The following is a 52,063-nucleotide window of genomic DNA, read 5'->3' on the forward strand; positions in this document are numbered from 1 at the left end:
TCCGGGGGCCGGCGTACGGGTCGCCGGGCTGGTACGGTGCGGCCGACGGGACTGCCGGTGGGCGCAGCAGCTGGGAGACCAGGACGTCGGCCTCGGAGCGTAGCGCCCCGATCTGCTGGTTGACCTGCCACAGCCGCGCCGCCTGGGGTCCGACGAGCCGCAGCCCGCACTCCGGGCACGCGGGCGACCCCGGGATCACCGGGGCGTCGCAATGGGGGCAGGGGAACGGCGCGGGAGTCGACACGCGCACATCTTCGCCGCACATCGGGGGTGCGTCACCGGTACGGGTACTCAGGTGGGACGAGTCAGGCGTCGGTGAGGACGAGCATCACGGTGCCCTCCTGGACCACGTCGCCCGGGCCGACGCGCACCGCGCGCACGGCACCGGCGCCCTCCGCGATCACCGGGATCTCCATCTTCATCGACTCCAGCAGGATCACGGTGTCCCCCGCCGCTACCGCGTCGCCGGGCTGCACCGCCACGCTCATCACGTTGGCCACCATCTCGGCGACGATCTCGGTCGTCTTCTCACGCGCCATGCCCCGACGCTAGGGGTTACCGGCACGTAGAGCCGCACCGCCGACGAGGGCACCGCCGGTGAGCCGCGCTCAGAGCGAGGAGAACCGGCTGGGCTCCGGGCGCAGCGCGTGCTGCTCCTCCACCGCGCGCGCCCGCCGGCCCCGCGAGCCCGTCAGCAGCAGGTCGAGCCGGATCACCAGGAAGCCGACCAGCAGCCCCAGCCCGACGCCGTACGCCGCCTGCAGGCCGCCCTCGACGTAGGAGGTGTCCAGGTCGACCAGGCCCTGGGCCACCGGCAGCATCGCGGCAGCGCCGAAGGTGCAGACCCACCAGCCCTGTCGCCGGCGCGCGCGCATGTGCACACCCCAGGCCAGGGCCGGGACGCCGAGCAGGACCATCAGCGGGGGCGGGAACGCCCCAGGGTGGTGCGGCTCCACTCCTGCAGCCCCGCCGTGGGCTGGACCACTCCCGAGGCGCCGTAGCGGCGGAACAGCTCGGCGTAGGCCAGGCTCGCGGCGAGCAGCAGGGTGCCGACCACCAGGGTGACCAGCCCGCGGGTGCCGAGGCCGTTGAGCCCGGCTCCGAAGCGCCAGACCAGGGTGAAGACCACCAGGAAGCCCAAGCCGAGGGTGAGGTACTCGAAGCGCACCGAGCTGGCGGCGGGCTCGAACCCCACCGTGGCGTAGGCACCGATCGAGGCCACGGCCGTGGCCAGCACCACCTCGCGTGCCGCGATCAGGAAGGTGCGCGCCGACACCGTGATCACCACCGCCAGCACGCCGCTGACCACGCAGGTCATCACCGCGGCGCCGCTGCGCAGCACCTCACCGTCCTGCACCACCGCCACCACACCGACCGCGAAGGCGAGCGCGGCGAAGACGAGCTGGCGGCCACCGGTGCGCGCCATCAGCGCCCAGGAGTACGTCGTGAGGACCGCCACCGAACCCGCGCCGTCGAGCCACTGCGGCCCCACGTGCAGCGCGGCGAACCCCAGCGCCACGCACCCGGCGAGCAGCACGAGGGCGGCCAGGATCAGCCGCAGGCGGTTGCGCTCGCGGACCGGCTGCTCGGGCCGTCGGTCCGGGCGAGCGGGGCGGGTCGGAGCGAGGTCGCGCGCGGGCGCTGCGGGAGGCGCGGGAGGCGCGGGAGGCACCGGGGGCGCGGGCGCGACCGGAGGTGCCGGAGGCACGAACGGCGGCGCGGGGGGCACGAACGGGGGTGCCGCAGGTGTGGACGGGCCCGGCTCCGGCAGGCTCGACGGCGCGGCCGGGGCCCGGCGGCTCGGTGCGGGAGCGGTGCCCCGAGTGAGACGGATCCCCGACAGACGCGACTTCTTGGGCGCGGCGCGGCGGCCTGGAGAAGGGGGGGACACGGCGATGAGGTTACCGTCGCCGGTTGGACAAAGAGGGGTTGACGCTGCGAGCGGCCTGGATCTCCGACCGCTCCAGCACGGCGTGCAGCACCTCGGCGTCCGGCCCGGCCTCGCACACCACGTCGCCCAGGGGGCTCACCACGCTGGAGTGGCCGGTGTAGCGGGGACCGGGCTGGCCCACGCCCACGACGTAGACGGTGTTCTCGATGGCGCGGGCGCGCAGCAGGGTCCGCCAGTGGTCCACCTTGCGCTCCCCCGCCACCCACGCCGAGGGCACGACCAGCACCTCCGCGCCGGCCGCGACCAGGTCGCGGGCCAGCTCGGGGAAGCGCAGGTCGTAGCAGGTCATCAGGCCCAGGCTGAAGCCTGCGACCTCGACCACCACCGGCTCCCACTCCCCCGCGCTGAGCCGGTCGGACTCGCGGTAGCCGAAGGAGTCGTAGAGGTGGATCTTCGGGTACGCCGCCTGCGCGGCACCGCGCAGCACCAGGGTGTTGAACGGCCGGGCCGGGTCGGGGCTGGTGGCGAACATGCCCGCCAGCACCGTGGTCCCGCGCTCGTCGGCGACCCGGGCCACCTCGGTGGCGAAGGGACCGTCCAGCGGCTCGGCGAAGGGCGCCACGTCCGAGCCGGGGGTGCCGAAGTCGCGGGCGAACGCCTCGGGCAGCACCACCAGGTCGCTGCCGGAGGGGACCACCTCGGCCAGCCGGGCACGGTTGCCGGCCGGATCGAGACCGGAGGCCTCCTGGACGAGGGTCACGCGCAGCTGGTCCATGGCCCCAGCCTGACACGGCGCGGCTGACACACTGGAGCCATGGCCGAGTCCCGGATCAGCTTCTCCGCCGTCGTGCTCGCCGGCGGCACCGGCCTGCGGATGGGTGGCGCGGACAAGGCCGCGCTCGAGCTGCACGGCCGCAGCCTGCTGGACCTGGCCCTGGACGCCCTGGCCGAGGCCGACGAGGTGGCGGTCACCGGGCCGCGGGCGCCGACCCGCCGTCCGGTCACCTTCACCCTGGAGGACCCGCCCTCGGGGGGCCCGGTCGCGGGCCTGCTCGCGGGCCGCGACGCCCTGGTCCGCACCCCCGACCTGCTGGCCGTCCTCGCCGTCGACATGCCGCGCGTCGACCGCGCCACGATCCGCCGGCTGCTGGCCGCCGCGGCCGGCCACGACGGCGCGTTCCTGGTCGACGGCGACGGACGACGACAGCTCTGCGGGGTGCTGCGCCCGGAGCGGCTGGAGGAGGTACGGCCGGCGCAGGCGCACGGCGCCGCGGTGCACCGGCTGCTGGCCGGGCTCGACCTGGTGGACGTGCCGGGACGGGACCAGGAGTCGCTCGACATCGACTCCTGGAAAGACTTGCACGACCTCACCTGAGCGGTAACGTCCCTCTGGTGAACCTCCATGACTGGATCGACGAGCTCTGTGACGTCCTGGACATCGAGACCGAGCTGGACGAGGCGCTGGTCCTCGACCTGGCCCGCGACGCCGCGCACAACGTGGAGCGCCGCGCGGCTCCCATCTCCACCTACCTGCTGGGGTTCGCCGCCGGCGCCTCGGGTGCCTCCGTGGAGAAGATCGAGGAGCTGGCCGGCGCGGCCTCCCAGCTGGCCCTGGGGTGGGACCGTCCCGCGGACGCCGCGGACCCCACCGACGTCGCGGTCGAGATCGAGGTCGACGAGGCGGTCGAGCTCTCCGACGACGAGCTGGCCGACGACGAGGTCGAGGACTGACCGGCCCGACTGGCTAGGGTGGCGGCATGCGCGCCGCCCACTTCACCACCCCCGGGGGACCTGAGGTCCTCACCGCCATCGACGTGCCGGCCCCCGAGGTGGGACCGGGTGAGGTGCTGGTGGACGTGGTGGCCACCGCGGTCAACAAGGCCGACACCCTGCAGCGGCGCGGCTTCTACCCGCCGCCGGCAGGCGCCTCGGAGATCCTCGGCCTCGAGTGCAGCGGCCGGGTCGCGGCCCTCGGCGAGGGCGTCACCGGCTGGTCGGTGGGCGACGAGGTGTGCGCGCTGCTGACCGGCGGCGGGTACGCCGAGCAGGTCGCCGTACCGGCCGGGCAGCTGATGCCGGTGCCGGCGGGGGTCGACCTGGTCACCGCGGCCGCCCTGCCCGAGGTCGCCTGCACGGTGTGGTCCAACGTGTTCATGATCGCCGGCCTGCAGGCGGGCGACCGGTTCCTGGTCCACGGCGGCGGTGGCGGCATCGGCACCATGGCGATCCAGCTGGCCTCCGCGCTGGGCGCCAAGGTCTTCACCACGGCCGGATCGGCGGAGAAGCTCGCCACCTGCGCGGAGCTGGGGGCGGACGTGACGATCAACTACCGCGACGAGGACTTCGTCGAGGTGATCGGCTCCGCCACCGACGGGCACGGGGTCGACGTCATCCTGGACAACATGGGCGCCAAGTACCTCGACCGCAACCTTGACGCCCTGGCCACCGAGGGCCGGCTGGTCATCATCGGCATGCAGGGCGGCGCCAAGGCCGAGCTCGACATCAACAAGCTGCTGCGCAAGCGCGGCGCGGTGATCGCGACGGCGCTGCGCTCGCGTCCCACCGAGGAGAAGTCCGCGATCTGCGCCGCGGTGGTCGAGCACGTCTGGCCCCTGGTCGCCGACGGCAGCGTCGTGCCGGTGGTGCACACCACCCTGCCGCTGGAGGACGCGGCCGCGGCCCACACCCTGATGGACGACAGCTCGCACGTCGGCAAGATTCTGCTCACCGTCTGATCTCATCACCACCGACCTACCATGGAAGGCATGACTGAGAGCAACGCCGTCCACGTCGAGGTGCCCGAGGGCCACGTGATGGTCGTGGGTCACGACGGCGAACCGATCGGCACCGTGCCCGCCGCCATGGTCCAGCAGGCGACCGAGGGCGAGGAGGAGGCGCGGGGCGTCACCGACCTGGTGGAGCAGCCAGCCAAGGTGATGCGGATCGGCAGCATGATCCGCCAGCTGCTCGAAGAGGTGAAGTCCGCCCCGCTGGACGAGGCCAGCCGCGCCCGCCTGCGCGACATCCACCATGCCTCGATCAAGGAGCTGGAGACCGGCCTCGCCCCGGAGCTGATCGAGGAGCTGGAGCGCATCGCGCTGCCCTTCACCGACGACGCGACTCCCTCCGACGGTGAGCTGCGCATCGCCCAGGCCCAGCTGGTGGGCTGGCTGGAGGGCCTGTTCCACGGCATCCAGACTGCGATCTACGCCCAGCAGATGGCCAGTCGGGCGCAGCTGGAGCAGATGCGGCGCGCCCTGCCTGCGCTCCAGGCCGCGGTCGAGCAGGGTCGGGCCGGAGTCCCGGGACAGCCCGGGCACCCCGGACAGCCCGGTCAGCCGGGACAGCCGAACCAGGGGCCGGCCGAGTCCGGCGGGATGTACCTCTAGCGGGAGCGTCCCACCCGGCGTACGACGGCCAGGCCGAGCAGGCCCAGCAGCACCAGCGCGGCGCCCGGCGCTGCCAGCCGCGGCAACGCGGTGACCTCGGCGTCGTCGACCCTGGTGCGGATGGCCGCGGGCTTGGGCGGCTCGAGCCGGGTGCCGATGCCGAGCTGGCGCTGCACCCGCTCCATCACGTCGGTGGTGGCCGGCGCGGAGCCGCCACACACGTTCGCCGAGCCGTCCTGGGTCAGGAAGAGGTACGCCGTCCCGTCCGGGATCGCGCCCAGCCCGCAGTCGCCGTCACCCACCCCCGAGGTCACCTGCGTCGGGCCTGAGCCCAGCTCGCCCTTGAACACCCGGGCCGGGTTCACGTCGTACGTCGTGGCGCTCGCGCTGGTCGTGGTCGCGACGACCTCGCCCAGGAAGACCACGTCGGCGCGGTCCACCTGCGCCTTGAACGGCAGGTTCGCGCACGAGCACGCGAAGGCCGGCGCCTGCAGTGCCGCGATGCCGACCAGCGCCAGCGGCACCGCCAGCAGCACGACCGCCAGCGGTCGCAGCGCCTGTCGGAGGATCCGGCGCGTGGCTCGTCGCAGGGTGGAGGCGGGCATGTCGCCGAGCCTAGCCGGACCCGGGGCCCAGTCCGAAGATGGCGGAGAGCGTCTCAGCGACCCCGTCCTCGTGGTGGGCGGGCGCGGTGTGGTCGGCCAGGGCGATGACCGTGGGGTGGGCGTTGGCCATCGCGTAGGAGGAACCGGCCCACTCCAGCAGCGGCCTGTCGTTGGGCATGTCACCGAACGCGACGACCTCCTCGGGGGCCACGCCGAGGTCGGCGCACAGGCGCGCGAGCGTGGTCGCCTTGGTGACGCCGGCGGCGCTCATCTCCACCAGTGCCCCGACCGAGGACCAGGTGGTGGTGACCCGGGTGCCGACGGCCTCCTCGACCACCGTCCAGAACTCCTCCGGCGCGATCTCCTCGTGCCGGGCCAGCAGCTTGACCACGGTGTCGTCGGCGATCTGCTCCAGCGGCCCGGTCGGCACCTCGGGCAGCGCGCTGGTCGCACGCCGGGGCAGGAACCCCGCCTCGCGGGCGAACCCGCCGGTCTTCTCCAGGGCGAAGGTGGTGCCCGGCACCGCCCGCCGCAGGGTCTGGCCGACCTCGACCAGGACGTCGCTGGCGATGGGGTGCGCGGTCCGCACCGAGTGGGTCGCCACGTCGTAGACGATGCCGCCGTTGCTGCAGATCGCCAGGCCGTGACCTCCGACCGACTCCCACAGCTGCTCCATCCAGCGGATGGGGCGCCCGGTCACGAAGACCACCGGGACGCCGAGCTGCTCCACCGCGGCGATCACCTCGCGCGTGCGGGGGCTGACCCGCCCCTCGGCGTCGAGCAGCGTGCCGTCGAGGTCGGTGGCCACCAACCGGGGCCGGGGCCGCTCGCCGGGACTGCGGTGCCCGACCTCCCCGGTCATCGCCCGTCGGACCCGTCGCGGGCCGGGGTCCCGGACGCGTCGGGGAACCAGCGGTTGATCTCGGTGGCCGCGCCGTTGTCGTTCACGGTCTCGGTCACCGCGTCCGCAGCGGCCCGGACCTCCTCCACGGCCTGCCCCATGGCGACCCCGCGACCGGCCCACGCCAGCATCTCGATGTCGTTGCGACCGTCGCCGATCGCCAGCACGTCACGGGCCGCGACCCCCAGCTCGTCGCACACGTGCTGCAGGCCCGAGGCCTTGGAGACGCCGACCGGGGACAGGTCCATCCAGGCCGTCCAGCCCACCACGTAGTCGGTGCCGTGCAGCCCCAGCCGGGCCGCCAGCTCGACGAAGTCGTCGGCGGTGGCCTCGGGGTCGCGGATGATGACGCGGCTCACGGGGTCGCCGATGATCTCGTGCACGTCGGTGACGATCTGCGCCCCCGACAGCTCACCGAACGGGAACTCGCGGCTCACCCGGTAGCCGCCCACGCCGCGCTCCTCGACGGCGACGAGCGCGTTCGGGTGGTGCTCCAGCACCGCGGCGACGGCGGAGGAGGCGTCGAACGTCTCCTCGTGCACCACGTCCATCGGCGGGTAGCGGAAGATCACCGCGCCGTTGGAGGCCACGATCCACAGCCGCTCGTCGTCGTCGGGCAGGTCCAGCATGTCCGCGATGCGGGTCATCCCGTGCGGGGAGCGCCCCGAGGCCAGCACGATGTGCGCGCCGGCGGCGCGCGCCCGGTGCACCGCGTCGTACACCTCGGGGCGGATGGTCTCGTAGACGTCCGCCTCGTCGTCCACCCAGGCCAGCAGGGTGCCGTCGATGTCCAGGGCGACCATCTGGGGTCGCCAGTCGGCGGGCTTGCCTGCGGGGGTCTGACCTGCGGGGGTGGCCATGGTCTGCTGCTCAGCCAACGGGGGCCACCGGCTCCAGGACGTCGCGGCCCATCCACTTGGCCAGCGCCTTCGGCAGACGGACCGAGCCGTCGGGCTGCTGGTGGGTCTCCAGGATCGCCACGATGGTGCGGGTGATGGCGGTCAGGGTGCCGTTGAGGGTGGCGACCGGCACGGTCTGGCCGTCCTCGCGGGTGCGGATGTCCAGGCGGCGGGCCTGGAAGCCGGTGCAGTTCGAGGTCGAGGTGAGCTCGCGGTACTTGCCCTGCGTCGGGATCCACGCCTCGCAGTCGAACTTGCGGGTGGCGCTCAGGCCGAGGTCTCCGGCCGCGATGTCGACCACCTGGTAGGCCAGCTCGAGCTTGTCGAGGAACTCCTTCTCCCACGCCAGGAGGCGCTGGTGCTCGGCCTCGGCCTGGTCCAGGGTCGTGTAGACGAACATCTCGACCTTGTCGAACCAGTGCACCCGGATGATGCCCTTGGTGTCCTTGCCGTGCGAGCCCGCCTCCTTGCGGAAGCAGGGGCTGAACGCGGCGTACCGCCGGGGCAGCGTCTCGGCGTCCAGGATCTCGTCGGAGTGGTACGCCGCCATCGCGACCTCCGAGGTGCCGACCAGGTAGAGGTCCTCGCCCTCGATCCGGTAGACGTCGTCGGCGGCCTGGCCGAGGAAGCCCGTGCCCTCCATCGCGCGCGGCTTGACCAGCGAGGGGGCGATGACGGGGGTGAACCCGGCCTCGCGGGCCTGCTCCATCGCCATGTTGACCAGCGCCAGCTCGAGCTCGGCACCGGCGCCGGTGAGGAAGTAGAACCGCGAGCCGCTGACCTTGGCTCCCCGCTCCAGGTCGATGGCACCCAGGATCCGGCCCAGCTCGATGTGGTCGCGGGGCTCGAAGCCTTCGGCGGCGAAGTCGCGGGGGGTGCCCACCGTCTCCAGCACCACGAAGTCGTCCTCGCCGCCGGGCGGGGTCGCCTCCTCGGTGACGTTGGGGATCGACAGCACGGCCTCGCGCCACTCCTGCTCGGCCTCGCCCTGGGCCGCCTCGGCGGCCTTGACCTCGCCCGAGAGGGTCTTGGTCTGGGCGAGCAGCGCCTGCTTCTCCTCGCCCTGGGCCTGGGGGATGAGCTTGCCGAGCTGCTTCTGCTCCCCCCGCTTGGCCTCGAAGGCGGTGATCGCCTCCCGCCGGGCGACGTCCGCGGCCAGCGCTCGGTCCACCACGTCGGTGGGCAGCCCACGCTTGGTCAGCGAGGCGCGCACACGGTCGGGAGTCTCTCGGAGCAGGCGGGGATCGATCATGGGCTCAGGCTAACCGGCGCTGGTGACAGACCGGCATACTCGGCTCGTGCTTGATCGATCTCGAAGGACCCATCTGACCTGGGCCGCGCTGTGCGCGGTCGTCTTCGCCGCGTTCGCGTGGGCGACCAACGGCGACGCCTCCCCGCTGGGCGGCTTCGACGCCGCGGGCCGGGACGCCGAGGGCTGGGCCGACGACCAGGGCGCGCTGCACCAGGTGCTGCTGTGGATCGAGGCGGGCTTCAACACGATCGGCATGACGATCCTCACCCTGCTGGTCGTGTGCTGGCTGCTGGTCAAGCGGCACCCGCGCGCCGCGGGCTTCGTGGCCGGGGTGATGGCGGCCACCGCGCTGCTCACCACCGGGCTCAAGCTCGTGCTGAGCCGGGCCCGACCCGACTGGCAGGAGTCGATCGGGCTGCACGACAGCCACTCCTTCCCCTCCGGGCACGCCTCCTCGATCGCGGCCTTCACGCTCGTGCTGTGGATCCTGGCCAGCGTCTTCGTACGCCGTTCCAGCATGCGCCGGCTGGTCACCGTCGCGCTGGGCGGCCTGTGGCTGATCGTGGTGCTGGACCGGGTCCTGCTGGGACGGCACTACCCCACCGACGTCATCGCCGGCTCCGTTCTGGCGATGGCGGTCACCCTGGTCGGCCTGGCCATCGTCGACCCGCGTCCGCGCAGCCTCACCGAGAGCAACGAACCGCTCCAGGAGGTCTTCGTCTCCGCGAAGCGGCTGGCGGTGGTGCTGAACCCGATCAAGGTGGAGGACGTCGGTCAGTTCCGCGCCACCGTCGAGGCGATGGCCTCGGAGTCCGGCTGGGGCGAGCCCACCTGGCACTACACGACCATCGAGGACCCGGGCCGCGGCATGGCCGCCAAGGCCGCGCTCGCCGGCACCGACCTGGTGCTGGTCTGCGGCGGCGACGGCACGGTGCGCGAGGTCTGCGCCGAGCTGGCCGGCACCGGCATCCCGGTGGGCATCATCCCCGCGGGCACCGGCAACCTGCTCGCCCGCAACCTCGACATCCCGCTCTACCTCCGGGCCGCGATCGACGTCGGCCTCAACGGCCAGGACCGGGCGATCGACATGGTCCGGGTCAGCGGCGACAACATCGAGCCCACCCACTTCATGGTGATGGCCGGCATGGGCTTCGACGCCGCGATCATGGAGAACGTCAACGACCAGATCAAGAAGCGCCTCGGCTGGGTCGCCTACGTGCTCTCGGGCATGAAGTCGCTGATGTTCCCCGCCGGCAAGGTGGAGATCTCGGTCGACGGGGCGGAGTTCACCCAGCACCGGGCGCGGACCGTGGTGGTCGGCAACGTCGGCTACCTGCAGGCCGGGATGCCGCTGCTGCCGGACGCAGCGATCGACGACGGCCTGATCGACGTGGTGGTGCTGCACCCCAAGCGGTTCCTCTCCTGGCTGCCGCTGGCCTACCGGGTGATGGCCAAGAGCTCGCGCACCGACGACACCATCGACCGGTTCACCGGCACCACCGTGGTGCTGCGCGCCGCGATCGACACGCCCCGCCAGCTCGACGGCGACTCCGTCGGCCTGGGTCGCGAGCTGGTCATGGAGTGCATCCCCGGCCGGCTGCTGGTGCGCGTGCCGCGCTGACCCTGCGGCGGCGTGCCCGGGCGGCGTACCCCAACCGCGCGTGTGCGCGTCAGTCCTGCGCGGCAGGGACCCCGGTGTCGCGGACCAGGTAGAGCCAGGGGAACGCGGGTGCGGCCACCTGCCAGCCGTCCTTCTCGTAGCGGGACCGGCTGCCGGTCCACAGCACCCGGCGGTGCTCCCACTGCGTGGGGGTACGCCGTACCCGGTGCTTGAGCATCCCGACACCGACGCTGCGCCACCCCAGACGGCCCGCGATGGCCAGCTCGGCCAGCTCGTCGAACGCGGTGACCGGGCCGAGCCAGCGCTCCTCGCACGCCACCCCCTCCTCGTCGTCCTCGGGCTGGGTGGCGGCCGAGCCCTCGCCGAACCGTTGCTGGGCGGCCTGACGGCTCATCCCGAGCTCGGCACCGAGGGTGGCCCAGCTGTGGCCGGCCGACCGGGCGGCACCGACGGCCTGGCGCAGCAGGGCACGCACCTCCTGCTCCGCCTCGGCGGTACGTCGGACGATGGCGAGGTGGTCCTGCTCCTCGTCGGCGGCAGGCAGACCGTCCAGGATCGCTGCCCCGAGAGCCTCGGCGAGGTCCCGGGGGCCCGACTCAGTTGTCGCCATCACGACTCGGCAGCCAGGTCTCGCCCGGGCCCTTGGGCTGGCGCCACAGCAGGCCGACCAGGTAGGCGCCGCAGATGATCAGGGCGACCCCGGCTCCCTGGCCCATGCCGCCGACGAAGCCGTCGAGCTGGTTGCCGATCGTCGCCAGGGCGATGCCGATCAGGATCAGGGCCAGCGAACCGCCCGACAGGCCCTTGGTCGCGCTTCTCTTCTCGGATCTCGTCATGCGTCAACGTTAAGTTGACAGTCGCACGAGTGTCAACCAGTTCTTGACGTCGATCGCAGACCGACCCTCAGGCCCGGGCGTGCGCGACCGCCTCCTCCTCCTCGGGAGAGAGCTGCTGCTCGCTGGACCAGGACGCGATCGACTTGGCGTAGGTGCGGGCCTCGCTGCGACCGTGGATCGAGGTGAGCACCACGCCGTCGCCCGCGTCGTCCAGCAACGCCACCGACCAGGACAGGTGACCGCCCACGTCGCCGAAGGCGTCGTAGCGGACCACGGCCAGGTGTCGCAGCGCACCCTGGGTGGCCGCCTGGAGCGCCGCGACCTCGCGGCGCAGCCCCACCATGTCCTCGGGCAGGGGCGCCTGGCCCGACCGGGGCCGCAACGACGCGGTACGCCGCATGGCGACCACCGAGAACACGACGGCGACGACGGCGAGGACCAGGGCGGGGATCACGGCGAACAGCACGAGCGGAGCCTATGACCGGCACGCGGGCCGTGCGCGGGCGCACCACCGGCGCGTGGGAAAATGCCGCCGTGAGCACCGCCCCCGAGCAGCACCCGGTGAACGTCCCCGGCACCAGCCCCCGTCGCATCGCGTACCAGGGTGAGCCCGGCGCCAACTCCCACATCGTGTGCCGCCAGCACTACCCGGACTGGGAGGCCGTGCCCTGCGCGTCCTTCGAGGACGTCTTCGCCGCCGTCGAGGGCGGCGACGCCGAGCTGGCGATGATCCCGATCGACAACTCCCTCGCCGGTCGGGTGGCGGACATCCACCACTTCCTGCCCGCCTCCAGCCTGCACATCATCGGCGAGCACTTCCTGCGGATCAGCTTCAACCTGATGGCCGTGCACGGCGCCTCCCTGGAGTCGCTGCGCACGGTGCACAGCCACGTGCACGCCCTGGGCCAGTGCCGCAAGGTGATCCGCGAGCTGGGGCTCACCCCGATGATCTCCGGGGACACCGCCGGCGCCGCCCGGGAGGTCGCCGACGCCGGTGACGTCACCCAGGCCGCGCTCGCCCCGCCGCTGGCCGCCGAGATCTACGACCTGCAGGTGCTGCGCACCGACGTCGAGGACGAGGACCACAACACCACCCGGTTCGTGGTGCTCTCCCGCGAGCTCGTGCCGGCGCCGCGAGGCGACGGTCCGGTGGTCACCAGCTTCATCTTCAACGTCCGCAACCTGCCGGCCGCGCTGTACAAGGCGCTGGGCGGCTTCGCCACCAACGGCGTCAACATGTCCAAGCTGGAGAGCTACATGGTGGGCGGGCAGTTCGCCTCCACCCAGTTCCTGGCCGAGGTCGACGGACACCCCGAGGACCCGCCGCTGGCGCGGGCGCTCGAGGAGCTGGCCTTCTTCACCACCGACATCAAGGTGCTCGGCGTCTACCCCGCTGCCCCGGACCGCGGCACCCGCTGAGCGGACACGGTGGCCTGGCGCCGGACGAGCCCCGGCGCAACTCGATCGACATCTCAGGTTTGCCGTACCCCACCTGGGGTAGATACCTCTCGCAGTCGCCGTCTCGGGCCGGCATTCCTGCGGATTGACCGCCCACGTACGCCCTTTCCTCAAGGAGTTCCCTGCATGCGCAGATTCGCCACCCTGGCCGCCGCTTCCGCAGCCAGCCTCGCTCTCGTCGCCCCGGCCGCGGTCCTCACCGCGACGACCGCCTCCGCCGCGCCCTCCAGCGCGAGCGCGAGCACCGCCGACGCCCCCACCGTCGCGGCCCGCAAGGCCAAGATCAAGCTCAAGAAGTCCAAGGCCGGCACCCACTACGGCCTGGCCGGCAACAAGATCACCGCGCAGGTGCGCGGCAAGGGCAAGGTCACCTTCTCGGTCAACGGCACCAAGCTGGGCAAGAAGAAGATCAAGAAGGGCAAGGCCAGCGTCCGCCTGCCCTCCGACCTGGCCCCGGGCACCTACAAGGTCAAGGCCAAGTTCAAGAAGTCCAAGGCCACCATCAAGACCGTCGTCTGGGACTCCGCGCTCAACGTGAACACCGCGGTCTTCACGGTGTCGGCCGCCGGCTACGACTTCCCCGAGATGGGCGGCCAGGTGAAGTTCAAGGGCAAGATCGCCAAGAAGGGCTGGGTGGACATCTACCTGGACGGCAAGAACAAGGGCGGCAGCTCCTCGCCGAACTACTGCTGCATGGCGTCCGTCAGTGCTGACGGCACCTTCAACTTCTCCGGCTACAGCTTCCTCGGCAAGGTCGCCGAGCAGTGGGGCGTGGGCACCCACCAGTTCCGCGCGCAGTACACCCCCACCGCGTCGTTCTCCGACTACATCTACTCGCAGTGGATCACCGTCACCGTCACCCCGTGACCTGACACACGAGACCGATCACCAGGTCGATCTCAGGCCGATCTTCAGGCCACACACGAGGCCGTCGCCGGGACCCCCGGCGGCGGCCTCGTGGCATCTCGGCAGCCGTGACCCCCACCCGTCTCGCGAAAAAGGCCGGATCGCGGGCAGATCTCATCCCGTTGTTCCGCTCCGCCGGAGGCTGGCCTGTGGCAGGCTTCCGAATCGCGGCTACCCGGACAGAGTGGTCAGACCGCTTCGACGTTCTCGGAGGAGCACGATGGGGAGCCGGGACCTCTTCCTGCTGAGCGTTGCCATCTACTCGGGGCTTCCGCTGCTCTACTCGGTGCGGCGCACGAGCTTCCAGTTCCTGCTGCTCTACAGCCACATCGCGAGCGTGCTCACCTTCTGCGGCCTGCTCGGCGCGGTCTACATCCTTCCCGTGGGCGGGGAGGTCAACCTGATGGCCGGCCAGGTCGCGTTCGCCGGCTTCATGTTCGGCACCTTCATCACCGTGGTGGTGGGCCGGGACCTGCAGGTGGTGCGCAACGTGGTCGCGCTCACCATCGTGGTCAACGTGCTGGTCGCGGCCGTATTCGCCGTCAGCGGCACGGCGCTGCAGACGCCGGGGGTGGTCAACCCCTTCGACACCTCGCCGGTGGTCTTCGAGCAGTCCCTGTCCACGGTGCTGATCGGCGGCGCGCTCATGGTCCTCGAGCTGCTGCTGCTGCTGGCGGTCCTGGAGGCGGCGAAGAAGCGCCTGGGCCCGTGGCCGATGGCGCTGGTCTACCCCACGACGTACGTCGGGGCCCTGGTGCTCGACGGCCTGCTCTTCCCGGTGCTGGTGCTGCGGCCGGACTCGGGGCTGGGCGACGCCATCTGGCAGGGCGTCGAGGTCAAGCTCGTGCTGGCGGCTGCGTTCCTGGTGCCGCTGCTGCTCTTCGTGACCCTGTTCCGACGGACCCTGAACCTCTACGAGGCCCGACCGCTGAACCTGCTCCACCTCACCGCCCTCTCCCGCGACCACCTGCTGGAGAAGCTCGACAGCCAGCAGCAGCAGCTGCTGGAGCAGCACGACCGGATCATCGACTCCACCGCCAGCTACGGCCGGGCCAACGCGACCGTGGAGCGCATCCTCGACTCGGCGACCAACACCATCCTGATCGCGCTGGACCCGAACCTGCGGATCACCCACTTCAACGCCGGCGCCCAGCGACTGCTCGGCTACACCGGCGCCGAGGTCGCCGGGGAGCCGCTGTCGCTGTTCCACTCGCCCTCGGAGATCGCCCGGCACGCCGCCGCCCTGGGCACCGACGCCGACCACGTCCAGGTGCTGCGGGTGCAGATGGCGATCGATGCCCGACGCGACTGGGAGTTCGTCGCCTCGCGGGGGACCCGGCACGTGGTCTCCCTCGGCATCACCGAGGTGGTGGTGGACAGCGCCGTGGTGGGCTACGTCGCTGCCGGCGAGGACGTCACGACGCGGCTCCGGGCGGAGACCGCGATGATGACCGCGCTCACCCGCGAGCACGACGCCCTGGTGCGGCTCCAGGAGGCCGACCGGGTCAAGGACGAGCTGGTCTCCACCGTCAGCCACGAGCTGCGCACCCCGATCGCCAGCATCAGCGGCTACACCGAGATGCTCGCGGACGGGGCGTTCGGCACTCTCAGCGACGAGCAGAACCGGGCGCTGGAACGGGTGCTGCGCAACACCCAGCGGCTCGAGAGCCTGGTGGACGACCTGCTCGTGCTGGAACGGACCGAGGGCGCGCCGCTGATGTTGGAGCGGGTGCCCCTGGACCTCAGCGACGTCATCCGCGGCACGGGCGAGATCGTGACGCAGATGGTGCGGGGCCGGGACCTGAAGTTCAGTGTCTCCCTGCCCGCGCAGCCGGTGTGCGTCAACGGCGACCACGCGGCCCTGGAGCGGATGGTGCTCAACCTGATCAGCAACGCGGTGAAGTTCACCCCGGGCCGCGGCACGATCGCGGTGCGGATCTCCACCGACGCCACGCACGCCTGGCTCACCGTGGCCGACACCGGCATCGGAGTGGCCGAGGAGGACGTGGACAAGCTCTTCACCCGCTTCTTCCGCACCCGGGAGGCCAACGACCGGGCGATCCCCGGCTCGGGACTCGGGCTGAGCATCGTCCAGGCCGTGGTGAGCAGCCACGACGGCGAGGTCAGCATCAGCTCGAGCACCCAGGTGGGCACCACCGTGACGGTCAGCCTGCCGCTGGTCGTGGCCTGAAGCCCGAGCAGATCACCCGCAGGTAGTCGATCCGGCCGTCGCTGACCCGGTAGTAGGCCTGCTGCTCGGCGACGTGCGGGCCTTCGGGCAGCCCCAGGTCGAACCGGTACCCGATCCGCCTGGTGTCGGCGACGGCGGTCTCGACCACGCCCGCGACCTCCTCGACCCGGTCCTGCTCGGTGAACCAGTGGTCGAACAGGACCGTCGCCACCTCGTCGCGGCCCTGCGCCTCCCAGGACCGGCGCGGGGTGAGCCCCATGAAGTCGACGTCGTCGGCGAGCACCGCGGCCAGCGCGTCCCGGTCCCGGGTCGCCACGGCCTCGACCAGACGAGCTCCGGGACTGGTCCCGGGGATCCCCGCAGGGCGGTGCCCGCTCATGTCAGCCCAGCCAGGAAGCCGACCACCCGGGCCCGGAGCAGCTCCGCGGCCCGCGGATCGAAGCCGGGGTCGGCGGGGTCGGCGAAGTAGTGCCCGTCGCCGGGGTAGAGGAAGAGCTCGCCGCGGTCGGCCTGGCCCACCAGCTCCCGGGCCGCCTCGACGTCTCCCTCGCCGACGAAGATGGGGTCCGCGTCCATCCCGTGCACCTGCACCGGCACCCCGGCCGGCCACCGGTCGCCGAACTCGTCGACCGGCACGCAGGAGTAGCACAGCAGCGCACCGCGGGCGCCGGGCCTGGTCTGGGCGAGCTTCTGGGCCGGCAGCACCCCGAAGGAGAAGCCGGCGTACACCAGGTCGTCGGAGAGGTCGTCGGCCTCGGCGACGCCGGCGTCGAGCAAGGCCGAGAAGCCCACCTTGCCGGCGTACTCCTCACCGGCGGCGATGCTGTCGAAGGTACGGCCGCCGAAGAGGTCGGGGGTGTGCACCGTGTGACCCTCGGAGCGCAGGTCGTCGGCGAACGCCAGGAACCCCGGCGTCTGCCCGCAGATGTGGTGGAACAACAGGACCTCGGCCATGCCCCCAGCGTGGGGCCGCGCCGCGGCGGCGACAAGACCCATAAGGGTCAAATCAGGTCCGCCCGCGTGGGGCTTCCTCGTAGCCGCCGGCAGGCGGCACCATCTCCGCGCGCACCCCGAGCAGCCGAATCGGCCGGTCGTCCTCCAGCTTGGCCAGCAACGCCAGCGCGGTGTCGGCGATGGTGGCCACGTCGTACGTCGGCTCGGGGAGCTTGCGGACCCGGGAGGTGGTGAAGAACGGGGCGAACCGGACCTTCAGCCCGACGCGGGCACAGGGCCGTCCCTCGGCGCGGATGTCGGCGACCACCTGCTCGGCCAGGCTGGTGACCGCCGCGGCGATCTCCGCAGGCGTGGTCAGGTCCTGCTGGTACGTCGTCTCGCGGCCGTGCGCCCGCGGCACCCAGGGGGTGTCGTCGACCGTGCTGCGGCCGTGCCCACGGCCCAGGGCGGCGAAGTAGGGACCCATGGTGGGTCCGAACTCGGCCACGAGCGGCTCCAGGGGCGACTCCGCGAGCTGCCGCACCGTGGTGATCCCCAGCGCCGCCAGCCGGGCACCGATCCGCGACCCCACCCCCCACAGCGCGGTGGTGGGCCGGTCCCCCATCCAGGCCATCCAGTTGTCCTCGCTCAACCGGAACGTGCCGCGCGGCTTGCCGAAGTCGGTGGCCATCTTGGCCCGGACCAGGGTGTCGCCGATGCCGACCGAGCAGTGCAGCCCGGTGGCGGCCAGCACCTCGGCCTGCAGCTCGCGGGCGACGGCCTCGGGGTCGAACCCCTCCTCCGCCGCGGGGAAGCCCACGAAGGCCTCGTCCCAGCCGAGCACCTCCACCACCGCGCCGGGATGGGCGCGCAGGGTCGCCATCACGGTCGCCGAGGCCGCCTCGTAGACCGGGAAGTCGACGGGCAGGAAGACCGCCTCGGGGCAGCGCTTCACCGCGATCTTGAGCGGCATCCCGGACCGGATCCCGAACTGCCGCGCCTCGTAGGAGGCGGTCGAGACCACCGCACGCTCGGTCGGGTCGCCCCGACCGCCCACGACCAGCGGGAGACCGGCGAGCTCCGGGTGCCGGAGCAGCTCCACGGCAGCCAGGAACTGGTCCATGTCGACGTGCAGCACCCACCCCACCCCGGCACCCTAGCCGGGTGGGGGCATGCCGGGGCCGAGGTCGGGTACGCACCCGTCATGAGCGCATCCCCCACCTCCGCGACCAAGCCGCTCGCCGCCGTCACCGGCGCCAGCAGCGGCATCGGCCTCGAGCTCGCCCGGCTCTTCGCCGCCAACGGGTTCGACCTGGTGATCAACGCCGAGGACGCCGCGCTGCACGACGCGGCCGAGGAGCTGCGGGGCTCCGGTGCCGCCGTACGCGTGGTGCAGGCCGACCTGCGCGCTCCCGACGGCGTCACCGAGCTCTACGACGAGATCCGCGCCGACGGGCGACCCCTCGCCGCGATCGCCCTCAACGCCGGGGTCGGCCAGGGCGGAGCGTTCGTGGAGACCGACCTGGGCCACGACCTGGAGATCATCGAGCTCAACATCCTCTCCACCGTGCGCCTGGCCAAGCTGGCGCTGCGCGACATGCTGGACGCCGGGCAGGGGCGGGTGCTCGTCACCTCCTCGATCGCCGCGGAGCTGCCGGGGTCGTTCCAGGCCACCTACAACGCCTCGAAGTCGTTCCTGCAGTCCTTCACCACCGCACTGCAGGACGAGCTCAAAGACACCGGCGTCACCCTGACGTCGCTGATGCCCGGACCCACCGACACCGAGTTCTTCGCCCGGGCCAGGATGCTGGACACCGCCGTGGGCCGGGGCAAGAAGGACGACCCGGCGCAGGTGGCCGAGCAGGGCTTCGCCGCGATGATGGCCGGGGAGGCCCGCGCGGTCGGCGGCGGGCTGGCCACCAAGGTGCAGGAGGCCGCCAGCAAGGTGCTGCCCGACAAGGTCAAGGCCGCGCTGCACCGCCGGATGGCGGAGCCGGGCGCCGACAGCTAGGCCGCGACTAGGGGGTCGGTGCGTCCGGACCGCCCTGGTTGGTCGGGCAGTCGTCGTTGGAGCAGATCCGGTCGTCGACGGTGGCGTCGGGCTCGGCCCTGGGCTCGGACTCCAGGTCGTCGTCGGGCCGGTGGCCGCGGAGCCGGACCTCGGACCCGCAGACCTGGCAGGGCTTGTTGTCGAAGTACACAGCTGCTCCTCGTAGGAATCCTGATGCTGCGGGTGACCCTACTCAGTCAGCCGGCGAGCTCCGCCACCCCGTCGAGCAGCCGGTCCACCTCGTCGGCGCTGGTGTACGGCGCCAGCCCGGCGCGCACCGCACCGGCGTCCCCCAGCCCCAGCCATCGCGACGCCTCGAGGGCGTAGAAGTTGCTGGCCGGCGCGTTGACCCCGCGGGCGGCGAGCTGCTGGTGCACCTCGCGGCCGCTGTGGCCCGCGACGGAGAAGTAGACCGTGGGGGTACGCCGCCGCGGGGAGCCGTGGAGCCGGACCGCGTCGAGCCTGCCCAGGCCCTCGAGCAGCCGCTCCAGCAGCTCGTCCTCGTGCGCCTCGACGGCGCGCATGGAGGCCAGCAGCCGCTGGCGTCGCGGCTGCTCGGCCGCGTCGGCGCCCGGGGCGAGGCCGGCGATGAAGTCGACCGCGGCCGTCGTACCGGCGAGCAGCTCGTAGGGAAGCGTGCCGAGCTCGAACCGCTCCGGGACCGCGTCGGAGGAGGGCAGCAGCTTGTCGGGGTGCAGCTGATCCAGCAGCTCGGGCCGGGCCACCAGGAGGCCGTGGTGCGGCCCGAAGAACTTGTACGGCGAGCAGGCGTAGAAGTCCGCGCCCAGCTCGGTCACGTCCACCGGGGCGTGCGGGGTGAGGTGCACCCCGTCGACGAAGAGCAGCGCCCCGACCTCGTGCACGGCTTCGGCGATCGCGGGGACGTCGGGCCGGGTGCCGAGGATGTTCGAGGCCCCGGTGACCGCGACCAGCCGGGTGCGCTCGGACAGCACGGCCCGCACGTCGTCTACGCCGAGCTCGCCGGTCTCGGCGTCGAAGTCGGCCCAGCGCACGGTCGCGCCCACGGACTCGGCCGCCTGCAGCCAGGGACGGATGTTGGAGTCGTGGTCGAGCCGCGAGACCACCACCTCGTCGCCGGGACCCCACTGCCGGGCCAGCACCCGCGCCAGGTCGTACGTCGCCTGGGTCATGGAGCGCGCGAAGACGACGCCGGCCGCGTCGCAGCCGAGCAGGTCGGCGACCGCAGCGCGAGCGCCGCGGACCACCTCCTCGGCCCGGCGCTCCGAGGCGGTCACCTGGCCGCGGTTGGAGAGTCCGGAGATCATGGTGGCGGCGATCGCCTCGGCCACCTGTCGCGGCACCTGGGTGCCGCCGGGCCCGTCGAAGTACGCCGTTCCCTCCGCGAGGGCGGGGAAGTCGGCGCGGACGCGGGCGAGGTCGAAGGCGGTGGGTGCGGGCATGGCGACATCCTGCCTGCCGCCCCAACCGCGCATGTGCACCCGGACGGGGGGCGAGGGCCGCTACTCCCCCAGCCCGCACGCGTCGCGCGCGTAGTCGAGCACGCGTGAGGCACCTGCCGCCGGCATCCGCACCAGGAGCTCGCCCGGCTTGCCGTCCAGGCGCAGCTTGACCCGGAAGGCGGTGGCGCCGCCGGACTCCATGAAGGCGTGCGGGTCGCACCGTGCCGGCACCACGGGCAGCTCGATGCGCACCGGGGCGTCCTCGCTGCGCACCAGGAGCCCAGGGGTCCAGACCGGTTGCCGGTCGGGGGTGAGCACCGGGGTGCCGGACACGGTCTCGACCAGGATCCGGTGACCCGGCCGGCCCGACGGGGTCGCGACCAGGGTGATCGTGGCGACCCCGTCGCGACCGGGCCGGTCCACCTCGACCTGGGCGTCGAAGGCGAGCGTGGCCGCCTCCCCCAGCGCCAGCTGGAAGCAGCGGGACCCGACGTAGCGCGCCACCACGTCGGCCTCGTCCTCGACCGGGATCCGCGTCGTACGGCCGGCATAGGTGACGGTGACGTGGCCCGCTCCGCGGCTTCCGCACACGGGCCGGGCGGGCTGGGCCAACGGGTAGCCCCGCTCGGAGTCGGCCGGGATGGCGCGCAGCCGCTCCGCGGGGATGCCGGCGCGGAACCTGGGGTCCCGGTAGTCGATGGCGCTCGGGTCGACCGGGCGGGCCAGCCCGTTGCCGATCCAGACCTGGAAGCGTCCCAGCGCGGCGTCGCGGGAGGACTGCCTGAGGTCGGCGACCAGCCGGCGCGCGGGTGGGCCCAGGTCCGGCTGCGGGATCGGTGAGTAGGTCCGGATCGACCGGGTGGGGGACGGCGAGGTCCCGGGTGCGGCCTGGCCCGGCTGGGAGGACTCCGAGGCGCAGGCCGACAGCAGCGCGCAGAGCGCCAGCAGACCCCCTCGCCAGACCCGACCACCACGCCGCACCATGGCGGCCAGTCTGCTGGTCCCCAGGGTCGACTGCCAGACCTTTTGACGGCGCCGGTCTACCCGGCGACAGCCAGGGCGAGCACCCGGCCGAGCTCCTGCGGCCGGCTGAACTGGGGCCAGTGCCCGGTCGGCAGGTCGAGGTAGGAGACCGACGCCATCTTCGCCAGCTCCTCGGTGCCCGGCTCCCGGGCCGCGACCGCTCGGCGCAGCACGATGCTGGGCAGCTCGCACATCACCATCGTGATCGGGATGCCGTAGCGGCGGTCGTCGTAGAGCTTCTGCTCCCCGGTCACCACGCCCTCCGGCGACGGGATCGAGCGGGCCCGGACCAGGGCCCGGAGCTCCTGGTCGAGCCCGACCAGCATCTCCTCGCCGAAGGACTCCCACGGCGGCAACGCGACCTCGCCGCGTTCCACGAACCAGCCGCCGTCGCCCTTCTGCCCGTCCGGGCGGGGCTCGCTCGCCACGTAGACGACGCGCGCCACCCGCTCGGGTCGGGCGTCGGCAGCGGCGTGCGCCAGCGCACCTCCCGCGGAGTGCGCCACCAGCACCACCTTCTCCGGGTCCTGGGCCTCCAGGGCGTCGATGATGTCGATGACCTCTTCGACGTGGTCGCGCAGCGTGATGCCGGAGCGGTCCAGCCGCCGCGAGCCCATGCCCGGCAAGGTCAGGGCGTGCACCCGGTGCCCGGCAGCCTCGAGCACCGGGGTGACCTCGTTCCACGAGGACCCGACGAGCCAGAGGCCCGGGATGAGGATGAGCTGCATGGGGCGCAGGCTAAGTTGAAACCTACCGATTGGTAACCCTTTTGCCTCGAGCTTGACCAATCATGGGTAGATCGCCCGCTCAACGCCTCGGGCACGCGCGGCGAGGAACGCCTGCTCCGCCTCGTTGCCGGTCATCGAGATTGCCCTCCCGTACGCCGCCCGCGCCTCCCCGGACCGGCCCAGCCGGCGCAGCAGGTCGGCCCGTGCCGCATGGAACGGCTGGTACGTCGTGAGGTCGAGCGCCTCGACCAGCGCCAGGGCGACCTCGGGGCCGTCGAGCTCGGCCACCGCCAGGGCCCGGTTGAGGGCGACCACCGGGGTCGGCGTCACGGCGTACAGCTGGTCGTAGAGGGCGAGCACCTGGGACCAGTCGGTGGCGGCGAAGTCAGGTGCGTCGGTGTGCACGGCGTTGATGGCAGCCAACAGCTGGTGGTGGCCGGGCCGGTTGCGGCGCAGGCACTCGCGCACCAGGGCGTGCCCCTCGGCGACGAGCCCGGGGTCCCAGCGGCTGCGGTCCTGCTCGTCCAGCCCGACCAGGCGCCCCTGCACCACGCGCGCCGGGCGGCGGGCCTCGGTCAGCAGCATCAGGGCCAGCAGGCCGGCCACCTCGGGCTCGTCGGGCATCAGGTGGCGCAGCACCCGGGTCAGCCGGAGCGCCTCGGCGCAGAGGTCGGTGCGCACTGGCTGGTCACCGGCGCGCGGCAGGTAGCCCTCGTTGAACACCAGGTAGAGGGTGGCCAGCACGCCGCCGAGCCGGTCGGCGAGCTCGGCGTCGCCGGGCACCCGGTAGGGGATGCGGGCGACGGCGATCTTCTGCTTCGCGCGGGTGATGCGCTGGGCCATGGCACGTTCCTGGACCAGGAACGCGGCGGCGATCTCCGGCACGGTGAGGCCGCCCAGCAGGCGCAGCGTGAGCGCCACCCGGGTCGCCGGCGCCAGCGCCGGGTGACAGCAGGTGAAGAGCAGCCGGAGCCGGTCGTCGGGGATCGCGGACGCCGGGTCGTCCGGGTCCCAGTCGGCCGGGTCAGCGCCGTGGGGGGCGCGCAGCAGGTCGGCCTCCACGTGGCGGGCGTGCCTGGTGGACTCCCGGCGGAGCCGGTCCACCGCGCGGTTGCGCGCCGTGGTGCTCAGCCACCCAGGCGGGTACGGCGGTACGCCGGCGGTGGGCCACCGACGTACCGCCTCGGCGAAGGCGTCCTGGGTGACCTCCTCGGCCAGCCCCAGGTCGCCGAACCGGCGGGTCAGGGCCGCCACGATCCGACCGAACTCCTCGCGGTGGAGTCCCTCGATCAGCGTGGCGACCTCGTCCGGCGCCGCGTGCTCGGGCAACGTCACTCACCCTGGAAGGGCCGGACCTCCACCTTGCCGCGGCAGGCCCTGGAACCCTCGGCCGCCAGCGCCAGGGCCTCGTCGAGGTCGCGTGCGGTGATCACCCAGAACCCCCCGATCAGCTCCTTGGACTCCAGGTAGGGACCGTCGGTGGTGACCACCTCGGCACCGGTGCCGTCCACGACGGTGGCGGTGTGCGCCGGGTGCAGGCCGCCGGCGAAGACCCAGTGGCCCCGCTCCCGGAGGCTCTCGTTGAAGCGACCGGTGTCGGCGAACGCCTGCTCCATCTCCTCCTTGCTCCCGTAGGTCCCGAACTCGTCGTACTCCGCCGGACCCCACACCGACAACAGGTACTCAGCCATGACTCTCTCCTCCGCTCAGCGGCACGACCCGGTGTCGTGCCCTCACCCACTCCACGAACCGGCCGGGCCGGATGCGACATCCAGGGCACGGCGCATCACCACGCGAGGGAACCCTCCGGCGACGGCGTCCGTGGTCGAGGCCAGGGTGAACCCGGCGTCCTCGAACAGCTTGCGGGTCCCGACGAAGGCCATCGTCAGGTCCATCTTCTGCCCCTGGGTGTCGGCGGGGTAGCCCTCGACGGCCGGGGCGCCCTGCTCCGCGGCGTAGTCCACGGCACCGGCCAGCAGGTGGTGGGAGATCCCCTTGCGCCGGTGGCCCGGTCGGACCCTCAGGCACCACACCGACCACACCGGCAGGTCGTCGACGTGCGGGATCTTGGTGGAGCGCGCGAACGGCAGCTCCGCCCTGGGTGCGACGGCCGCCCACCCCACGACCTCGTCACCGTTGTAGGCGAGCACCCCGGGGGCGACCGGGCGGGCGCACAGCTCACGCATGTGGTCGCCGCGCGCCGGCCCCACCAGCTCACGGTTGCGCTTGGACTCGATGCGGTGGCTCAGGCACCAGCACACGTTCGCGTCCGGGCGCTTGGGCCCGAGCATGACGGCAACGTCGCCGAACCGCTCCGACCCGGCCGGCTTAATTGAAATGGGCATAGTGCAGATCCTTCCGCACCCCTACACTCCTTGGCCATGACCGTGCCGGTCCTCCGCGCCGGCCCCAGCCACGCTGAGCTGCTGGGGCGGCTGCTGTTCGACTTCAACACCGAGTTCGCCGCGCCCACGCCACCCGCCGAGGTGTTCGCCAGGCGCTTCAGCAAGCTGCTGCCCCGCAGCGACGTGATCGCCCTGCTGGCCGGCGACCCGGACGTCACGGGGTTCGCGCTGCTCACCCTGCGCCACACGCCGTACTACGACGGGCCGCTGGCCCAGCTCGAGGAGCTGTACGTCGTCCCGCAGCTGCGCGACCAGGGCATCGGCACCGCGCTGCTGGACGCCGCGGTCACGGAGGTGCGCGCCCTGCGGGCCGGGGAGATGAACATCAACGTCGACGAGGTCGACGTGGACACCCGGCGCTTCTACGAGCGGCACGGCTTCGTCAACGTCGAGCCGGGGACCGACTTCCGGATGCTGTGCTACCTGCGGGAGCTGTGAGGCGACCATCCCGCGCCGCGGACGGTCAGGACGTCAGCAGGCAGAACTCCCGGCCGTCCGGGTCGGCCATCCGCAGCACGCCACCGGCCCGGCCCTCATCCATCCGGGTGGCGCCGAGGGCCACCAGGCGCTCTGCCTCGGTCGCGGGGTCGTCCCCGGTCGCGAGGTCGAGGTGGAGCCGGGACTTTCCGGTCCTGGGCAGCAGCGGCGGCCCGCCCCAGGTGATCTTGGGACCCCCGGCGGGCGAGCGGATGGCGGTCTCCTCGTCCTGGTCCCACACCAGCGGCCAGCCCAGTGCCGCGCTCCAGAAGTAGCCGACCTGCTGGGACCCGTCGCACGAGAGCGCGCCGAGGAATCCGCAGTCGGCGAGGAAGCTGTTGCCCGGCGCGATGACGCACAGCTCGTTGCCCTCCGGGTCGGCGAGCACCACGTGGTCGGCGTCAGGTCCCTGACCGATGTCGAGGTGCTGGGCGCCGAGCCCGAGCGCCCGGTCCACGGTGGCCTGCTGGTCCTCCAGCGAGCCGCTGGTGAGGTCGAAGTGGATGTGGTTCTGACCGCTCTTCTCCTCCGTCGACGGGAGGAAGCGGAGCCGGAAACCGGTGTCGTCGTTCGGCTCCAGCGACGCGCCCGTTGCGGCTTCCTGTGCCACCTCCCACCCGAGCACCCCGGACCAGAATCCCGCGAGCGCGGCGGGGTCGTGGGCGTCGAAGCAGAGGGCGACAAGCTCGGCTGTCATCGCTACAGCATGACTCACGCGATGCGTCAGGAACAGGGGGACTCGATCGCGTCGAGGTCGCGCACGACGTAGCGCAGGTGCTCCCACTCCTCCCGCAGGACCACGTGCAGGCAGGAGCGGACCGTCGCGGGGCGTTCGGGGGCCCAGGGATTGTTCCGCGGCTCGTCCAGGGCCTCGGGGGTGACGGCGTCCAGGTAGTCGCGCACCATGGCGACGCGCTCGGCACGCGCCGCGAGCACCTCGTCGTACGTCGGCTCGGTGGAGGTGAACAGGGACAGGTCCAGCTCGTCGTCGGTGACGCCGGTGAAGGCCAGGCCCAGGGGGTGGAAGGGCTGCTCGATCCCCAGCACTCCCCGACCCAGCCAGGCATCGGTGGCCATCACCAGGTGCCGCAGCGTCTGGGCGAAGGACCACTCACCGTCCACGGAGGTCGCCACCGTGCCCGGCGGCATCGCCGCGGCCCGGGCCAGGGCGGTCGCCCAGGCGGTCTCCGCCGCCGCCCAGGCCTGCCGCAGCCCTGCGGGATCCGGTGCCCGCCGCTGCTCGCGCCCGGGGAAGCGACGGTCCAGCTCCGCCTCGACGTACGCCGTGACGTCCACGCCGTTGACGATCAGCGACCGCTCCTGCTGGGCCAGCCAGGGCGCGTCGATCTCCGTCTCCCGGACGATCACGCCGCGCATCACCACCTCGGAGAGGTCGGCTCCGGAGATCCGAGCACCGGTGAGGTCCACCTCGACGAACTCGGCGCCGTGCAGGTCGTCAGAGCTGGTGAAGGTCGCCATCGGGTGCTCCTGCCTCACTGGCCGGTGTCGGGGCGTACCAGCCGAGGACCTGCATTCTGGCCCAGGACCCAGGTGGGACTGAAGACCCTTTGCGCCAAGGACCCGTCGTCGTATGGTGACGAAGGTGGAGCACAAGACCCCCGGACTTCAGGTGCTGGTCATCGGTCTCGATCCCTACCGTGCGCCTGGCCCCTGGGATCCCCAGCCGATCGCCGAGGCGATCCAGGCCGGCATGACCGCGCTGGCCGACCTGGGCCACCGTGCGGAGACCTGCCTGCTCGGGCTGGAGGGCGGCGAGGACCACGAGACCCAGCTGTCCCAGGCCCTGGCGTCGCGGCCGTGGGACTGCGTGATGGTCGGTGGCGGCATCCGCAAGCCCGAAGAGCTGCTGGGCCTCTTCGAGTCGATCATCAACCTGATCCGGCGCCACGCCCCGCAGGCGGCGATCGCCTTCAACAGCACGCCGCAGGACCTGGCCGACGCCGTCGCCCGGTCCTCGGCCGCCCCCGCCTGACGACCACCAGGACCGGAGGGCGATCAGGCGGCGTCGGGCTGCTCCGCCAGCGCCGAGCGGAGGACGTCGAGGTCCACGCCGGAGCCCTCCAGGAGCGCGCGGCCCGGGCCCTCGGCAAGCACCAGGCCCAGCATCAGGTGCGCGGAGTGGATGCCCCGGTCCTTGAGCCGGATCGCCTCGCGCAGCGCCAGCTCGAGGGTCTTCTTCGCGTCCGGGGTGAAGGGGATGTGCCCGCCCGAACGCCGGCCCGCCCACTCCAGGGCCCCCGCGCCGAAGACCTCGTCGGTCTGCCGCCGTACGGCGTCCAGGTCGATGCCGATGCCGGCCAGGGCGTCGGCGTCCAGGCCGCTCGACGCGACGTCGGCGCGCGCCCGGGCGAGGATCGCCTCGACGTCTCCCCCGGCGGCGCCCAGGGCGCGCCGCGCGGGGCCCGGGCCCTGGACGAGGGAGATGAGCAGGTGCCGGGTGTCGATGCTGCGGGACGCCGCGTCCCGGGCGACGACCTGCGCGTCGGTGACGACCGCGCGGGCCTGTTTGGTGAACCTCTCGAACATCAGTTCCTCCTGCCGTGCTTCTTGTGGACTGCCTGCCGGCTGACGCCCAGGGCGTCAGCCACCTCCTGCCAGGACCAGCCGAGCTCCCGCGCCCGAGACACCTGCAGCGTCTCGAGGCGGTCGGCCAGCTCTCGCAGCGAGCGGACGGCTCTCAGGCCGGCGCCGGGGTCGTCCCCGGCAGCGGAGTCGGTGAGCGTCTTGTCTGTCATGCGTCAACCGTAGTTGACAGGATTGAAGTCGTCAACCCTGGTTGACACGCTTTCTGCAGCCCCAGGCACTACCGTCAGTCCCATGACCTGGCCTCGCATCGGCGGACTGCGCGCCCTGGAGCTGGGCGACGACGGCGAGGAGCTCGGCACCATCGAGGTGACCGCGGTCGAGATCCTGCCCTTCGGCGAGGTGCCCTGGGAGTTCGCCGCACTGGAGGGCGAGGGGGACGCCGACCTCGACGAGTGGCGCACCGGGCACCGCGACTACTGGGAGCGCGTCGCCACTCCCGTCGACGACGAGACCCTGGTGGTGTGCCTCAGGTTCGTCCTGGTGGCCCCACGATGACCCGAGGAAGCCGGCGGACCAGCACCCGGAGCACGACGATCCTGGGCGTCACCGCCCTCGCGGCGGCCCTGGCCGGGACCGGGCTCCCAGCCACGGCCCTGACGACCGCCGAGCAGGCGCCGCGCACCCTGCGGGTCGGGCCGGACCGCGCACTGACCACGCCGAGCGCCGCCGCGGCGGTGGCCCGGGACGGCGACACGGTGCTGATCGACGCGGGCACCTACACCGGCGACGTCGCGACCTGGACTCAGGACGACCTCACCCTGCGCGGGTTCGGCGGGCGGGCGCGGCTGCGGGCCGCCGGGCAGAGCGCCCAGGGCAAGGCGATCTGGGTGATCGCCGGCGACCGCACCACGGTCGACCGGGTCGAGCTCAGCGGCGCTGCGGTGCCCGACGCCAACGGCGCCGGCATCCGTGCCGAGGGCGCCGGACTGACCATCACCCGCAGCTGGTTCCACCACAACCAGAACGGCATCCTCACCGGCGCCGATCCGGAGAGCGACATCGTGATCCGCCGCTCCCGCTTCTTCCGCAACGGCGCCGGGGACGGCTACACCCACAACCTGTACGTCGGCGCCGTGCGCTCGCTGACCGTCACCGGCAGCTACTTCGCTGCCGCCGACGTGGGCCACGAGCTCAAGTCCCGGGCGGCGAGCAACACCATCGTCGGCAACCGGATCACCGACGGCGATGCGCGGGCCAGCTACTCCATCGACCTGCCCAACGGCGGCTCCTCGCTGATCGCGGGCAACGTCATCATCCAGGGACCCGGCTCGGAGAACCCGGCCCTGATCTCCTACGGCGCGGAAGGGCTGACCCACCCCTCGTCGCGGCTGTGGGTGGTCAACAACACCCTGGTGAACCGGCGTACCTCCGGGACGTTCGTCGCCGCCACCACGGGCAGCCGCGCCCGGCTGCGCAACAACCTGCTGGTCGGGCCCGGCGACCTGAGCAACCTCGCCGAGGTGCGGGCCACCGCCAACCGCACGGTGGGGCTGGGGCAGTTCGTGGACCCGGCCGCGGACGACTTCCGGCTCCGTCCCGGGTCGGCGGCCCTCGACCGGGGAGTCCGGGTGCCGACGAGGTGGCGAGCGCGCTGGGAGTACGTCCACCCCGCCAAGCAGGTACGCCGTCCGGTCGTCGGCGCGATCGACCTCGGGGCCTTCGAGCGGCGCTGAGCTCGGTGTTGGGGGCGGGCCGCCGTACGCATCAAGCGGGCACTGAGGGGTACCCCCACCCCGTGACTGACAACGCGAAGGGCTTCATCTCACTCATCGGCGCCAGCGACCCCGAGAGCGCCGACGGCCGCGCGCGGTTGGAGGTGGAGGTGGACGAGCGACACCTCAACCCGGCCGGCACCGTCCACGGCGGGCTGCTCGCCACCTTGGTGGACACCACCATGGGCGCGGCGATCCGCAGCGTGCTTGACGAGGAGACCCCGGCCACCAGCCAGCTCAGCCTGACCTACCTGCGACCGGGCAACCCCGGGCGGCTCCTGGTGACGGCGCAGGTGAGCAAGCGCGGTGAGAGCATCACCGTCTGCGAGGCCGACATCGAGCAGGACGGCAAGGCCCTGGTGCACGCCCTGGCCACGTTCGCGCTGGTGGAGCACTGACCGGCTGACTCGCCGGCCAGTGCTCCTGAGCTGTGCCCTGCGCTGCCCTCTGGCTCAGGCGTCGACGACGATCGAGATGATCAGCGGGCTGCGGCGGAACTTGCGGTGCGCCCAGCGCGCGATCTCCCGGGTGATCATCTGCTCCAGCCGGCTGGCCTCGCCGATGCCCTCGGCCGCGGCGCGGGCCAGGGTCTTCTCGATCACCGGGACCGCGTCCTTGAACGCGTCCGGGTGCGGCACGAACCCGCGGATCATGAAGTCGGGCGTCTCGGCCAGCTTGCCGGTGTCGGCGTCCACCAGGGCGAGCACCGTGACGACGCCCTCCTCGGCGAGGGTACGGCGGTCCTTGAGCGTGTTCTCCGTGGCGCCGCCGACGGTCTGCGCGTCGACGTAGACGTTGCCGGCGGGGACCTTGCCGGTGATCTTGGCCTGGCCCTTGACCAGGTCGACGACCACGCCGTCCTCGGCCAGGATGACCCGCGCGGGGTCGAGGCCGGTCTTGATCGCCAGGTCGGCGTTGGCCTGCAGGTGGCGCCACTCGCCGTGGATCGGCATCACGTTCTTGGGCTGCACGATGTTGTAGCAGTAGACGAGCTCGCCGGCGCTGGCGTGGCCCGAGACGTGCACCTTGGCGTTGCCCTTGTGCACGACCTTGGCGCCCCAGCGGGTCAGGCCGTTGATCACCGAGGAGATGGCGTTCTCGTTGCCGGGGATGACCGAGCTGGCCATCAGCACGGTGTCGCCCTCGCCGATGCGGATCTTGTGCTCCCGGTTGGCCATCCGCGAGAGCGCGGCCAGCGGCTCACCCTGGGAGCCGGTGCAGACGATCGCGACCTTCTTAGGGTTCATCCGCTCCAGCTGCTCGAACGGGACGACCAGGGACTCGGGGTACTTCAGGTAGCCCAGCTCGCGGGCGACGCCCATGTTGCGCACCATGGACCGACCCACGAAGGCGACCTTGCGGCCGTGCTCCTGCGCGGCGTCGAGGACCTGCTGGATGCGGTGCACGTGGCTGGCGAAGCTGGAGACGATGACGCGCCGCGGGGCGGTGCGGAAGACCGTCTCGATGGCGGGGGTGAGCTCCCGCTCCGACATGGTGAACCCGGGGACCTCGGCGTTGGTGGAGTCGGTCATGAACAGGTCGACCCCCTCCTCGCCGAGGCGGGCGAACCCGCGCAGGTCGGTGATGCGGTCGTCGAGGGGGAACTGGTCCATCTTGAAGTCCCCGGTGGTGAGGACCAGGCCGGCCGTGGTGCGGATCGCCACCGCCAGGCCGTCGGGGATGGAGTGGTTGACCGCCAGGAACTCCAGGTCGAAGGGGCCGAACTTGACCCGGTCGCCCTCCTTGACGTGGTTGAGCATGGGCTTGATCTGGTGTTCCTTGAGCTTGGCCTCGATCAGCGCCAGCGTCAGGGTGGATCCGACCACCGGGATGTCGCGTCGCTCGCGCAGCAGGTAGGGCACGCCGCCGATGTGGTCCTCGTGACCGTGGGTCAGCACAACCGCCACGACCGAGTCGAGGCGGTCCCGGATCCAGGTGAAGTCGGGCAGGATCACGTCGATGCCCGGCTGGTGCTCCTCGGGGAAGAGCACGCCGCAGTCGACGATGAGCAGCTTGCCGCGGTGCTCGAAGACGGTCATGTTGCGACCGATCTCTCCGAGGCCTCCCAGGCCGACGATGCGCAGCCCGTCGTTGGGGAGTTTCGGGGGAAGCTGGAGTTCGGGATGGGGGTGGCTCACAAACCTACGCTAGCCGAGGCCGTTCGGCTTCCGGCTCCCGGCGTCCTCCTGAGGGGGTCGGCGCCGCTCCTTCCGGGGGCCCGAACCAGGTGGTGAGCGCCTCCCGGAGCCCGGTGCCAGAGCCGTCGGAGACCCACGCGACGTGCCCGTCGGGCCGGACCAGCACGGCGGCGGGCGCCGGGACGGCCCCGACGACGGGCACCTCCCAGGTCTCGCGCTGGGCGGCCACCGGCTGGGCCGCCACGTGCTGGACCCGGTCGTCCCACCCGGCGACGTCGAGGCCGGCGCCGAGGTCGAGCAGCACCGGACGCGCGGCGTGCAGCTGGTCGAAGAACCGCCGCGGGCCGCCGGGGGCGTCCAGGTCGAGGTCCGGCATCCGCCGCCCGAGCAGCGGGTGTCCCTCGTCGGGACCGTGCCGCTCGTCGGGACCGTGTCGCTCGTCGAGGCCGGAGAGCAGCGCGGTGAGCTGGCGGCGGGGTCCCTCGAAGGCCAGCAGCTCGGAGAAGGTCTCGCGCATCGCCGTGGTGCGTGCGTCCCCTCGTTGCAGGAACGCCTGTGTCATCACGTTGCCCAGGACGCGGGCGGTGGCGGGGTGCCGCTCGGCCTGGTAGCTGTCCAGCAGGGTGTCGGGCGAGACGCCGCGGACCACCTGGGCGAGCTTCCAGCCGAGGTTGACCGCGTCCTGGACCCCGAGGCCGATCCCCTGCCCCCCGGTGGGCGGGTGGGTGTGGACGGCGTCCCCGGCGAGCAGCACCCGCCCGCTGCGGTAGGCCACGGCCTGGCGGGTGGCGTCGGTGAACCGGGAGATCCACCGCGGGGCGTGCGCCCCGAAGTCGGTGCCGTAGACGGCGGTCAGGGCCGCGCTGAGGTCCGCCAGGGTGGGGTCGGTGGGCGGGCCGACCTGCTGCTCGGTGACCACGACCCCGACGGCGCTGCCGTCCGGCAGCACGTTGAGGGCGTGGATGCCGACGTCGTCGAGCCGCAGGCCCGTGGGCGTCTCCTCGCGCACCTGGACCTCGGCGATGAGCTGGCTCCGGGTCGCCCTTGGCCCGACGAAGTCGATGCCGGCCCGCTTGCGCAGGACGCTGCGGCCACCGTCGGCGCCCACCAGGTACGACGTACGCAGCGGGTCGCCGTGGGCCAACCGGATCTCGACCCCGTCCTCGTCGGAGGCGAAGTCGACGACCTCGACCCCACGGCGTACCAGCACGCCGAGCTTCTCGACCCAGTCGAGCAGGATCCGCTCGACGTGGCGCTGCTCCAGCGCGCACGTGTAGGGGTGTCGGGTGGGGAGCACGGCTGCGTCCAACGGGGTGCTGCCGAAGCTCAGCGCCTGGACCGTGCGCCCCTCTGCCAGGAACCGGTCGGCGATGCCGCGCTGGTCGAGGATCTCGATGGTGCGGCAGTGGAAGCCGCGGGCGCGGGTGCCCAGCAGGTCCTCGGTGTCGCGCCGCTCCAGGACGGCGACGTCGATCCCGGCCAGCGCGAGCTCGCCGGCCAGCATCAGGCCGGTCGGCCCGGCCCCCACGATGGTCACCTCAGTCATGCCCACACCACTCCCCACTCGACCCGGTCGAAGGAGTGTGGTGGACGACCGGGGCCTTGCCGCAAGCCCCCTGCGTGGCTATACCTTGAAAGTGGCAGGCAATAGTCTCCGCCGTCCCGGCTCCGCAGGGTGCCGGTCGACGACGAAGGGGACGACATGCTGGGACGACTGTTCGGACGGTCGAGCACGAAGCCGGCGCGGGAGGCTGCCGCCGCGGAACGCGACGGGGCCGGACACCTGGCCCGGGTCGAGCGACTGATCGCGCTGGCGCCGCCCGAGGACCGGGACTCGGTACGCGCCCTGCTGCGCCCCGCGGCAGTCAGTCACGGAACGTCAGGACGCCCCGCCCCGGTCGACTCCTACGTCGGCGGGCACCCCTACCTCCCGGCGGGCCGGGAGTGGCCGCTCGATGAGGACGGGCGCCCGATGCACTTCGTGGTGCAGGTCAACTTCGCCGATGTCCCACAGCTGCCGGACTTCCCCCGCGAGGGTCTGCTGCAGTTCTTCGTGCGGGACCACGAGACATGGGGGCTGACGTTCGCGGAGCTGATGGGCAGGGAGGGCTTCCACTGCCGGTGGTACGCCGCCTCCGACCTGGACGCGGCGTCCTCGCCCGACCCGAGCTCCCCGGTGCCGCCCACCCAGGTCCGGCCCTCGCCGGTGGAGCGGCCGGGCCCGATGGCCTTCGGCTTCGAGCTGCTGGAGCTGTTGCCGTCGGCCTATGAGCAGATGGAGTCCGAGCGCGCCGAGAACCCCCGCGGGTTCGCCGCCTACGAAGTCCTCTGGGAGGAGCACGAGGAGGCCGCCGAGGCGGCGAGCGAGGGCGGGGAGGTGCAGGTCGGCGGCTGGTCAGCCTTCCTCCAGGGCGCCCCGGACGCCCCCGAGGGCTGCTCGCCCCGGCTGATCCTGGGTCTGGCCTCGGCCGGCGGGATGATGTGGGGGGACGTGGGCACGGCTCACCTGTTCGGCGACCCGACGGCCCTCGCGCGCGGCGACGTCTCCGGCTTCTGGTGGGAGTGGTCGCACTGACCGGTCCGGTCCAGCACCCAGGCTGACGCCCCGGGGCTCCGCGGTGGGAGCGCCCGGGGCGTCAGGTGCTGCTTAGGTCCTGCTTGTCAGGTCAGCGCTTGGTCTTCTTGACCGGCACCTTCACCGTGGCCTTGGCGCGGGTCACGGACTCGTTGCCGAGGTAGACGACCCGCACCTTGCGGGCCTTGCGCGGCAGCTTGGCCAGGCCGAGGGTGGCCTTGCCGGCACGGAGCTTGACCGTGGCGACGACCTTGCCCTTGGCCTTGAACCGGACCTTCCCGGCGACGGGGGCGGTGGCCTTCAGGGTGACCTTGATCTTCTTGCCCCGCACCTTGGTGGACAGCGCGGGCTTGGCCTTGGTGACCCGCACCGAGACCGGGTTGCTGGTCCCCGAGGTGTGGTCGGTCGACGAGGTGACCATCGCGGTGAGCTCGTGCCGGCCCACCGTGAGCCCGTCCAGGGAGACCGTGGCCTCGCCGGTGGGGGTCAGGGTCGCGGTGCCGAGGACGGCGTTGCCCCGCATGAGCAGGACGGTCCCGTCGGTCACGGCCGCGGCGTTGCTGCGGGCGCTGACGGCGAAGGTGGCGGTGGTGCCCACCTCGACCGGGCCACCGACCTGGGCCAGCGTCACCTCGGGGCGTCCCGCGGTGACCTTGAGCTCGGCGACCGCCTCACCGGCAGCCACCTTGGTGGTGCCGCCGAACCGGGCCACCACGAGGTGGCGACCGGCGGGCAGGTCGCTGGGCAGCGCCACCGAGGCGGTGCCGGCGGTCAGGGTGCCGGTGACCTTGCGGCCGTCGACCTCCAGGGTCACGCTGCCGGTGACCTTGCGCTCGCTGCTGACCGTGACGGTCGCCTTCGGGGCGGTGCCCCGCTCGACGCTCGTGCTGTCCAGCTGCAGGCCGACCGTGGAGGCGGCCGGGCCGCCGTACGCCAGGGCGGGTGCGTGGGTGCCGCGGACCCGGGCGTGGGTCACCTGCTCGACCGCGTAGCCCATCGCCAGCACGTCGGCGTCGGACCAGGCGCGGCCCACCAGCTGCAGGGAGTTGGAGTAGCCCTGCGACGTGGTGCCGACCGGCACCACCACGGTGGGCAGGCCGACGTTGGAGGTGGTGACCCCGGTCGCGCGGTCCGAGGACAGCGCCGAGGAGCTCGCGTCGTTGTTGCCCATCTGGCTCAGGAAGCCGGGGTAGGCCACCACGTCGACGTCGGCGGTGTCCATCCAGGTGCTGATGGCCTGCTTGTAGGCGTCGCGGCGCGCGAGCACGTTGGTGACGCTCTGGGCGTCGTGCGGCACCCGGCTGGCGACCGAGGTGCCCGAGACGTTGTAGGGCAGGTTGGCGAGGTTCTGCCAGACCGCGGCCGGCGTCCGGTAGGGGAAGGTCGGCTCGGAGACGATGTAGTCGTTCCAGCCGTGGGCGCCGGCGTTGCCGGAGATCGGGCCGGGTGCCGCCGGCTGGCCGGGGACCGGGGTGGTCAGCTCGACGAGCTGGCCGCCGGCCGCCTCGACCGCGGCCCGGACGTCGGCCAGGGTGTCGGCCCCGGTCGGGTCGTCGGCGATCTGGGCGGAGGCGAACGAGCCGGGCAGGTAGCCGACCCGCTTGCCGCGCAGCGCGTCGGCGCTCAGGCCCGCGGTGAACGACTCCGGACGCAGCGTGTTGTCGACGCGGTTGGTCAGGATGTCGTCGGGGTTGTTGCCCGAGGTCCGGGTGGCGGTGGCGTCGAGCACCAGGGCCAGGTCGGTGACGGACTGGCCGATGGGGCCGGCGTAGTCCTGGGCCCAGGTCAGGGGCATGACGCCCTCGGCGCTGGTGAGGCCGTCGGTGCCGCGGAAGGTGCTGAGGCTGGCGCCGGTCGAGGGGGCGTAGAGCGAGACCCCGGTCTGGGTGCCCAGGGAGATGGGCGCCAGGTCGGCGGCGACCGCGGCGGCCGAGCCGCCGGAGGAGCCGTACGACGTCTTGGACGGGTAGAGCCCGTTCCAGGTCTGCATGAAGCCGCTCTCGCTGAAGGAGCCCGAGTTGGCGAACTCCGAGAGGTTGGTCTTGCCGAGGAAGACGGCCCCGGCCTCGCGCAGCCGGGCGATCTGCCAGGCGTCGGACTCGGGCTTCCAGCTCGCCAGCGACTTGATGCCGCCGGTGGTGGGCTGTCCCTCCACGTCGTAGAGGTCCTTGACCGCGATCGGGATGCCGAGCAGCGGTCGCTTGTCGCCCGCGGCCCGGGCCGCGTCGGCGCGTGCTGCCTGCTCGAGGGCGTCGTCGGCCACGTGGATGAAGGACTTGAAGCCCAGCGGACCCTGGTCGTAGGCGGCGATCCGGTCCAGGTAGGCCTTCGTGATCTCCACCGAGGTGACGGTGCCGGCGGCCAGGTCGCGACGCAGGGTGTCCACGCTCTTGCCGGTGACGTCGTAGTCGATGCTGGTGATGCCCGCGGCGTCGGCGGTGGCGGCCGGGAGCTGCAGCGGGTCGGCCCCGACGCAGGTGGCCGGGTCGAAGCCAGGAATCGCGGCGAGGTCCCAGTTCTCCACGGTGCAGACCTGGTCGAGGGTGAGCGCGGCCAGGTCGGGGCTGGCGGCGAGCGCCTGGGTGGCGGTGACGGCCGCGGCGGTCTGGCCGCGGGCGCCGACGTGCACGAAGTGCAGCAGGGACTCGGTGGCGCCCGGCTCGATCGTGAGCTCGTGGACGAAGCCGGGGTCGTTCTGCGCCGAGCCGGTGGGGACGTAGTCGACGGTGAACGGGTCGGCCTGCTGGTCGCCCAGACGCTGCGGCGGCGCGGAGCCGACCACGACGCCAGTGGGGCGGACCTGGCCGGGCGTGGTGGCGACCATCCAGGTGTCGTCGCCGTCCAGCTCGGAGTCGCCGTCGGAGGTGGCGGTGACCTGACCCGCCGTGGTCGATCCCGGTACGCCGTACCCCAGGGAGCCGCCGAACGAGGCCCGGATGGTGATGGGTGCGGTGGTGGTGTTGGTGAAGGTGTCGAAGAACGAGCCGGTGCCGGTGGCGGTGCCGACGTCGAGCTGGCGGGAGACGCTGACGCCGTCGAGCTGGACCGAGGCGGTCGAGGCGTAGGAGCCGCGGGCGACCTCGGTCAGGCCGAAGCCGCGCAGCATCTGGCCGTTCATCCGGTGGGTGCCGCCCTGGACCTGGAGGAAGAGGCTGCCGAACGCCTCCAGGCGGGAGTTGCTGACGTCGCGGATGCTGCCGGTGTCCAGGCCGGGACGGCGGGCGTCGTTGACGTTCCAGGTGGCTCCGTCGTCGGTGGTGACGGGGGTCAGGGCCTGGGCGGCACCGACGCCGGGGAGGAGGGTGGCACCCAGCGCGAGGGCGCAGAGTGAGAGGAGGTGGCGGGAGGGTTGCAAGGGCTCGTCCTTCGTCTTGGCGAGCCCGAACCGTAAGAATTTTGGATGTCCTAGCGACGTCCGGGAGTTTTCCTGCGTGTAACTGATGTGGCCAGTGGGATTTCGAACAGGTTAATAGTGTTCAGGGATCACAGGACTGCGGTAACCGTCACCTTGCCGGACGGCCCACCCGGGGCCTTGAGCCGGACGACGCCCTTGTAGGAGAACCCGGGACCGAAGTCGCTGCCGGTGGTCATCATGCGGTTCCGCCACGAGCCGCCCATCATGCCGCTGGAGCTGCGCGACCCGTCGGGGAAGAACGTCTCGTCCTTAAGGGTCACCGACGTCATCTTCTTGCGCAGCCGCGGCACCGGCTGGACCCGCACGCAGAAGCCGAGCTCGTCGCCGGCTACGGCCCGGAAGACCTGGGCCGTGCCGAGCTTGGCACCGGACTTGGCGCGGATCGCCTTCTTCGGTGACAGCGACTGGCTCAGGCACTTGGCCCCCGCCGCCTCGGCGGAGGTGGAGGCAGTGGCGGTGGCAGAGGCGGTGGCGCCGGTGAGCAGGCCCGCGCACAGGGCCAGGGCGGAGAGCGCGGCAGCGGCAGTACGTCGGGTCATGGCGGTCACCGTAGTGGCTGGGGCGGGTGACGTCGCGGTGGTCCAGACGGGTGCACGTCGGTCATCGCGACCAGGATGCGCTCGAATCGGGCGGTGAGCTCGGCCGGCGTCTGGTCGGGATGCTCGATCCACCACGTCATGAGGGAGGTGACCACCGACTGCCACACGTGGTTCATCATCGAGGCGTCGACCTCGTCGACCTCGGCCGCGCCCGCGTGGTGGCGCAGCGCCGCTCGCACTCCGACCGCGCCCAGGTCGGTCATCCGGTCGCGGCCCGCCGCGGCCACCTGGTGCACCGACGAGTCGCGCGGCAGGTTCTCGTCGTAGAGGACCATCCAGTCCGTGGGCCGCTCGCGCATGGTGGTGAAGATCGTCTGAAGGGTCTCCAGGGCCATCGGCATCCCCGGCTCGGCTCCCTCGACGACAGGGGTGATCACACCGAGCAGGGTCTCGGTCAGCGCCTCCACGCATCGCACGTAGAGCGCGTCCTTGGTGCCGAAGTAGGCATGGACCAGAGGCTTCGAGATGGCCGCCCGCCGGGCGATCGCAGCCACGGAGACCTGGTGGTAGCCGCGCTCCCCGAACTCTGCCAGCGCGGCGTCCAGGATCTGCGCCTCACGCTCCGGACGCGGCATCCCCCGGGTGCCCACGTGTCCGGTGCGGTCCGTCGTCATGCCCCCACCCTAGGAGAGCCGACCGGAGGAGCAGCCGCGTGAATTGACCGGCCGATCACCCTTGCGGATTGACTCGAGAGTCAATTAATCTCGCGCCACCGGCGATGGAGGAACGATGGACGCACTGGCCAACCTGTGGCACGCCCTGCCCGAGCCGCTGCGGGACCCCGTCGCGCTGGCCGTCCCGTTCTTCATCGTCTTCGTCGCCGTGGAGGGCCTCGCGGCGGCCCTGCTGGAGGACGAGCGACCGGAGGACCAACGGCGTACCCCCGACGGTCGAGCCCTCCCCCTGCCCGGCGGCTACGACCGCCGGGACGCGATCGCCAGCCTCTCCATGGGGGCCGTCTCGGTCCTCACCATGACGCTGTGGAAGACGCTCGGCCTGCTGGTCTACTCCGTGCTGTTCGTCTGGGTCGCTCCGTGGCAGCTGCCTATCGACGCCTGGTGGACCTGGCTCCTGGCGATCCTCGGCGTCGACTTCTTCTTCTACTGGGCGCATCGGGTCGCCCACCGGGTGCGGCTCGTGTGGGCCACCCACCAGGCACACCACTCGAGCGAGTACTTCAACTTCGCCACGGCCCTGCGGCAGAAGTGGAACAACTCCGCCGAGCTGGTCTTCTGGCTCCCGCTGCCGCTGTTGGGCATACCCCCGGCCCTGGTCTTCTTCGGCTTCTCGGTCAGCCTCGTCTACCAGTTCTTCGTCCACACCGAGCGCGTCGACCGGCTGTGGCACCCCATCGAGCTGGTCTTCAACACCCCGTCCCACCACCGGGTGCACCACGGTCGCGACCCGGAGTACCTGGACCGCAACTACGGCGGCATCCTCATCGTCTGGGACCGGCTCTTCGGCTCCTTCCAGCCCGAGCTGCACCGGCCGACGTACGGCCTCACCTCGCCGGTCGCCACGAACCACATCGTGAAGCTCCAGACCCACGAGTACGCCGCCATCGTCCGGGACGTGCGCCGCTCGCCGACGCTGCGCAACAAGCTCGGCTACGTCTTCGGACCGCCCGGATGGCGGCCCGCCCAGCGGGTCTCCTGAGGCCTACGACATCGGTCTCAGTGACGTCGGTCCAGGCGCCAGCGCCGAGCGAGCACCGCTGCCAGTCGTTGTCTTGAGGGACGTCGAGGACGGCCTGACCCGGGCGCTTGCCGCGCCGAGCGACGATGAACCCGTGAGCGACGACGTCGAGAGGGCGAGACCCGAGTCGGTCTGGGACTACCCGCGGCCGCCGATCGTGGTCCCGTCTCGCGAGCGCGTGGCGGTCGAGCTGGATGGCGAGATCGTGGCGGACACCCGGGAATCGCTCCGGGTGCTGGAGACGAGCCACCCGCCGGTCTACTACCTCCCTGGTGAGGCCATCGCGCCCGGCTTGCTCCAGCCGGTCCCCGGGACGACGTGGTGCGAGTTCAAGGGGTCAGCGTCCTACTTCGACGTGCTCTGCCCGAGCGGTCGGGTGGTCCCCCGGGCGGCGTGGCACTACCCGGAACCCACCGCGGGCTACGAGGCGCTCGTCGGCCACGTCGCCTTCTATCCCGGCCGGATGGACCGGTGCACCGCCGGCTGGTAGGCCTAGCGACGGACTACGGAACTCTTCACTGATCCCTGTCCCACACGAACACGTCCAGCACCCCGTTGGTGTCTCCCGAGACCAGGTTCGTCGCGGCCGAGTGGAACGCGACGCGGCGACCGTCGGCGCTGACGGAGGGACTGTAGGAGGAGCCACCGGGACCGGGGCCGGCGCTGCCGACCGAGGCCAGGCGGGTCACCCCGGTGCTCCGGTCGTGCACGAAGACGTCCTGGTCGTAGGTGTCGCCGGGCACGAGGTTCGACGCCCAGGACTCGAAGGTGACGAACCGGCCGTCTGAGCTGATGGCCGGCTTCCACGAGGACTCGTTCGCCTGAGCGCCGCCGGTCGCGACCGAGACCCGGGTGGTGACTCCGGTGGTCAGGTCTCGCACGAAGACGTCCCCGGGGCCGTGGGTGTCCCCGGGGACGAGGGTGGACTCGGGCGACTCGAAGGCCACGAACCTGCCGTCAGCACTGATGGAGGGGTGGGAGGCGCCGCTCGGGGTCCCGTCAATGGCGACCGAGACCGGGCGCGTGACCCCGGTGCTCCGGTCGTGCACGAAGACCGGAGCGCCGGAGGAGGCGCCGGGCAGCAGCGAGGCGGCGCTCGACTGGAAGGTGACGTAGCGGCCGTCCCCACTGATCGCGGGCTCGCTGCCACTGGCCTGGGCGCCACCCGTGGCGACCGAGACGCGGGTGGTGACTGCGGTGCTCCGGTCGTGCACGAAGACGTCGTAGGCGCGGTTGGTGTCGCCCGGCACCAGGTTCGTCGCCCACGACTCGTAGGTGACGAACCGGCCGTCCCCGCTGATCGCCGGCCTCCGGGAGTCCTCGTTGGCCAGAGCGCCGGCACTGTCGAGGGACACCAGGGAGGTGCTGCGGGCGGTGCGGTCATGCACGTAGACGTCCGCCTTCCCGTTGGTGTCGCCGGGGACGAGGGTCGCGTAGGACTGGAAGACGACGTAGCGGCCGTCGGCACTGATCGACGGGTCGTACGACGTGCTGTTCGCCTGGGTGCCGTCGCTGCGGATCGAGACTCGACTGGTGGTGCCCGTGGCCAGGTCGCGGACGAACACGTCGCCCTGGCCGTTGGTGTCACCGGGGACGAGGTTCGGCGCTTCCGTCTCGAAGGTGACGAACCGGCCATCGGCACTGATCGCCGAGTTGCGTGAGTCCGCAGTGAGCTGCGTGCCGTCACCGGCGAGCGAGACCCGGGTGGTGGAGCCCGGGGGCACGGGCGTCGGGGTGGGCGTCGGGGTCGGGGTCGGGGTCGGGGTCGTCACCACCGTGGGGGTGACGATCGAGGCTCTCCGGGTCCGCGTTCGATAACTGACCCTCCTGCCCGTCCTGGGATCACGGACCTTCAGGGACACGACGCGGTAGACAGCCGTCGTACCGTGGGCGGGCAGCGTGGTGCGGAACCTGAAGCGGCCGACCTTCGAGGTCTTCCGCTTCGCGATCGTGACGAACTTTGCGCCATCCCGGCGCTGCAGCCTGACCTTGTGCTTGACCTTGGGACCGATCCGCCCGACGACCTTGATCACCGCGCCGGGGGCACCGGCCGCCGGAGTGAGCGAGAGCGTCCCGTTCAGCTTCGGTCCGACGTAGCCCGGGGAGGTCGCCTGGAAGCTGATCGCACCCTGCTGCCGATAGCCGAGCTCCAGCGGTCCCTCGCCTGCGGTCACGCCGGCCAGCGCGGCCCCCGACGAGGCCAGCAGGGCTGTGCTCAGGAACAGGACGACAACGACACCAGCTCTGCGCATGGCTCCCCCACCATGAGGACGGCCTGGACACCGTCAAGAGCCGAACCCTAGCGTTGCCGGCACCCCTGGTACACCGTGATCATCCTGGCCCGGACACCTCGCGCCGTGGCGTCAATCGCGCCCGGCGACCGCGACGTCCTCGATCAGGTCCTGCGTCGGGTCCCACCAGCGAAGGCGGTCGCAGACCAGCTCGCGGGCCGCTTCGGTCGAGTGGAGCGCCTCGAGTGCCGCCGGGAGCGACGACCTCGGGACGCGCCGCGCCAGCGTGACGTGCGGGGTCCAGACCGGATGCCGCAGGGCAGGGACCAGGGCCCGGATCCGTGCGGTCGCAGCCGCCAACGCCTGATCGGGCTCGACCAGGTGGGCGATGGTCACCCTGGCCCCTTGGCCGAACAGCACCAGGCCGCGCAGACCGATCCGGGCCGGCAGCAGCGGTCCGATCGTCTCCCGAGCCGCCCGCACGACCTCGTCCTCGATGCCGACCGCGGCCACGAGAGTCAGGTGCGGTGCGTTGGTCATCGAGCGATGGTCGGCCTGCGAGGGGAGCCCGGCGGCCTTGAGGGCGTCCCACTGCGCCACCACCGCAGCGGTCGAGGAGGGCTCGAAGCTGAGCTCCAGGGCGTGGTCGGGCACGGGTGGAGGATAGGTCGAAGGCGTGGGCGTCAGTGCCGCACAGGTACGCCGTACGGGTCCCGCGTCACCGCGTCCACCGGCACGACGTCGCGTCCCAGCGGCAGCAGCGAGATCGGCACCATCTTCCAGCAGGCCAGGCCGAACGGGATGCCGATGATCGTGACGCAGAGCAGCAGCCCGGCGATCACGTGACCCACGGCCAGCTCCCAGCCGAAGAAGATGATCCAGAGCACGTTCCCGATCACCGAGCCGACCCCGGCCTGCGGCTTCCAGACCACCGTGCGGCCGAAGGGCCAGAGCACGAAGCCGGCGATCCGGAAGGAGGCGATGCCGAAGGGGATGGTGATGATCAGCACGAACGAGATCACCCCGGCCACCACGTAGCCGAGCGCAAGCCACCAGCCGGCGAGGACGAGCCACAGGACATTGCCGATCGTGCGCATGTCCTCACTCTCGCACCCTTAGCGCATCCCTGGCACGACCTCGCCGCGGGCCAGAGCGAACGGGAGGCGGTCGAAGACGATCCGCAAGGCGGCGATGCGGCCGTCGCGCACCTGGTGGAACTCGGCGGCGGGTGCGCTGGCGACGACGGGGTTCGAGGTGTCGTAGAAGACGACCGCGCTGTGCTCGTCGCCGTACGCCGCGAGCAGGTCCGAGGAGGTCAGCATGGCGGCGAACGGCCCCATGAAGGCGCGCAGTGCCTCCGCACCGTGGAGTCGTCCGGCCGGGGCCTCGCACACGACGTCGTCCGCGACGTAGCTCATAGCCGCGTCCATCTCGCGGGAGGTCCAGGCCCGGTGGTAGGCGAGGGCGATCTGCTCGGGTGTCGACGGAGTGCTCATCGGTTGTTCTACTAGAGGGTGGCAAGCCTAGTTGCGAACTACCTGCGCCACCGGACGCCCAAGATCCTGGCGAAGGCAGCCGCCACCTGGGAACCATCCAGGGCGCCGTGCCCGGTCGTCTTGACCAGGATCTCCGGCAGGTTCCAACCCTCGACGCTCAAACGACAGACCTCTTCCTGCGCATCGACGTGCAGCCAGAAGTCGATGCAGCCCACGCCCTCCCACTGCTCCGCGCCGTACGACTCGACGATGCCGCTCTCGGGGTACTTGGCGGCGAACTGTGCCGGATCGGCCTCCCACAGCAGGGATCCAGCGGGCTCGTCCGGCGCACTCTCCGAAAGGGGGGACCGAACGAAGCCGACCCCGGCAGCCGCGAACACGGGATCGCAGTTGGAGACAACCTCGGCTGCCCAGCGAGAATCAAACCTGACCATGGCGGGACTCTAGGAGTCGTGGCGCCGGCGTGCACCCAAAACTGTGGGCGCCACGTGATGCACGAGCACGCTCCGTTCTTCCGCTGCGACCGGAAGAGATCCATAAGTCCGAGTGGCACTCCCTTGGCGGCGACCGAGCAATACGCTGCTTATCGTGGCGAACCGCTGGTCCGGCATAACGATCGACTGTCACGACGTGGAGCGCGTGGCAGCGTTCTGGAGCGCGCTCCTGGACCGAAGGCCCGGACCGGCTGATCCCGGCTGGGTGTACTTGGGCCAACCGGGCGACGTACTGCCACGCCTGGTCTTCCAAGGTGTGCCTGAACGCAAGACCGTGAAGAACCGATTGCACCTCGATGTGCAGGTAGATGACATCGCCGCCAGCATCGCCCAAGTCCTGGAACTGGGCGGGTCAGAAACCGGAGAGCGTCACCAGCACGACGCCGGCGTGGTGGTGATCATGAGGGACGTCGAAGACAACGAGTTCTGCCTGGTCCAGTATTACGTTGAAGGCGCTGGTGGTTGCCTCCGGCTCGTCCTTGATGGAACTGCCCGGCATCGGCCCGATCGGGGCCGCCCGGATCCTTGCTGATGTCGGCGACGGGACCAGGTTCGCCGACCGCAATCGGTTCGCGTCCTGAACCGGGACGGCATCCCTGGCGCAGGCCCGGGAGGGCACTGCGAAGCGTCTCAAGAACTCAGCGCGGCCGACCTGTACCCGCCAATCGGCACTTCGGATCAGCCACTCCCGGACCCGCAACCGAGACGCTACGCTGCCCGATCACGCACAGAGAAGAGCCAGCCAGACCAAGCGCTCCTGAACGCGGGTTGACCACGGAGCGGAGCCGGAATGACGCTCGCGTGGTGCCGCGGACCACCTGCACGTGAGGCCTTGAACGTTGCTAACGACTCCCTCCCGCATCTTGTCTGTGTACGCTCGCGATTCGACTTGCTGACCGGGATGAATTCTTATGAAGCCTGAAGACGACGCGTCGCCCCGAGGTTTGCCTAACGATCACAGCCGTGCGTCGCTAGTAAAGCTCGGAATCACGGTCGGGGCCATCGCCCTGGCCGTAGTCCACGTGGCCGTACCGAGCGCTCGGGTAGACACCATTGTCTTGGTGCTGGGTGGGATCGCAGTGATCCCTTGGCTCAGCACTGTTTTCGAGTCGATCGACACCCCGTTCGGGGGTGTCAAGTATCGACAGTTGGCGAACCGCCTCGACGAAGTCGAAGGTCAAAGCGCATCGGTTCGCCAGGTCCAACAGGCCTACGAAGCTCGTGAGCGTGTGCAGGCTGCCGATCCCGTAGAGGGCCAAGCCGAGCAGCGCCTTCCTGCATTGATTGCTAACTACAACGCCGTTCGGCACCCTCAGACCGGTATGCCCAGCGGCCCGGTGCGCACCCAAGTGATGACGAGGATCGTAGGTGAGATGATCGCTGCGGCAGAGGCGGGTGAGTCAGTGCAGATTGATTCCGCACTCAAGGGTACTGATCAGGGTCTGCGTCTGGCCGCCTACGCGGTTCTATATGCGCGACCTGAGCCCAGTTACGCCATCCCGCTCATAGACAGCGTCGTAGACATTGAAAAGAAGCCCTTCGGCCAATTCTGGGGACTGCGCGCCATATCGCGGCTCGTAGAGGTGGCAGGCCGTCGCCAGATTGACCTCAACAGCGCCAGACGGCTTCGCGATCTCCAGGAGGACCTCCCGCGGTCGTCCGACCGAATGTTCGAACTGCGAAGAATCCTCGAGGGTTTGGACCTCCGCTGAGGGGCCCTGCCCCCGGCCGCGTTAGCAATGCCAAGGACGCCACATTCGGGATGGTGGGCCTGGCACGGCGGACGACCAGAGGGGGTATGACACGTACTCCGCGCGGTCCATTCCCGGGCAAGACGCCCCGCTACCCCGAATCGGCTGGATTCGTTCAGGAACGAGCGGTGGGGCCGCCCACGGAGGTACGGACCTGCGGATAATGCCCTCGAAGTCATCGCTGACCGAACCGGGGGACAAGGCCATGACCACGTCGAGGACCACCAGGCTGCTGGCAGCACCCATCGCCCTTGCGCTCGCCGTCGGCCTGGGCGCCACCGCGCCGGCGCACGCTTCGAGCACGACGAAGCAGGACCCGAGGAACGACGTCTTCCTGGGGAGCTTGGGCGGCGGCATCGACCTGGCCGCCGTCCAGCTCGCGACGCTGAACCGCACGAAGCGCGGCCGGATTACCTTCAGGCTGCACTCGCCCGTACTGAAGGGCAGCCTGGAGAAGCCCGGCGGCATGTCGGTGCAGTTCATCAAGAACAAACGGATCTGGCGCGTGGTCGAGGTCGTCACGGAGGACGGCGTCCTGCGCAGCGAGGTCTGCAGTCACTCCAGGGACCCGGAGCTCACTGAGCCCTACGACTGCAGCAGCCTTCCGGTCACCCGGGTCGATGCCAAGACCTACCGTGCCGTGGTCCAGCTCGACCAGGTCAAGACGGGGGCCAAGGTGCTGAAGTGGACCGCTTGGTCCATGGACCTCAACAGCGGTTCACCCGTGAGCGACTCGATGACGGCGAAGAACCGCGACCCGTTCCGCTGGCGGCTCTGACGGCACGTCAGCCCTCGGAGCGTCAACCCCCGACCGGCCGGGGGAATGGCACGTCCGCCGAGCGCGGCCAAGCCAGCAGATTCGATTATTGCCGGAGGGCGAGACTGACCGGCCGCGGTGGACGATGAAGTCTCTCAGCGGCGGGGGTGACGTAAAGGTGGCTTGCGCCGGTGAGGCGAGTTCAGGACGCGCGCAGGCGGGGAAGTGACTCACTACGAGAGCTGCGCTGAGTGGCTCTCAACCACGCCCTGATCGGTGCACCGCAGCGAGCAAGCAGACTGGCGTGATGAAGTCGCGCCGAGTCAAGGACCTGATGTTCGGTGCTGCCGGGATGCTTGCCGTCCTGGTGGTCGCGGTAGGGATCTTCTGGTGGGTGGTGACTGACCCGGCCGGCGGAGACGAGGCGCGCTCTCCCTCTCCACGTCCGGCGGACGTCGCGCGTGCCCCTGGCGCGGAGCCCCCTTCAGACCTGGGCACGGACGAGGCCTGGTTCGAGGAGCTGCGCTTGGACGCGGCGACCCTGGTGACCGAGGGCTCGCTGCTCCATGATGTCGAGGCCGTGGGCCAGGACGTGGTCACGAGTCCCGAGACGGTGGTGGCGGGCCGGGTGAGCGTCGAGGCGACCGTGCCGTTCGAGGTCGTCGCCGACGAGGTCGGTGGCGGGACTTCTGTGGGCGCCGCCGCCGACGGCCAGGCGACTGTCGTGCGCACGGTCGAGGTCCTGGGCCGCGACCTGCGTGTCACTGCCACCGGAACGGTGGCGGCGCAGGATGGGCGACTGGTTCTCGAGCCGAGCTCTATCGACATCGGTGGGCCCGACTTCTTCTCTGACGCCACTGCGACCCTGGTGCGCCAGCTCGTGACCATCGAGCACGACATCGAGGGCCTGCCCGACGGACTCGTGCTCCAGGACGTCGTCGTGCAGGACGACGGCTTCCGTGCCTACCTACGTGGCGAGAGTGTGCGGCTCGTCCCCTAGTGAGCGGATCCGCGTCCACGCGAAGCCGGCCAGCCCGAGCAGCACCGGCCACAGAGCAAGGCGTTCGAGGGCACCCGATGCGGGGCCGTTGCCGGAGAGCACGAACGACACGGCCGCCGTACCGGTCAGGACCCCGCGGCGAGCAGACCCCCAGCCAGGCGCGGTCGGTCACTGCGCAGCCGCGCGCCGAGAACGATCAGCGCGATCGGCTGCGCTGTGAACAAGGGTCCCGCAGCGATCGCGTGAAGGGTGGCGTCCCGGTCGAGAGGCGCGAGGCCCGTCGCGACCGAGCTCAGCCCGGAGACCACCAGCAGTCCCGTGACCCAGGGCCCCAGAGTCCGCGAGAGCAGCACCGCACCGCCGACCAGCAAGGCGCCGAAGCCCACGAACGAGCCGTTCATCAGCTCGTGCCGTGGTGAGCAGTACGCCGCCGAGCAACCGACCTCACCGAGTCGGCTGACCGAATCGGAGACGAAGCTGTAGCCGCCTGTGGTCGCCGCGGCAACGATGAACTCGGTCGCGATGTACGCCGGTCGCACCAGCAGTGCCACCGCTCCCCAGCGCGCGGCCCGGACACCGGTGACTCTCTGCAGCCGTCGTCCTTGGGCCAGGGCCATCAGGTCACCGTAGCCGTGGTGGAGACAGCTCAGGCTCGCTTGGCGGCAGCCCGCCGTACCGACATAGTCTCGAGACGCTCGCGGCGATGCCGGAAGGACGCAAAGAACCATCAGTGAAGGAAACCTATGTGCCGAGTTCTCGCCTATATCGGGTCTGAAGTTCCGCTGGAGAACCTGCTGCTCAAGCCGGAGAACAGTCTCATCAACCAGGCCCTCGACCCGGAGCGTCACCCTCAGCTTCAGCTGGCCGGATGGGGATTCGGAGCGTGGGGCGAGCACCTGCTCAAGCCAGAGGAGCCCTTCCTCTACCACCGCCCCATGGCCGCCTTCTACGACGACAATGTCGGCGGGATCGTGCCGAGCCTTCAGGTCAGCACCATGCTGGCGCACGTGCGGGCGGCGGACTACAACGCGAAGACCGTGCTAGCGGATGAGAACTGCCACCCCTTCTCCTTCGAAGGGACTCCGTGGATCATCGCGCAGAACGGTGACGTGCCGAACTGGCAGCTCTTGCAGCGGGAGCTGCTGCAGCACTGCAAGGACGAGTACCTGAAGCAGATGAGGGGCAACACCGACACGGAGTTCCTCTACGTGCTCCTGCTGTCGCTGCTCGAGAGCGACAGCGACGAGGACGTGAAGCGCGCCTTCGAGGAGATGCTCAGGCTCCTGGTGCAGGCGATGAAGGATCTCGACCTCCCGGCTCTGATCAAGCTGAAGCTGGCCCTTGTCTCTCCGAACCGGATCATCGGGGTCAACGTCGGCACCGGGCACCAGGGCGAGACGGACCCGGCAGGTGACTGGCGAGAGCTGCGCAAGTCCGAGCCGGGCACCGACGACTTCGCCCTCGCCATGCTCCTGGAGCCGATGTATCTGCTGATGGGTCGGAACTTTCAGGACGACTCGACGTACGGCTTCGAGGACTGCAGCGTCGAGGAGGCGACGTCCGTCATCTTCGCCTCCGAGCCGCTCACCGAGGGCACCGACGACTGGTCGACGTTGGAGTTCGGGGAGATCGTCTTTCTCGAGAGGGACGGCGAGAGCATCACCCGAACCGTCGACCTGTTGAAGGTGTAGGCGGGCACTCTGGGGGCGGCGCTAGCGGCGCTAGCGCCAGCGCCTCCGGGCGCTGGGGACCTTCGCGGTCTTGGGTGGGAGCGCGCCGACCTGGATCTCCGCGCCGTAGGACCAGCCGGGAAGCAGCGGCAGGAACTCGCCGCTCCAGAAGGTGCCTGGGTCGAACCACGTCGGCTTCCAGCCGTCCTCGACGATCCCCATCTCCTGGAGGGTCAGCGCCACGGCCTCCGCGCAGAACGCCGCCTCAGGACGAACCCGCTGTCCGCGCTTGCGGCGCGGCTGGTGGGCGTCGCGCCCGCCTAGCCACCGGGCTGCGAGGCGGGCGGTGCTGGGGAACGAGACCCCGTCGAGGCGCGCGACCGCGCGCAGGGCGCCGTCCTCCTGCTCCCGACCTCCCTCCGGGGTGAGCTGGCGCATCCACGCCGCTTGGCCGTAGGTCTCGCGCCACCGGGTCACCGCGTCGCCGAGGTCGTGCAGCTGCACGCCTCGGTGGAAGTCGCCGGACCAGTGGTCGACGAGTGCCTTGCCGAGTTCGGCGTGCCACAGCAGCGGCGGCAGGTCGTCGATGACCACAGCCATGCCCACGTGGTTGACGGGGGCGTTGGTGAGGGTCCGGATGGCGCGGTCGGCGGTGGTGCGGCCGCGGAACAGCCAGAGGTCCCCGGTGCGGGTCAGGCGGGCGGCCTCCTCGACGGAGATGCCCTCGGCGCGCATGTCACTCACGCGAGGCATCGTGCCCCATGGGGGCTAGGGTCGCCCGTATGCGCGCGGCGACGTGGTGGAAGCTTCTCGGGATGGCCGGCATGGCCGGCGTGGTGGCGACCGGAGTCGTGGTCACCCGCGCAGAGCGGCAGCGGATGTCGTACACGCCTGAGCAGGTCCGCGATCGTCTGCACCAGCGGTACGACGAGATCGAGCAGGAGACGCCCACCCCGGGCTAGACGTGATGTCCCGGGACGTCGTACCTGGGGCACACTTCGGCTCGTGCTTCACCTGCTGGACCGGGGGTCCCGGAATTTCTCGGCACGCTGGGAGACGACGACCCCAGGCGGGGCTGCTGGAGCGCGCGTCGTGTCCGAGCACGGCTCCTGGCAGGGGCGGACGGGCATCGTGCCTGGGCGTGAACGCTAAGGCGCCTTCTCGTCTCCACCCGCCGTTGTTGCGTTGGGATCGGGCGGTCGGCGAATGCGAAGGACGATGCTGGAATCCGCGAGGGGGCCTGCGTCTAGAGAGTCAGCTTGAAGCCCTCGTGCGTTGCTGCATAACCGAGACGCTCGTAGAAGCGGTGGGCGTCGGTGCGGCTCTTGTCGGAGGTGAGTTGGGCCAGGACGGCGCCTTCGCGTCGACCATATTCGTGTGCCCACTCGAGGAGGGTTGTGCCGAGTCCGCCTCCTCGCACCGATGACCCCAGTCGCACGCCTTCGATCAGCAGACGCTTGGCACCTCCACGAGCCAAGCCGGGCACCGTCGTCAGCTGCATGGTCCCTACGATCGCACCGCCCTCACTTCGAATCACCGCGAGGAACTGGTGCGGATCGGCATCGATCTCGAGGAAGGCATCTTCATACGGGGCCAGGTCGTCGGACTCGCGTGCGGCACCAAGGACGTCATCGGCAAGCAGGTCTGCGATAGCCGGTACGTCGTCGGCCCCCGCTCGATCGATGACGTATCGCCGGCCGTCGACCTCAAGGTGCTCCATGAGGAGAGCATCCCAGTCTTCGTCGCCGACATACGCGTCCTGCCGATGGCCGATGATGACCCTCATGGACCTCCCGCAGACACGGCTGCCAGACGAAGGCCAGCCAAAGGTCATCACGCTCTGCGGCTCGACCAGGTTCGAGGCCGAGTTCGCGGAGGTCAACCAGCGGCTCACGCTGGACGGTCACGTCGTGATCAGCCTGGGAATGTTCAGCCTCCCCGACCTGCAGGACTACGACTGGACGGCCGATCGCTCGGACCTGAAGGTGCGGCTCTCCGCCGTGCACTTCCAGAAGATTCGCATGGCCGACGAGGTGTACATCGTGGATCCGGGCGGATATGTAGGTGAGTCGACCCGACGGGAGATTGCCTACGCGGAGTCGCTCGGCAAGCCGGTTCGGTATCTGAGCCGCGAGCGCGTGGCTCGAGCGGGAGATGGCTCGTCGTGACTGGGGCAGATGCGGCTATCAGAGCGCGCGGACGATACCGATCGCTGTTGGGCTTCAGTCTCCGAGTCCCGTGATCCGGCGCAGCTCGGCGAGGTGTGCATGCAGTGCCGTCCGCCCGGTGTCGGTGAGGCTCAACCATGTCCGTGCCCGGCCTTGCTGCTTCTCCTTGTGGGTACGGACGTAGTCAGCGTCCACGAGGACCTTGAGGTGCTTGCTGACGACATAGTCACTGACACCCAGGGCTTCTTGCACGGTGGCGAAGTCGACGGAGTCGACCTCAGCCAGCAGCGCACAGATATGCAGCCTGTTGCGGGCATGGATGACCTCGTCGAACCTGGGCGGTTTGCTCACGCCCGGGCTCGCTTCCCGGCGGGAAACTCCCCGCGAGCAAGACGCCGGTCGGTCCACTGCTCGTAGAGGTAGGTGAAGACGAACCCGACCGCGGCACCGACCAGAGGGGCCAGGTCAAGGTCGGCGAAGGTCTGGAGCGATACGCAGACCACCAGCAAGCCGATCAGCGCCACCGAAGGGATCGTCCAACCGTTGTTGTACCGGTCGAAGGAAGCGCCGGTGCTGCGCTTGAGTAGCCCACGCAAGGCCACCGGCCCCACTACCGCAGCGAACACCACCAGGAAGGCTCCGGTGCTGAAGGAGCCAAGGGAGATGCTCTCGTACGGCATGCCGGCGCCAGTGAAGAGCGCGGCCACGATCGCCGAGGCCATGACCTTGTACCACCACGGCGTGGCCAGCCGATGACCGAACCTGGCCC

66 protein-coding genes (2 of these 66 running past the window's edge) are annotated in these 52,063 nt (G+C 71.2%); 25 read left to right on the forward strand and 41 right to left on the reverse strand.

The features are described from left to right. The 5 genes from C0R66_RS17290 to C0R66_RS17310 all read right to left on the reverse strand — a co-directional run. A protein-coding gene (locus C0R66_RS17290; protein WP_158648102.1) for a zinc ribbon domain-containing protein crosses the window boundary here: on the reverse strand, positions 1-244 show its beginning. Its footprint begins 2,018 nt before the window's first position; only the first 244 of its 2,262 coding nucleotides appear in the window; the start codon lies at positions 242-244; its stop codon lies beyond the left edge, outside the window. A 61-nt stretch (positions 245-305) separates the two neighbouring features. Next, positions 306-539, reverse strand: coding sequence for a biotin/lipoyl-binding carrier protein (locus tag C0R66_RS17295; RefSeq protein ID WP_101525746.1), 234 nt, complete (start codon positions 537-539; stop codon positions 306-308). 69 nt (positions 540-608) lie between these two features. Then, positions 609-917, reverse strand: coding sequence for a hypothetical protein (locus C0R66_RS17300; protein ID WP_158648103.1), 309 nt, complete (start codon positions 915-917; stop codon positions 609-611). Beyond that, positions 917-1,891 (reverse strand): hypothetical protein, encoded by a 975-nt coding sequence (locus tag C0R66_RS19155; RefSeq protein WP_199286732.1) that lies wholly within the window; start codon positions 1,889-1,891, stop codon positions 917-919. The genes C0R66_RS17300 and C0R66_RS19155 overlap by 1 nt, the downstream gene beginning before the upstream one ends. Before the next feature lie 10 nt (positions 1,892-1,901). Continuing rightward, on the reverse strand, positions 1,902-2,666 hold the full coding sequence (locus C0R66_RS17310) for a carbon-nitrogen hydrolase family protein (RefSeq protein ID WP_101525749.1): 765 nt from the start codon (positions 2,664-2,666) through the stop codon (positions 1,902-1,904). Positions 2,667-2,705: 39 nt separating this feature from the next. Here C0R66_RS17310 and mobA point away from each other — a divergent pair, with 39 nt between their 5' ends. From mobA to C0R66_RS17330, 4 genes are read left to right on the forward strand one after another with little or no spacing between them, the layout of a single operon-like run. Next, positions 2,706-3,266, forward strand: coding sequence for a molybdenum cofactor guanylyltransferase (gene mobA, locus C0R66_RS17315; RefSeq protein ID WP_101525750.1), 561 nt, complete (start codon positions 2,706-2,708; stop codon positions 3,264-3,266). A gap of 17 nt (positions 3,267-3,283) precedes the next feature. Continuing rightward, positions 3,284-3,622, forward strand: a complete 339-nt coding sequence (locus tag C0R66_RS17320) for a DUF6457 domain-containing protein (RefSeq protein WP_101525751.1) — start codon at positions 3,284-3,286, stop codon at positions 3,620-3,622. A 26-nt stretch (positions 3,623-3,648) separates the two neighbouring features. Continuing rightward, the gene (locus C0R66_RS17325; RefSeq protein WP_101525752.1) at positions 3,649-4,626 is read left to right on the forward strand and encodes an NAD(P)H-quinone oxidoreductase; all 978 of its coding nucleotides are present in this window, start codon (positions 3,649-3,651) and stop codon (positions 4,624-4,626) included. A gap of 30 nt (positions 4,627-4,656) precedes the next feature. Then, positions 4,657-5,280 carry a bacterial proteasome activator family protein gene (locus C0R66_RS17330; RefSeq protein ID WP_277869137.1) on the forward strand — a complete coding sequence of 208 codons (624 nt, stop codon included), beginning with the start codon at positions 4,657-4,659 and terminating at the stop codon, positions 5,278-5,280. On the opposite strand, the gene C0R66_RS17335 is transcribed toward C0R66_RS17330, so the two are convergent. Genes C0R66_RS17335 through serS form a run of 4 tightly spaced genes read right to left on the reverse strand, consistent with a single transcriptional unit; the run spans position 5,277 to position 8,937 of the window. Continuing rightward, on the reverse strand, positions 5,277-5,885 hold the full coding sequence (locus tag C0R66_RS17335; RefSeq protein WP_101525754.1) for a hypothetical protein: 609 nt from the start codon (positions 5,883-5,885) through the stop codon (positions 5,277-5,279). The genes C0R66_RS17330 and C0R66_RS17335 overlap by 4 nt on opposite strands. 10 nt (positions 5,886-5,895) lie before the next feature. Beyond that, the gene (locus C0R66_RS17340; RefSeq protein ID WP_101525755.1) at positions 5,896-6,747 is read right to left on the reverse strand and encodes an HAD family hydrolase; all 852 of its coding nucleotides are present in this window, start codon (positions 6,745-6,747) and stop codon (positions 5,896-5,898) included. Next, on the reverse strand, positions 6,744-7,646 hold the full coding sequence (locus C0R66_RS17345) for an HAD family hydrolase (protein ID WP_101526345.1): 903 nt from the start codon (positions 7,644-7,646) through the stop codon (positions 6,744-6,746). Before C0R66_RS17345 ends, C0R66_RS17340 begins: the two co-directional genes overlap by 4 nt. A 10-nt stretch (positions 7,647-7,656) precedes the next feature. Next, positions 7,657-8,937 (reverse strand): serine--tRNA ligase, encoded by a 1,281-nt coding sequence (gene serS, locus C0R66_RS17350; protein WP_101525756.1) that lies wholly within the window; start codon positions 8,935-8,937, stop codon positions 7,657-7,659. A gap of 46 nt (positions 8,938-8,983) precedes the next feature. On the opposite strand from serS, the gene C0R66_RS17355 reads away from it, so the two are divergent. Beyond that, on the forward strand, positions 8,984-10,558 hold the full coding sequence (locus tag C0R66_RS17355) for a bifunctional phosphatase PAP2/diacylglycerol kinase family protein (RefSeq protein ID WP_101525757.1): 1,575 nt from the start codon (positions 8,984-8,986) through the stop codon (positions 10,556-10,558). Positions 10,559-10,607: 49 nt separating this feature from the next. On the opposite strand, the gene C0R66_RS17360 is transcribed toward C0R66_RS17355, so the two are convergent. The 3 genes from C0R66_RS17360 to C0R66_RS17370 all read right to left on the reverse strand — a co-directional run bounded on the left by C0R66_RS17360 (position 10,608) and on the right by C0R66_RS17370 (position 11,860). Next, on the reverse strand, positions 10,608-11,168 hold the full coding sequence (locus C0R66_RS17360) for a hypothetical protein (RefSeq protein ID WP_101525758.1): 561 nt from the start codon (positions 11,166-11,168) through the stop codon (positions 10,608-10,610). Further along, positions 11,155-11,394: a hypothetical protein gene (locus C0R66_RS17365; protein WP_101525759.1), complete on the reverse strand. Its 240-nt coding sequence runs from the start codon at positions 11,392-11,394 to the stop codon at positions 11,155-11,157. The genes C0R66_RS17360 and C0R66_RS17365 overlap by 14 nt, the downstream gene beginning before the upstream one ends. Before the next feature lie 67 nt (positions 11,395-11,461). Continuing rightward, positions 11,462-11,860, reverse strand: coding sequence for a DUF4446 family protein (locus C0R66_RS17370; RefSeq protein WP_241901504.1), 399 nt, complete (start codon positions 11,858-11,860; stop codon positions 11,462-11,464). 68 nt (positions 11,861-11,928) lie between these two features. On the opposite strand from C0R66_RS17370, the gene C0R66_RS17375 reads away from it, so the two are divergent. From C0R66_RS17375 to C0R66_RS17385, 3 genes are all read left to right on the forward strand, one after another. Further along, the gene (locus C0R66_RS17375) at positions 11,929-12,813 is read left to right on the forward strand and encodes a prephenate dehydratase (RefSeq protein WP_240311740.1); all 885 of its coding nucleotides are present in this window, start codon (positions 11,929-11,931) and stop codon (positions 12,811-12,813) included. A 165-nt stretch (positions 12,814-12,978) separates the two neighbouring features. Beyond that, positions 12,979-13,719, forward strand: a complete 741-nt coding sequence (locus C0R66_RS17380) for a hypothetical protein (protein WP_101525761.1) — start codon at positions 12,979-12,981, stop codon at positions 13,717-13,719. Positions 13,720-13,978: 259 nt separating this feature from the next. Continuing rightward, positions 13,979-15,949: a sensor histidine kinase gene (locus C0R66_RS17385; RefSeq protein WP_101525762.1), complete on the forward strand. Its 1,971-nt coding sequence runs from the start codon at positions 13,979-13,981 to the stop codon at positions 15,947-15,949. Here the strand turns inward: C0R66_RS17385 and C0R66_RS17390 are convergent. From C0R66_RS17390 to C0R66_RS17400, 3 genes are read right to left on the reverse strand one after another with little or no spacing between them, the layout of a single operon-like run. Then, positions 15,924-16,328 (reverse strand): nuclear transport factor 2 family protein, encoded by a 405-nt coding sequence (locus tag C0R66_RS17390; protein ID WP_114423469.1) that lies wholly within the window; start codon positions 16,326-16,328, stop codon positions 15,924-15,926. The genes C0R66_RS17385 and C0R66_RS17390 overlap by 26 nt on opposite strands. Beyond that, positions 16,325-16,945 (reverse strand): dienelactone hydrolase family protein, encoded by a 621-nt coding sequence (locus C0R66_RS17395; protein ID WP_101525764.1) that lies wholly within the window; start codon positions 16,943-16,945, stop codon positions 16,325-16,327. Before C0R66_RS17395 ends, C0R66_RS17390 begins: the two co-directional genes overlap by 4 nt. Before the next feature lie 10 nt (positions 16,946-16,955). Beyond that, a complete protein-coding gene (locus C0R66_RS17400) occupies positions 16,956-18,029 on the reverse strand; it encodes a DNA polymerase IV (RefSeq protein ID WP_241901506.1) in 1,074 nt (357 codons plus the stop codon). A gap of 57 nt (positions 18,030-18,086) precedes the next feature. Between C0R66_RS17400 and C0R66_RS17405 the strand changes: the two genes are divergently transcribed. After that, the gene (locus C0R66_RS17405; RefSeq protein ID WP_101525765.1) at positions 18,087-18,893 is read left to right on the forward strand and encodes an SDR family NAD(P)-dependent oxidoreductase; all 807 of its coding nucleotides are present in this window, start codon (positions 18,087-18,089) and stop codon (positions 18,891-18,893) included. A 7-nt stretch (positions 18,894-18,900) separates the two neighbouring features. Here the strand turns inward: C0R66_RS17405 and C0R66_RS17410 are convergent, their stop codons facing one another. The 7 genes from C0R66_RS17410 to C0R66_RS17440 are packed head-to-tail and all read right to left on the reverse strand — an operon-like array spanning position 18,901 to position 24,449. Beyond that, entirely contained in the window at positions 18,901-19,083 is a 183-nt protein-coding gene (locus C0R66_RS17410) for a hypothetical protein (RefSeq protein WP_101525766.1), read from the reverse strand. Positions 19,084-19,129: 46 nt separating this feature from the next. Further along, positions 19,130-20,353, reverse strand: coding sequence for a cysteine desulfurase-like protein (locus tag C0R66_RS17415; RefSeq protein ID WP_101525767.1), 1,224 nt, complete (start codon positions 20,351-20,353; stop codon positions 19,130-19,132). A 60-nt stretch (positions 20,354-20,413) separates the two neighbouring features. After that, a complete protein-coding gene (locus C0R66_RS17420) occupies positions 20,414-21,337 on the reverse strand; it encodes a hypothetical protein (RefSeq protein WP_101525768.1) in 924 nt (307 codons plus the stop codon). Between the two features lie 56 nt (positions 21,338-21,393). After that, entirely contained in the window at positions 21,394-22,104 is a 711-nt protein-coding gene (locus tag C0R66_RS17425) for an alpha/beta fold hydrolase (RefSeq protein ID WP_101525769.1), read from the reverse strand. A gap of 60 nt (positions 22,105-22,164) precedes the next feature. Next, positions 22,165-23,439 carry an RNA polymerase sigma factor gene (locus C0R66_RS17430; RefSeq protein ID WP_241901507.1) on the reverse strand — a complete coding sequence of 425 codons (1,275 nt, stop codon included), beginning with the start codon at positions 23,437-23,439 and terminating at the stop codon, positions 22,165-22,167. Beyond that, a complete protein-coding gene (locus tag C0R66_RS17435) occupies positions 23,436-23,795 on the reverse strand; it encodes a YciI family protein (RefSeq protein WP_101525770.1) in 360 nt (119 codons plus the stop codon). The genes C0R66_RS17430 and C0R66_RS17435 overlap by 4 nt, the downstream gene beginning before the upstream one ends. A 42-nt stretch (positions 23,796-23,837) precedes the next feature. Further along, positions 23,838-24,449, reverse strand: a complete 612-nt coding sequence (locus C0R66_RS17440) for a GNAT family N-acetyltransferase (protein WP_101525771.1) — start codon at positions 24,447-24,449, stop codon at positions 23,838-23,840. A gap of 36 nt (positions 24,450-24,485) precedes the next feature. Between C0R66_RS17440 and C0R66_RS17445 the strand changes: the two genes are divergently transcribed. After that, positions 24,486-24,947, forward strand: a complete 462-nt coding sequence (locus tag C0R66_RS17445; RefSeq protein WP_101525772.1) for a GNAT family N-acetyltransferase — start codon at positions 24,486-24,488, stop codon at positions 24,945-24,947. A gap of 25 nt (positions 24,948-24,972) precedes the next feature. On the opposite strand, the gene C0R66_RS17450 is transcribed toward C0R66_RS17445, so the two are convergent. Both C0R66_RS17450 and C0R66_RS17455 read right to left on the reverse strand, forming a co-directional pair. After that, positions 24,973-25,683 carry a VOC family protein gene (locus C0R66_RS17450; RefSeq protein WP_101525773.1) on the reverse strand — a complete coding sequence of 237 codons (711 nt, stop codon included), beginning with the start codon at positions 25,681-25,683 and terminating at the stop codon, positions 24,973-24,975. A 26-nt stretch (positions 25,684-25,709) separates the two neighbouring features. Next, positions 25,710-26,465 carry a DinB family protein gene (locus tag C0R66_RS17455; protein ID WP_101525774.1) on the reverse strand — a complete coding sequence of 252 codons (756 nt, stop codon included), beginning with the start codon at positions 26,463-26,465 and terminating at the stop codon, positions 25,710-25,712. Positions 26,466-26,589: 124 nt separating this feature from the next. Here C0R66_RS17455 and C0R66_RS17460 point away from each other — a divergent pair, with 124 nt between their 5' ends. After that, positions 26,590-26,979, forward strand: coding sequence for a hypothetical protein (locus C0R66_RS17460; protein ID WP_199286733.1), 390 nt, complete (start codon positions 26,590-26,592; stop codon positions 26,977-26,979). Positions 26,980-27,002: 23 nt separating this feature from the next. Here the strand turns inward: C0R66_RS17460 and C0R66_RS17465 are convergent, their stop codons facing one another. Continuing rightward, entirely contained in the window at positions 27,003-27,533 is a 531-nt protein-coding gene (locus C0R66_RS17465) for a Clp protease N-terminal domain-containing protein (protein ID WP_101525776.1), read from the reverse strand. Beyond that, complete coding sequence (locus tag C0R66_RS17470; RefSeq protein ID WP_101525777.1) at positions 27,533-27,742, reverse strand: helix-turn-helix domain-containing protein; 210 nt, start codon at positions 27,740-27,742, stop codon at positions 27,533-27,535. Before C0R66_RS17470 ends, C0R66_RS17465 begins: the two co-directional genes overlap by 1 nt. Before the next feature lie 82 nt (positions 27,743-27,824). On the opposite strand from C0R66_RS17470, the gene C0R66_RS17475 reads away from it, so the two are divergent. The 3 genes from C0R66_RS17475 (at position 27,825) to C0R66_RS17485 (ending at position 29,703) form a co-directional block, all read left to right on the forward strand. After that, positions 27,825-28,088 (forward strand): ASCH domain-containing protein, encoded by a 264-nt coding sequence (locus tag C0R66_RS17475; RefSeq protein WP_101525778.1) that lies wholly within the window; start codon positions 27,825-27,827, stop codon positions 28,086-28,088. Further along, positions 28,085-29,266, forward strand: a complete 1,182-nt coding sequence (locus tag C0R66_RS17480) for a right-handed parallel beta-helix repeat-containing protein (protein ID WP_101525779.1) — start codon at positions 28,085-28,087, stop codon at positions 29,264-29,266. Before C0R66_RS17475 ends, C0R66_RS17480 begins: the two co-directional genes overlap by 4 nt. Positions 29,267-29,328: 62 nt before the next feature. Next, entirely contained in the window at positions 29,329-29,703 is a 375-nt protein-coding gene (locus C0R66_RS17485; RefSeq protein WP_199286734.1) for a PaaI family thioesterase, read from the forward strand. Between the two features lie 54 nt (positions 29,704-29,757). Here C0R66_RS17485 and C0R66_RS17490 read toward each other — a convergent pair whose 3' ends face one another. Both C0R66_RS17490 and C0R66_RS17495 read right to left on the reverse strand, forming a co-directional pair. Then, the gene (locus C0R66_RS17490) at positions 29,758-31,443 is read right to left on the reverse strand and encodes a ribonuclease J (RefSeq protein ID WP_101525780.1); all 1,686 of its coding nucleotides are present in this window, start codon (positions 31,441-31,443) and stop codon (positions 29,758-29,760) included. Between the two features lie 4 nt (positions 31,444-31,447). Then, positions 31,448-32,989 (reverse strand): FAD-dependent monooxygenase, encoded by a 1,542-nt coding sequence (locus C0R66_RS17495; protein WP_101525781.1) that lies wholly within the window; start codon positions 32,987-32,989, stop codon positions 31,448-31,450. Between the two features lie 156 nt (positions 32,990-33,145). Between C0R66_RS17495 and C0R66_RS17500 the strand changes: the two genes are divergently transcribed. Further along, positions 33,146-34,018 (forward strand): YwqG family protein, encoded by an 873-nt coding sequence (locus tag C0R66_RS17500; RefSeq protein WP_101525782.1) that lies wholly within the window; start codon positions 33,146-33,148, stop codon positions 34,016-34,018. A 91-nt stretch (positions 34,019-34,109) separates the two neighbouring features. Here C0R66_RS17500 and C0R66_RS17505 read toward each other — a convergent pair whose 3' ends face one another. The 3 genes from C0R66_RS17505 to C0R66_RS17515 all read right to left on the reverse strand — a co-directional run bounded on the left by C0R66_RS17505 (position 34,110) and on the right by C0R66_RS17515 (position 38,646). Then, positions 34,110-37,373 (reverse strand): amidase family protein, encoded by a 3,264-nt coding sequence (locus tag C0R66_RS17505; RefSeq protein ID WP_101525783.1) that lies wholly within the window; start codon positions 37,371-37,373, stop codon positions 34,110-34,112. Between the two features lie 128 nt (positions 37,374-37,501). Next, on the reverse strand, positions 37,502-37,972 hold the full coding sequence (locus C0R66_RS17510; RefSeq protein WP_158648104.1) for a hypothetical protein: 471 nt from the start codon (positions 37,970-37,972) through the stop codon (positions 37,502-37,504). Between the two features lie 5 nt (positions 37,973-37,977). Then, the gene (locus C0R66_RS17515; protein WP_101525785.1) at positions 37,978-38,646 is read right to left on the reverse strand and encodes a TetR/AcrR family transcriptional regulator; all 669 of its coding nucleotides are present in this window, start codon (positions 38,644-38,646) and stop codon (positions 37,978-37,980) included. Positions 38,647-38,761: 115 nt separating this feature from the next. Between C0R66_RS17515 and C0R66_RS17520 the strand changes: the two genes are divergently transcribed. Together C0R66_RS17520 and C0R66_RS17525 are read left to right on the forward strand one after the other, a co-directional pair. Then, entirely contained in the window at positions 38,762-39,688 is a 927-nt protein-coding gene (locus C0R66_RS17520; RefSeq protein WP_101525786.1) for a sterol desaturase family protein, read from the forward strand. Positions 39,689-39,821: 133 nt separating this feature from the next. Next, positions 39,822-40,217 carry a DUF427 domain-containing protein gene (locus C0R66_RS17525; RefSeq protein WP_101525787.1) on the forward strand — a complete coding sequence of 132 codons (396 nt, stop codon included), beginning with the start codon at positions 39,822-39,824 and terminating at the stop codon, positions 40,215-40,217. 25 nt (positions 40,218-40,242) lie between these two features. Here the strand turns inward: C0R66_RS17525 and C0R66_RS17530 are convergent, their stop codons facing one another. The 5 genes from C0R66_RS17530 to C0R66_RS17555 all read right to left on the reverse strand — a co-directional run bounded on the left by C0R66_RS17530 (position 40,243) and on the right by C0R66_RS17555 (position 43,888). Then, the gene (locus C0R66_RS17530; RefSeq protein WP_158648105.1) at positions 40,243-41,979 is read right to left on the reverse strand and encodes a TolB family protein; all 1,737 of its coding nucleotides are present in this window, start codon (positions 41,977-41,979) and stop codon (positions 40,243-40,245) included. A gap of 111 nt (positions 41,980-42,090) precedes the next feature. Continuing rightward, positions 42,091-42,612, reverse strand: coding sequence for a 2'-5' RNA ligase family protein (locus tag C0R66_RS17540; protein WP_158648106.1), 522 nt, complete (start codon positions 42,610-42,612; stop codon positions 42,091-42,093). Positions 42,613-42,641: 29 nt separating this feature from the next. Continuing rightward, positions 42,642-43,055 carry a YccF domain-containing protein gene (locus C0R66_RS17545; RefSeq protein ID WP_101525790.1) on the reverse strand — a complete coding sequence of 138 codons (414 nt, stop codon included), beginning with the start codon at positions 43,053-43,055 and terminating at the stop codon, positions 42,642-42,644. Positions 43,056-43,073: 18 nt separating this feature from the next. Beyond that, positions 43,074-43,454, reverse strand: coding sequence for a nuclear transport factor 2 family protein (locus C0R66_RS17550; RefSeq protein WP_101525791.1), 381 nt, complete (start codon positions 43,452-43,454; stop codon positions 43,074-43,076). 38 nt (positions 43,455-43,492) lie between these two features. After that, the gene (locus C0R66_RS17555) at positions 43,493-43,888 is read right to left on the reverse strand and encodes a hypothetical protein (protein ID WP_101525792.1); all 396 of its coding nucleotides are present in this window, start codon (positions 43,886-43,888) and stop codon (positions 43,493-43,495) included. 154 nt (positions 43,889-44,042) lie between these two features. Between C0R66_RS17555 and C0R66_RS17560 the strand changes: the two genes are divergently transcribed. From C0R66_RS17560 to C0R66_RS17580, 5 genes are all read left to right on the forward strand, one after another. Further along, entirely contained in the window at positions 44,043-44,480 is a 438-nt protein-coding gene (locus C0R66_RS17560; protein ID WP_158648107.1) for a VOC family protein, read from the forward strand. Then, positions 44,470-44,529 (forward strand): hypothetical protein, encoded by a 60-nt coding sequence (locus C0R66_RS20350; protein ID WP_422385619.1) that lies wholly within the window; start codon positions 44,470-44,472, stop codon positions 44,527-44,529. Before C0R66_RS17560 ends, C0R66_RS20350 begins: the two co-directional genes overlap by 11 nt. A gap of 480 nt (positions 44,530-45,009) precedes the next feature. Continuing rightward, positions 45,010-45,660 carry a hypothetical protein gene (locus tag C0R66_RS17570; RefSeq protein WP_158648108.1) on the forward strand — a complete coding sequence of 217 codons (651 nt, stop codon included), beginning with the start codon at positions 45,010-45,012 and terminating at the stop codon, positions 45,658-45,660. A gap of 244 nt (positions 45,661-45,904) precedes the next feature. After that, positions 45,905-46,477, forward strand: a complete 573-nt coding sequence (locus tag C0R66_RS17575) for a hypothetical protein (RefSeq protein ID WP_101525794.1) — start codon at positions 45,905-45,907, stop codon at positions 46,475-46,477. Positions 46,478-46,763: 286 nt separating this feature from the next. Continuing rightward, a complete protein-coding gene (locus C0R66_RS17580; protein ID WP_199286735.1) occupies positions 46,764-47,456 on the forward strand; it encodes an LmeA family phospholipid-binding protein in 693 nt (230 codons plus the stop codon). Between the two features lie 125 nt (positions 47,457-47,581). Here C0R66_RS17580 and C0R66_RS17585 read toward each other — a convergent pair whose 3' ends face one another. Beyond that, a complete protein-coding gene (locus tag C0R66_RS17585) occupies positions 47,582-48,073 on the reverse strand; it encodes a DUF998 domain-containing protein (protein WP_158648109.1) in 492 nt (163 codons plus the stop codon). A gap of 126 nt (positions 48,074-48,199) precedes the next feature. On the opposite strand from C0R66_RS17585, the gene C0R66_RS17590 reads away from it, so the two are divergent. After that, the gene (locus tag C0R66_RS17590; protein WP_101525796.1) at positions 48,200-49,147 is read left to right on the forward strand and encodes a class II glutamine amidotransferase; all 948 of its coding nucleotides are present in this window, start codon (positions 48,200-48,202) and stop codon (positions 49,145-49,147) included. Positions 49,148-49,177: 30 nt separating this feature from the next. Here C0R66_RS17590 and C0R66_RS17595 read toward each other — a convergent pair whose 3' ends face one another. Next, entirely contained in the window at positions 49,178-49,879 is a 702-nt protein-coding gene (locus C0R66_RS17595; protein WP_422385603.1) for a hypothetical protein, read from the reverse strand. A gap of 29 nt (positions 49,880-49,908) precedes the next feature. Between C0R66_RS17595 and C0R66_RS17600 the strand changes: the two genes are divergently transcribed. Then, positions 49,909-50,088, forward strand: a complete 180-nt coding sequence (locus tag C0R66_RS17600) for a hypothetical protein (RefSeq protein WP_101526352.1) — start codon at positions 49,909-49,911, stop codon at positions 50,086-50,088. A 284-nt stretch (positions 50,089-50,372) separates the two neighbouring features. On the opposite strand, the gene C0R66_RS17605 is transcribed toward C0R66_RS17600, so the two are convergent. Next, entirely contained in the window at positions 50,373-50,912 is a 540-nt protein-coding gene (locus C0R66_RS17605; RefSeq protein ID WP_241901508.1) for a GNAT family N-acetyltransferase, read from the reverse strand. Between C0R66_RS17605 and C0R66_RS17610 the strand changes: the two genes are divergently transcribed. Next, positions 50,911-51,294, forward strand: a complete 384-nt coding sequence (locus tag C0R66_RS17610) for a hypothetical protein (RefSeq protein WP_101525798.1) — start codon at positions 50,911-50,913, stop codon at positions 51,292-51,294. The two genes, C0R66_RS17605 and C0R66_RS17610, sit on opposite strands and share 2 nt — an antisense overlap. Positions 51,295-51,348: 54 nt before the next feature. On the opposite strand, the gene C0R66_RS17615 is transcribed toward C0R66_RS17610, so the two are convergent. Both C0R66_RS17615 and C0R66_RS17620 read right to left on the reverse strand, forming a co-directional pair. Further along, positions 51,349-51,645: a transcriptional regulator gene (locus tag C0R66_RS17615; RefSeq protein ID WP_101525799.1), complete on the reverse strand. Its 297-nt coding sequence runs from the start codon at positions 51,643-51,645 to the stop codon at positions 51,349-51,351. After that, positions 51,642-52,063, reverse strand: the 3' portion of a protein-coding gene (locus C0R66_RS17620) for a hypothetical protein (RefSeq protein ID WP_158648110.1). 100 nt of this gene lie beyond the right edge of the window; the window shows 422 of its 522 coding nt (coding positions 101-522); its start codon lies off the right edge, out of view; its stop codon occupies positions 51,642-51,644. Before C0R66_RS17620 ends, C0R66_RS17615 begins: the two co-directional genes overlap by 4 nt.

This window comes from Nocardioides houyundeii (assembly GCF_002865585.1).
Lineage (GTDB): Bacteria > Actinomycetota > Actinomycetes > Propionibacteriales > Nocardioidaceae > Nocardioides > Nocardioides houyundeii.

What these genes read in the sequence shown, in the direction of transcription:
- C0R66_RS17295 (WP_101525746.1), bottom strand. Translation starts at nt 539, where the DNA reads ATGGCGCGTGAGAAGACGACCGAGATCGTCGCCGAGATGGTGGCCAAC.
- C0R66_RS17300 (WP_158648103.1), bottom strand. Translation starts at nt 917, where the DNA reads ATGGTCCTGCTCGGCGTCCCGGCCCTGGCCTGGGGTGTGCACATGCGC.
- C0R66_RS17310 (WP_101525749.1), bottom strand. Translation starts at nt 2,666, where the DNA reads ATGGACCAGCTGCGCGTGACCCTCGTCCAGGAGGCCTCCGGTCTCGAT.
- mobA (WP_101525750.1), top strand. Translation starts at nt 2,706, where the DNA reads ATGGCCGAGTCCCGGATCAGCTTCTCCGCCGTCGTGCTCGCCGGCGGC.
- C0R66_RS17325 (WP_101525752.1), top strand. Translation starts at nt 3,649, where the DNA reads ATGCGCGCCGCCCACTTCACCACCCCCGGGGGACCTGAGGTCCTCACC.
- C0R66_RS17330 (WP_277869137.1), top strand. Translation starts at nt 4,657, where the DNA reads ATGACTGAGAGCAACGCCGTCCACGTCGAGGTGCCCGAGGGCCACGTG.
- C0R66_RS17335 (WP_101525754.1), bottom strand. Translation starts at nt 5,885, where the DNA reads ATGCCCGCCTCCACCCTGCGACGAGCCACGCGCCGGATCCTCCGACAG.
- C0R66_RS17340 (WP_101525755.1), bottom strand. Translation starts at nt 6,747, where the DNA reads ATGACCGGGGAGGTCGGGCACCGCAGTCCCGGCGAGCGGCCCCGGCCC.
- C0R66_RS17345 (WP_101526345.1), bottom strand. Translation starts at nt 7,646, where the DNA reads ATGGCCACCCCCGCAGGTCAGACCCCCGCAGGCAAGCCCGCCGACTGG.
- serS (WP_101525756.1), bottom strand. Translation starts at nt 8,937, where the DNA reads ATGATCGATCCCCGCCTGCTCCGAGAGACTCCCGACCGTGTGCGCGCC.
- C0R66_RS17360 (WP_101525758.1), bottom strand. Translation starts at nt 11,168, where the DNA reads ATGGCGACAACTGAGTCGGGCCCCCGGGACCTCGCCGAGGCTCTCGGG.
- C0R66_RS17365 (WP_101525759.1), bottom strand. Translation starts at nt 11,394, where the DNA reads ATGACGAGATCCGAGAAGAGAAGCGCGACCAAGGGCCTGTCGGGCGGT.
- C0R66_RS17380 (WP_101525761.1), top strand. Translation starts at nt 12,979, where the DNA reads ATGCGCAGATTCGCCACCCTGGCCGCCGCTTCCGCAGCCAGCCTCGCT.
- C0R66_RS17385 (WP_101525762.1), top strand. Translation starts at nt 13,979, where the DNA reads ATGGGGAGCCGGGACCTCTTCCTGCTGAGCGTTGCCATCTACTCGGGG.
- C0R66_RS17390 (WP_114423469.1), bottom strand. Translation starts at nt 16,328, where the DNA reads ATGAGCGGGCACCGCCCTGCGGGGATCCCCGGGACCAGTCCCGGAGCT.
- C0R66_RS17395 (WP_101525764.1), bottom strand. Translation starts at nt 16,945, where the DNA reads ATGGGTCTTGTCGCCGCCGCGGCGCGGCCCCACGCTGGGGGCATGGCC.
- C0R66_RS17405 (WP_101525765.1), top strand. Translation starts at nt 18,087, where the DNA reads ATGAGCGCATCCCCCACCTCCGCGACCAAGCCGCTCGCCGCCGTCACC.
- C0R66_RS17415 (WP_101525767.1), bottom strand. Translation starts at nt 20,353, where the DNA reads ATGCCCGCACCCACCGCCTTCGACCTCGCCCGCGTCCGCGCCGACTTC.
- C0R66_RS17420 (WP_101525768.1), bottom strand. Translation starts at nt 21,337, where the DNA reads ATGGTGCGGCGTGGTGGTCGGGTCTGGCGAGGGGGTCTGCTGGCGCTC.
- C0R66_RS17425 (WP_101525769.1), bottom strand. Translation starts at nt 22,104, where the DNA reads ATGCAGCTCATCCTCATCCCGGGCCTCTGGCTCGTCGGGTCCTCGTGG.
- C0R66_RS17435 (WP_101525770.1), bottom strand. Translation starts at nt 23,795, where the DNA reads ATGGCTGAGTACCTGTTGTCGGTGTGGGGTCCGGCGGAGTACGACGAG.
- C0R66_RS17440 (WP_101525771.1), bottom strand. Translation starts at nt 24,449, where the DNA reads ATGCCCATTTCAATTAAGCCGGCCGGGTCGGAGCGGTTCGGCGACGTT.
- C0R66_RS17445 (WP_101525772.1), top strand. Translation starts at nt 24,486, where the DNA reads ATGACCGTGCCGGTCCTCCGCGCCGGCCCCAGCCACGCTGAGCTGCTG.
- C0R66_RS17450 (WP_101525773.1), bottom strand. Translation starts at nt 25,683, where the DNA reads ATGACAGCCGAGCTTGTCGCCCTCTGCTTCGACGCCCACGACCCCGCC.
- C0R66_RS17455 (WP_101525774.1), bottom strand. Translation starts at nt 26,465, where the DNA reads ATGGCGACCTTCACCAGCTCTGACGACCTGCACGGCGCCGAGTTCGTC.
- C0R66_RS17465 (WP_101525776.1), bottom strand. Translation starts at nt 27,533, where the DNA reads ATGTTCGAGAGGTTCACCAAACAGGCCCGCGCGGTCGTCACCGACGCG.
- C0R66_RS17470 (WP_101525777.1), bottom strand. Translation starts at nt 27,742, where the DNA reads ATGACAGACAAGACGCTCACCGACTCCGCTGCCGGGGACGACCCCGGC.
- C0R66_RS17475 (WP_101525778.1), top strand. Translation starts at nt 27,825, where the DNA reads ATGACCTGGCCTCGCATCGGCGGACTGCGCGCCCTGGAGCTGGGCGAC.
- C0R66_RS17480 (WP_101525779.1), top strand. Translation starts at nt 28,085, where the DNA reads ATGACCCGAGGAAGCCGGCGGACCAGCACCCGGAGCACGACGATCCTG.
- C0R66_RS17495 (WP_101525781.1), bottom strand. Translation starts at nt 32,989, where the DNA reads ATGACTGAGGTGACCATCGTGGGGGCCGGGCCGACCGGCCTGATGCTG.
- C0R66_RS17500 (WP_101525782.1), top strand. Translation starts at nt 33,146, where the DNA reads ATGCTGGGACGACTGTTCGGACGGTCGAGCACGAAGCCGGCGCGGGAG.
- C0R66_RS17510 (WP_158648104.1), bottom strand. Translation starts at nt 37,972, where the DNA reads ATGACCCGACGTACTGCCGCTGCCGCGCTCTCCGCCCTGGCCCTGTGC.
- C0R66_RS17515 (WP_101525785.1), bottom strand. Translation starts at nt 38,646, where the DNA reads ATGACGACGGACCGCACCGGACACGTGGGCACCCGGGGGATGCCGCGT.
- C0R66_RS17520 (WP_101525786.1), top strand. Translation starts at nt 38,762, where the DNA reads ATGGACGCACTGGCCAACCTGTGGCACGCCCTGCCCGAGCCGCTGCGG.
- C0R66_RS17530 (WP_158648105.1), bottom strand. Translation starts at nt 41,979, where the DNA reads ATGCGCAGAGCTGGTGTCGTTGTCGTCCTGTTCCTGAGCACAGCCCTG.
- C0R66_RS17545 (WP_101525790.1), bottom strand. Translation starts at nt 43,055, where the DNA reads ATGCGCACGATCGGCAATGTCCTGTGGCTCGTCCTCGCCGGCTGGTGG.
- C0R66_RS17550 (WP_101525791.1), bottom strand. Translation starts at nt 43,454, where the DNA reads ATGAGCACTCCGTCGACACCCGAGCAGATCGCCCTCGCCTACCACCGG.
- C0R66_RS17555 (WP_101525792.1), bottom strand. Translation starts at nt 43,888, where the DNA reads ATGGTCAGGTTTGATTCTCGCTGGGCAGCCGAGGTTGTCTCCAACTGC.
- C0R66_RS17575 (WP_101525794.1), top strand. Translation starts at nt 45,905, where the DNA reads ATGACCACGTCGAGGACCACCAGGCTGCTGGCAGCACCCATCGCCCTT.
- C0R66_RS17580 (WP_199286735.1), top strand. Translation starts at nt 46,764, where the DNA reads ATGAAGTCGCGCCGAGTCAAGGACCTGATGTTCGGTGCTGCCGGGATG.
- C0R66_RS17585 (WP_158648109.1), bottom strand. Translation starts at nt 48,073, where the DNA reads ATGGCCCTGGCCCAAGGACGACGGCTGCAGAGAGTCACCGGTGTCCGG.
- C0R66_RS17590 (WP_101525796.1), top strand. Translation starts at nt 48,200, where the DNA reads ATGTGCCGAGTTCTCGCCTATATCGGGTCTGAAGTTCCGCTGGAGAAC.
- C0R66_RS17595 (WP_422385603.1), bottom strand. Translation starts at nt 49,879, where the DNA reads ATGCCTCGCGTGAGTGACATGCGCGCCGAGGGCATCTCCGTCGAGGAG.
- C0R66_RS17600 (WP_101526352.1), top strand. Translation starts at nt 49,909, where the DNA reads ATGCGCGCGGCGACGTGGTGGAAGCTTCTCGGGATGGCCGGCATGGCC.
- C0R66_RS17610 (WP_101525798.1), top strand. Translation starts at nt 50,911, where the DNA reads ATGGACCTCCCGCAGACACGGCTGCCAGACGAAGGCCAGCCAAAGGTC.
- C0R66_RS17605 (WP_241901508.1), bottom strand. Translation starts at nt 50,912, where the DNA reads ATGAGGGTCATCATCGGCCATCGGCAGGACGCGTATGTCGGCGACGAA.